At 61.5% G+C, this 56,295-nt stretch carries 54 protein-coding genes and 1 pseudogene (2 of these 55 only partly in view); 12 read left to right on the top strand and 43 right to left on the bottom strand.

Annotated features, from left to right (window positions below; all coding sequences use genetic code 11):
- Positions 1–707 carry the 5' portion of a DMT family transporter gene (locus AC07T0_RS03275; RefSeq protein WP_494999826.1) on the bottom strand. Its footprint begins 256 nt before the window's first position, so the window shows 707 of its 963 coding nt (coding positions 1–707); its start codon is at positions 705–707; the stop codon falls past the left edge of the window.
- Between the two features lie 211 nt (positions 708–918).
- Here AC07T0_RS03275 and AC07T0_RS03270 point away from each other — a divergent pair, with 211 nt between their 5' ends.
- A complete protein-coding gene (locus AC07T0_RS03270; protein ID WP_494999825.1) occupies positions 919–1,128 on the top strand; it encodes a DUF6316 family protein in 210 nt (69 codons plus the stop codon).
- Between the two features lie 185 nt (positions 1,129–1,313).
- Here AC07T0_RS03270 and AC07T0_RS03265 read toward each other — a convergent pair whose 3' ends face one another.
- Together AC07T0_RS03265 and pap are read right to left on the bottom strand one after the other, a co-directional pair.
- Complete coding sequence (locus AC07T0_RS03265; RefSeq protein ID WP_494999824.1) at positions 1,314–2,498, bottom strand: thiolase family protein; 1,185 nt, start codon at positions 2,496–2,498, stop codon at positions 1,314–1,316.
- A 108-nt stretch (positions 2,499–2,606) separates the two neighbouring features.
- Complete coding sequence (gene pap, locus AC07T0_RS03260) at positions 2,607–4,115, bottom strand: polyphosphate:AMP phosphotransferase (RefSeq protein WP_494999823.1); 1,509 nt, start codon at positions 4,113–4,115, stop codon at positions 2,607–2,609.
- Between the two features lie 140 nt (positions 4,116–4,255).
- On the opposite strand from pap, the gene mnmC reads away from it, so the two are divergent.
- A complete protein-coding gene (gene mnmC, locus AC07T0_RS03255; RefSeq protein ID WP_494999822.1) occupies positions 4,256–6,268 on the top strand; it encodes a bifunctional tRNA (5-methylaminomethyl-2-thiouridine)(34)-methyltransferase MnmC2/FAD-dependent 5-carboxymethylaminomethyl-2-thiouridine(34) oxidoreductase MnmC1 in 2,013 nt (670 codons plus the stop codon).
- A 20-nt stretch (positions 6,269–6,288) separates the two neighbouring features.
- Here the strand turns inward: mnmC and AC07T0_RS03250 are convergent, their stop codons facing one another.
- The 3 genes from AC07T0_RS03250 to AC07T0_RS03240 all read right to left on the bottom strand — a co-directional run bounded on the left by AC07T0_RS03250 (position 6,289) and on the right by AC07T0_RS03240 (position 16,104).
- Positions 6,289–11,154, bottom strand: coding sequence for an NEL-type E3 ubiquitin ligase domain-containing protein (locus AC07T0_RS03250; RefSeq protein WP_494999821.1), 4,866 nt, complete (start codon positions 11,152–11,154; stop codon positions 6,289–6,291).
- Between the two features lie 15 nt (positions 11,155–11,169).
- Positions 11,170–15,060 (bottom strand): dermonecrotic toxin domain-containing protein, encoded by a 3,891-nt coding sequence (locus tag AC07T0_RS03245; RefSeq protein ID WP_494999820.1) that lies wholly within the window; start codon positions 15,058–15,060, stop codon positions 11,170–11,172.
- A gap of 219 nt (positions 15,061–15,279) precedes the next feature.
- The gene (locus AC07T0_RS03240; protein WP_494999819.1) at positions 15,280–16,104 is read right to left on the bottom strand and encodes a DNA/RNA non-specific endonuclease; all 825 of its coding nucleotides are present in this window, start codon (positions 16,102–16,104) and stop codon (positions 15,280–15,282) included.
- Between the two features lie 174 nt (positions 16,105–16,278).
- Here AC07T0_RS03240 and AC07T0_RS03235 point away from each other — a divergent pair, with 174 nt between their 5' ends.
- Positions 16,279–16,506 carry a YheU family protein gene (locus AC07T0_RS03235; protein ID WP_248802340.1) on the top strand — a complete coding sequence of 76 codons (228 nt, stop codon included), beginning with the start codon at positions 16,279–16,281 and terminating at the stop codon, positions 16,504–16,506.
- Positions 16,507–16,509: 3 nt separating this feature from the next.
- On the opposite strand, the gene csrA is transcribed toward AC07T0_RS03235, so the two are convergent.
- From csrA to AC07T0_RS03200, 7 genes are all read right to left on the bottom strand, one after another.
- Positions 16,510–16,710: a carbon storage regulator CsrA gene (gene csrA, locus AC07T0_RS03230; protein WP_494999818.1), complete on the bottom strand. Its 201-nt coding sequence runs from the start codon at positions 16,708–16,710 to the stop codon at positions 16,510–16,512.
- Between the two features lie 168 nt (positions 16,711–16,878).
- Positions 16,879–17,211 carry a YnfA family protein gene (locus AC07T0_RS03225; protein WP_494999817.1) on the bottom strand — a complete coding sequence of 111 codons (333 nt, stop codon included), beginning with the start codon at positions 17,209–17,211 and terminating at the stop codon, positions 16,879–16,881.
- A 65-nt stretch (positions 17,212–17,276) separates the two neighbouring features.
- Positions 17,277–18,092, bottom strand: coding sequence for an SDR family oxidoreductase (locus AC07T0_RS03220; protein ID WP_494999816.1), 816 nt, complete (start codon positions 18,090–18,092; stop codon positions 17,277–17,279).
- Positions 18,093–18,306: 214 nt separating this feature from the next.
- Entirely contained in the window at positions 18,307–19,182 is an 876-nt protein-coding gene (gene speE, locus AC07T0_RS03215; protein ID WP_494999815.1) for a polyamine aminopropyltransferase, read from the bottom strand.
- A gap of 177 nt (positions 19,183–19,359) precedes the next feature.
- Entirely contained in the window at positions 19,360–19,548 is a 189-nt protein-coding gene (locus tag AC07T0_RS03210; RefSeq protein ID WP_191488733.1) for a hypothetical protein, read from the bottom strand.
- A gap of 245 nt (positions 19,549–19,793) precedes the next feature.
- A complete protein-coding gene (locus tag AC07T0_RS03205) occupies positions 19,794–19,988 on the bottom strand; it encodes a PLDc N-terminal domain-containing protein (RefSeq protein ID WP_494999814.1) in 195 nt (64 codons plus the stop codon).
- 88 nt (positions 19,989–20,076) lie between these two features.
- Complete coding sequence (locus tag AC07T0_RS03200; RefSeq protein WP_494999813.1) at positions 20,077–20,607, bottom strand: hypothetical protein; 531 nt, start codon at positions 20,605–20,607, stop codon at positions 20,077–20,079.
- A 272-nt stretch (positions 20,608–20,879) separates the two neighbouring features.
- On the opposite strand from AC07T0_RS03200, the gene AC07T0_RS03195 reads away from it, so the two are divergent.
- The 6 genes from AC07T0_RS03195 (at position 20,880) to AC07T0_RS03170 (ending at position 26,086) form a co-directional block, all read left to right on the top strand.
- A complete protein-coding gene (locus tag AC07T0_RS03195) occupies positions 20,880–21,656 on the top strand; it encodes an ABC transporter substrate-binding protein (protein WP_494999812.1) in 777 nt (258 codons plus the stop codon).
- A 90-nt stretch (positions 21,657–21,746) separates the two neighbouring features.
- Entirely contained in the window at positions 21,747–22,436 is a 690-nt protein-coding gene (locus AC07T0_RS03190) for an ABC transporter permease (protein WP_494999811.1), read from the top strand.
- A 13-nt stretch (positions 22,437–22,449) separates the two neighbouring features.
- Entirely contained in the window at positions 22,450–23,148 is a 699-nt protein-coding gene (locus AC07T0_RS03185) for an ABC transporter permease (RefSeq protein WP_494999810.1), read from the top strand.
- Positions 23,149–23,157: 9 nt separating this feature from the next.
- On the top strand, positions 23,158–24,270 hold the full coding sequence (locus tag AC07T0_RS03180) for a succinylglutamate desuccinylase/aspartoacylase family protein (RefSeq protein WP_494999809.1): 1,113 nt from the start codon (positions 23,158–23,160) through the stop codon (positions 24,268–24,270).
- A 19-nt stretch (positions 24,271–24,289) separates the two neighbouring features.
- A complete protein-coding gene (locus AC07T0_RS03175; protein WP_494999808.1) occupies positions 24,290–25,054 on the top strand; it encodes an ABC transporter ATP-binding protein in 765 nt (254 codons plus the stop codon).
- Between the two features lie 123 nt (positions 25,055–25,177).
- On the top strand, positions 25,178–26,086 hold the full coding sequence (locus tag AC07T0_RS03170) for a MurR/RpiR family transcriptional regulator (protein WP_494999807.1): 909 nt from the start codon (positions 25,178–25,180) through the stop codon (positions 26,084–26,086).
- 1,663 nt (positions 26,087–27,749) lie between these two features.
- Here the strand turns inward: AC07T0_RS03170 and AC07T0_RS03165 are convergent.
- Positions 27,750–28,268 (bottom strand): ankyrin repeat domain-containing protein, encoded by a 519-nt coding sequence (locus AC07T0_RS03165; RefSeq protein ID WP_100939051.1) that lies wholly within the window; start codon positions 28,266–28,268, stop codon positions 27,750–27,752.
- Positions 28,269–28,594: 326 nt separating this feature from the next.
- Between AC07T0_RS03165 and AC07T0_RS03160 the strand changes: the two genes are divergently transcribed.
- Positions 28,595–28,870: a DUF3509 domain-containing protein gene (locus AC07T0_RS03160; RefSeq protein WP_494999806.1), complete on the top strand. Its 276-nt coding sequence runs from the start codon at positions 28,595–28,597 to the stop codon at positions 28,868–28,870.
- Positions 28,871–28,948: 78 nt separating this feature from the next.
- Here AC07T0_RS03160 and AC07T0_RS03155 read toward each other — a convergent pair.
- The 6 genes and pseudogenes from AC07T0_RS03155 to aroC form a co-directional block, all read right to left on the bottom strand.
- Positions 28,949–29,128: pseudogene (locus AC07T0_RS03155) on the bottom strand (helix-turn-helix domain-containing protein); the annotation flags it as partial.
- 427 nt (positions 29,129–29,555) lie between these two features.
- Positions 29,556–30,239 (bottom strand): acireductone synthase, encoded by a 684-nt coding sequence (mtnC, locus tag AC07T0_RS03150; RefSeq protein WP_494999805.1) that lies wholly within the window; start codon positions 30,237–30,239, stop codon positions 29,556–29,558.
- 29 nt (positions 30,240–30,268) lie between these two features.
- Positions 30,269–30,814, bottom strand: a complete 546-nt coding sequence (locus tag AC07T0_RS03145) for a 1,2-dihydroxy-3-keto-5-methylthiopentene dioxygenase (RefSeq protein ID WP_494999804.1) — start codon at positions 30,812–30,814, stop codon at positions 30,269–30,271.
- A gap of 101 nt (positions 30,815–30,915) precedes the next feature.
- A complete protein-coding gene (locus tag AC07T0_RS03140; protein WP_494999803.1) occupies positions 30,916–31,536 on the bottom strand; it encodes a methylthioribulose 1-phosphate dehydratase in 621 nt (206 codons plus the stop codon).
- Positions 31,533–32,693 (bottom strand): MFS transporter, encoded by a 1,161-nt coding sequence (locus tag AC07T0_RS03135; RefSeq protein ID WP_494999802.1) that lies wholly within the window; start codon positions 32,691–32,693, stop codon positions 31,533–31,535. The genes AC07T0_RS03140 and AC07T0_RS03135 overlap by 4 nt, the downstream gene beginning before the upstream one ends.
- Positions 32,693–33,784: a chorismate synthase gene (gene aroC / locus AC07T0_RS03130; protein WP_494999801.1), complete on the bottom strand. Its 1,092-nt coding sequence runs from the start codon at positions 33,782–33,784 to the stop codon at positions 32,693–32,695. The genes AC07T0_RS03135 and aroC overlap by 1 nt, the downstream gene beginning before the upstream one ends.
- Before the next feature lie 124 nt (positions 33,785–33,908).
- On the opposite strand from aroC, the gene AC07T0_RS03125 reads away from it, so the two are divergent.
- Positions 33,909–34,865 carry an alpha/beta hydrolase gene (locus tag AC07T0_RS03125; RefSeq protein WP_494999800.1) on the top strand — a complete coding sequence of 319 codons (957 nt, stop codon included), beginning with the start codon at positions 33,909–33,911 and terminating at the stop codon, positions 34,863–34,865.
- Positions 34,866–34,986: 121 nt separating this feature from the next.
- Positions 34,987–35,781, top strand: a complete 795-nt coding sequence (locus tag AC07T0_RS03120) for a hypothetical protein (RefSeq protein ID WP_494999799.1) — start codon at positions 34,987–34,989, stop codon at positions 35,779–35,781.
- Positions 35,782–35,835: 54 nt separating this feature from the next.
- Here the strand turns inward: AC07T0_RS03120 and AC07T0_RS03115 are convergent, their stop codons facing one another.
- From AC07T0_RS03115 to AC07T0_RS03005, 23 genes are all read right to left on the bottom strand, one after another.
- The gene (locus AC07T0_RS03115; RefSeq protein WP_494999798.1) at positions 35,836–36,228 is read right to left on the bottom strand and encodes a DUF2802 domain-containing protein; all 393 of its coding nucleotides are present in this window, start codon (positions 36,226–36,228) and stop codon (positions 35,836–35,838) included.
- Positions 36,229–36,711 carry a chemotaxis protein CheW gene (locus AC07T0_RS03110; protein ID WP_040069887.1) on the bottom strand — a complete coding sequence of 161 codons (483 nt, stop codon included), beginning with the start codon at positions 36,709–36,711 and terminating at the stop codon, positions 36,229–36,231.
- A gap of 73 nt (positions 36,712–36,784) precedes the next feature.
- On the bottom strand, positions 36,785–37,675 hold the full coding sequence (locus AC07T0_RS03105; protein WP_494999797.1) for a CheW domain-containing protein: 891 nt from the start codon (positions 37,673–37,675) through the stop codon (positions 36,785–36,787).
- Positions 37,676–37,759: 84 nt separating this feature from the next.
- Complete coding sequence (locus tag AC07T0_RS03100) at positions 37,760–38,548, bottom strand: ParA family protein (RefSeq protein ID WP_177092543.1); 789 nt, start codon at positions 38,546–38,548, stop codon at positions 37,760–37,762.
- A gap of 51 nt (positions 38,549–38,599) precedes the next feature.
- Positions 38,600–39,487, bottom strand: coding sequence for a flagellar motor protein MotD (gene motD, locus AC07T0_RS03095; RefSeq protein WP_494999796.1), 888 nt, complete (start codon positions 39,485–39,487; stop codon positions 38,600–38,602).
- Positions 39,488–39,497: 10 nt separating this feature from the next.
- Complete coding sequence (locus AC07T0_RS03090; RefSeq protein ID WP_494999795.1) at positions 39,498–40,238, bottom strand: flagellar motor protein; 741 nt, start codon at positions 40,236–40,238, stop codon at positions 39,498–39,500.
- The gene (locus AC07T0_RS03085) at positions 40,238–41,383 is read right to left on the bottom strand and encodes a protein-glutamate methylesterase/protein-glutamine glutaminase (RefSeq protein ID WP_494999794.1); all 1,146 of its coding nucleotides are present in this window, start codon (positions 41,381–41,383) and stop codon (positions 40,238–40,240) included. The genes AC07T0_RS03090 and AC07T0_RS03085 overlap by 1 nt, the downstream gene beginning before the upstream one ends.
- Before the next feature lie 52 nt (positions 41,384–41,435).
- Positions 41,436–43,706, bottom strand: a complete 2,271-nt coding sequence (locus AC07T0_RS03080; protein ID WP_494999793.1) for a chemotaxis protein CheA — start codon at positions 43,704–43,706, stop codon at positions 41,436–41,438.
- A gap of 14 nt (positions 43,707–43,720) precedes the next feature.
- Positions 43,721–44,509 (bottom strand): protein phosphatase CheZ, encoded by a 789-nt coding sequence (locus tag AC07T0_RS03075; protein ID WP_494999792.1) that lies wholly within the window; start codon positions 44,507–44,509, stop codon positions 43,721–43,723.
- A 22-nt stretch (positions 44,510–44,531) separates the two neighbouring features.
- Positions 44,532–44,903, bottom strand: a complete 372-nt coding sequence (locus AC07T0_RS03070) for a chemotaxis response regulator CheY (protein ID WP_003183998.1) — start codon at positions 44,901–44,903, stop codon at positions 44,532–44,534.
- Between the two features lie 172 nt (positions 44,904–45,075).
- The gene (gene fliA, locus AC07T0_RS03065) at positions 45,076–45,816 is read right to left on the bottom strand and encodes an RNA polymerase sigma factor FliA (protein ID WP_177092549.1); all 741 of its coding nucleotides are present in this window, start codon (positions 45,814–45,816) and stop codon (positions 45,076–45,078) included.
- The gene (gene fleN, locus AC07T0_RS03060) at positions 45,813–46,646 is read right to left on the bottom strand and encodes a flagellar synthesis regulator FleN (RefSeq protein WP_040069867.1); all 834 of its coding nucleotides are present in this window, start codon (positions 46,644–46,646) and stop codon (positions 45,813–45,815) included. Before fleN ends, fliA begins: the two co-directional genes overlap by 4 nt.
- Before the next feature lie 121 nt (positions 46,647–46,767).
- A complete protein-coding gene (gene flhF / locus AC07T0_RS03055; protein WP_494999791.1) occupies positions 46,768–48,096 on the bottom strand; it encodes a flagellar biosynthesis GTPase FlhF in 1,329 nt (442 codons plus the stop codon).
- A gap of 11 nt (positions 48,097–48,107) precedes the next feature.
- Positions 48,108–50,237 carry a flagellar biosynthesis protein FlhA gene (gene flhA, locus AC07T0_RS03050; RefSeq protein WP_494999790.1) on the bottom strand — a complete coding sequence of 710 codons (2,130 nt, stop codon included), beginning with the start codon at positions 50,235–50,237 and terminating at the stop codon, positions 48,108–48,110.
- A 159-nt stretch (positions 50,238–50,396) separates the two neighbouring features.
- Entirely contained in the window at positions 50,397–51,536 is a 1,140-nt protein-coding gene (flhB, locus tag AC07T0_RS03045) for a flagellar biosynthesis protein FlhB (protein ID WP_494999789.1), read from the bottom strand.
- A 3-nt stretch (positions 51,537–51,539) separates the two neighbouring features.
- Positions 51,540–52,322 carry a flagellar biosynthetic protein FliR gene (gene fliR / locus AC07T0_RS03040; RefSeq protein ID WP_248799554.1) on the bottom strand — a complete coding sequence of 261 codons (783 nt, stop codon included), beginning with the start codon at positions 52,320–52,322 and terminating at the stop codon, positions 51,540–51,542.
- A gap of 1 nt (position 52,323) precedes the next feature.
- Entirely contained in the window at positions 52,324–52,593 is a 270-nt protein-coding gene (gene fliQ / locus AC07T0_RS03035; RefSeq protein WP_248799553.1) for a flagellar biosynthesis protein FliQ, read from the bottom strand.
- Between the two features lie 15 nt (positions 52,594–52,608).
- Complete coding sequence (gene fliP / locus AC07T0_RS03030; RefSeq protein ID WP_494999788.1) at positions 52,609–53,361, bottom strand: flagellar type III secretion system pore protein FliP; 753 nt, start codon at positions 53,359–53,361, stop codon at positions 52,609–52,611.
- The gene (gene fliO, locus AC07T0_RS03025) at positions 53,361–53,795 is read right to left on the bottom strand and encodes a flagellar biosynthetic protein FliO (RefSeq protein ID WP_494999787.1); all 435 of its coding nucleotides are present in this window, start codon (positions 53,793–53,795) and stop codon (positions 53,361–53,363) included. Before fliO ends, fliP begins: the two co-directional genes overlap by 1 nt.
- Positions 53,796–54,263: a flagellar motor switch protein FliN gene (fliN, locus tag AC07T0_RS03020; protein WP_248799550.1), complete on the bottom strand. Its 468-nt coding sequence runs from the start codon at positions 54,261–54,263 to the stop codon at positions 53,796–53,798. It lies immediately after the preceding gene.
- Between the two features lie 56 nt (positions 54,264–54,319).
- Entirely contained in the window at positions 54,320–55,288 is a 969-nt protein-coding gene (gene fliM / locus AC07T0_RS03015; protein ID WP_494999786.1) for a flagellar motor switch protein FliM, read from the bottom strand.
- 9 nt (positions 55,289–55,297) lie between these two features.
- Entirely contained in the window at positions 55,298–55,804 is a 507-nt protein-coding gene (gene fliL, locus AC07T0_RS03010; RefSeq protein WP_494999785.1) for a flagellar basal body-associated protein FliL, read from the bottom strand.
- A gap of 255 nt (positions 55,805–56,059) precedes the next feature.
- Positions 56,060–56,295: the final stretch of a flagellar hook-length control protein FliK gene (locus tag AC07T0_RS03005; RefSeq protein ID WP_494999784.1), read on the bottom strand. The gene runs 1,258 nt beyond the window's last position; 236 of the gene's 1,494 nt are visible here — the last part of the coding sequence; the start codon falls outside the window, past its right edge; the stop codon is at positions 56,060–56,062.

The following is a 56,295-nucleotide window of genomic DNA, read 5'->3' as shown; positions in this document are numbered from 1 at the left end:
CCGTAGGCCACCAGGGTATTGAGACAGCAACCGAGCAACAACCAACCCTGCAACGGGCTCAATTGCAAGACTTCGACCGGGTGCACCCAAGGGGTGAGCAACAAGGCGCAAAACAGGTAGATGACCATCATCACCTGCAACGAATTCCACACCGTCAGCAGTTGCTTCTGGCTCAAGGCGTAGAAGGTCCAGACCGTGGACGCCAGCAACACCAGCAGCACCCCGGCGGTATAAGTCCCCAGGGACGTCAGCAATTCACCCAGGCGCTGGTTGAAAAACAGACCAAAGCCGAACAGCAGCACCAGCAAGCCGATCCCCTGCCCCAGGCTGAAGCGTTCCTTGAACACGAACAGGCTGGCGATCAACAGGAAGATCGGCCCCATCTGCACCACCAACTGTGCGGTGCCAGGACTGAGCCGATTCAAGCCCATCAGGTAAAACACGTAGTTGCCCACCAGGCCGAGCACCGCCATCAGCACCAGCCAGCCACCTCGCGGCCCGAGGACCTGGCGGCTGGGCAAACGCCGGGTCGTCGCCAGATAGACGAAAAGACAGCCCCCCGACACGATCAACCGGTACCAGGTCACGGTCACCGGGTCCATCACCTGCAACACCTGCTTGAGCTTGATCGGCAGGATGCCCCAGAGCACCGAGGTCAGCAGCGCCAGGAACAGACCGTAACCCCAGCGACCGGATGAGATGTGCATGAAGAGTCCTGTGGACGTGTGGGGGAAGTCGTCATTCTAGGCCGTGCAGGGGCGGCAACACAGCTGGGGAAGGCCGCTCGATGCGACCTTGAGCGTGCCAGAAGCGGCGCCAATAAAATGGCCTCGACCATTGATCGGACGATCAGGCGCGCTATCTTCATAAGTTTTATGCTGGATTTCTGACAGCCACGTTCATCAGCGAGATTTCGCCATGTTCGGCAAACGCGCACAAGACAACACCGAGGCCACCCATTTCCGCAGTCATCGGGTGACGGCCATCAACGGCCAGTTTTTTTTCAGCACCCGGGAAAACACCCTGGAAGGGCCGTTTTTTACCCGAACCGATGCCGAGCGTGAAACTCAGTCGTATGTAAAACGCATGCAACTGACCAAGGATATCAAGGCCAGCCAGCCCCTGTAGCCAGCGACGGCAGGTCTATCCCTTGGCGTTGCATTGCCCTTGCGGCCGCCATCGCCAGCAAGCCGGCTGCCACAACCGCCGAGGTGAGACGGTATTGCGCGGTGAAACTTCGTCCTGTAGGAGCCGGCTTGCTGGCGATAGCGACGGCACATCTTGCATCGCTATCGCTGGCAAACCCTTGCGCCTCAGAGCAACGCTTCGAACAATCCCGTCGCGCCCATGCCACCGCCCACGCACATGGTGACGATGCCATAACGCAGCTTGCGTCGTTGCAGCTCGCGCACCAGGTGCCCGACCTGGCGCGAGCCGGTCATGCCGAACGGATGGCCGATGGAAATCGAACCGCCGTTGACGTTGTACTTGGCGTTGTCGATGCCCAACCGATCACGGCTGTACAGGCACTGCGAGGCGAACGCCTCGTTCAACTCCCACAGATCGATGTCCGCCACATTCAGGCCTTTGGCCTTGAGCAGCCGCGGTACCGAAAACACCGGGCCGATCCCCATTTCGTCCGGTTCACAGCCGGCCACGGCAAAACCGCGGAACAAGGCCTTGGGCGTAAGCCCCAGTTCCAGGGCCTTTTCCAGGCTCATCACCAGGGTCATCGAGGCGCCATCGGACAGTTGCGAGGAGTTGCCCGCGGTCACCGAACCGTCTTCGGCAAACACCGGCTTCAAACCGGCCAGGCTGTCCAGCGTGGTGTCCGGACGATTGCAATCATCACGCTCCACCACCCCCGCCAGGCGCTGAATCTGCCCGCTGGCCTTGTCCTCGACCGCATAGGTCACGGCCATGGGCACGATTTCATCATCGAACAGCCCGGCGGCCTGAGCGGCGGCGGTGCGCTGCTGGCTTTGCAGCGCGTAAAGGTCCTGCTGCTCGCGACTGACGCCGTAGCGACGGGCGACGATCTCGGCGGTCTGGCCCATGGGGAAATAGATCCCCGGCACCTGCTCCTTGAGCAGCGGGTTGATCAGGTTGTCGGTGTTGACGCTTTTCATCGTCAGGCTGATGGACTCGACGCCACCGGCAACGATGATGTCGCTGCAGCCGGAGGCGATCTGGTTGGCGGCAATGGCGATCGCCTGCAAGCCCGACGAGCAAAAGCGATTGAGGGTCATGCCGGCGGTGCCACTGCCCAGCTTCGACAACACCGCAACGTTGCGCCCAATGTTGTAGCCCTGGGCCCCCTCGTTGGAGCCGGCACCGACAATGCAGTCTTCGACACTGGCCGGGTCGATACCGTTGCGGCTGAGCAAGGCATTGACGCAATGGGCCGCCATGTCGTCCGGCCGGGTCTGGTTGAATTTGCCGCGAAAGGACTTGGCCAAGCCTGTCCGCACGCTGTCGACGATCACCACTTCACGCATGGCCCACCTCATTGATTGTTGTTGTCGGTTGGAAAGATCAAGCGAGCATAAGCCCACCCGATTCCCGACCGCGACAATCATTCATCCGGCGTATGCGCGGCCATCGTCCTACTTCGCCTTGCCCTTCTTACCACGCTTTGCGAAGGCCGCCTCGACGGCCAGATTGATCGTGCGCAGCACCTTGACCCGGGCCCAGCGCTTGTCATTGGCTTCCACCAGCGTCCAGGGTGCCACTTCGGTGCTGGTCCGGTCGACCATATCGCCGACGGCGTCGCGGTACAGGTCCCATTTCTCGCGGTTGCGCCAATCGTCTTCGGTGATCTTGAAGCGCTTGAACGGAATATCCTCGCGTTCCTGGAAGCGCTCCAGTTGGGTCTGCTTGTCGATGGCCAGCCAGAACTTCACCACGATCACCCCGGCTTCGCTCAGTTGCTCCTCGAAATCGTTGATTTCACTGTAGGCGCGCATCCAGTCAGCCTGGCTGCAGAAGCCTTCGATCCGCTCCACCAGCACACGGCCATACCAGGAACGGTCGAACACGGTGAACTTGCCGCGCATCGGGATATGCCGCCAGAACCGCCAGAGATAAGGCTGGGCGCGTTCATCCTCGGTGGGGGCGGCGATAGGAATGATGCGGTACTGCCGCGGATCGAGCGCCGCCGCGACCCGGCGGATCGCTCCGCCCTTGCCCGCCGCGTCATTGCCTTCGAACACCGCCACCAACGCGTGCCGACGCATGCGTTTGTCCCGCAGCAGACCAGCCAGCCGCGCCTGCTCGGTAATCAACTGTTCTTCATAGTCGTCCTTGTCCAGGTGCTGGCTCAGGTCCAGGCTGTCCAGCAGGCTGAGTTCGTCCACCCCTGAAAGCAGCGGCGCGGCATTGCTCGGGCGCGGCTTGGCATCCCGGGTCTTGAGCGCGGTCTGCAAGCCTTCAAGGAGGATTTTGCCCACGGTCAGGCTGCGATAGTGGGGATCGACCCCTTCGATTACATGCCAGGGTGCATAGTCGTTGCTGGTACGACGCAACACCCGCTCGCCGAAATGCACGAACTGGTCGTAAGTCTCCGACTGCTGCCAGTCCAGCGGGCTGATACGCCAGCTGTGCAGGGGGTCATCCTGGAGTGATTTGAGACGGGCCTTCATCTGCTTCTTGGACAGATGGAACCAGAACTTGAAGATCAGCGCGCCTTCGTCGCAGAGCATTCGCTCCAGGCGTTCGGCACCATTGATCGCCTGGTCCAGCACCGCATCCTTGAAGTGACCGTGCACCCGGCCCTGCAACATCTGGCTGTACCAGTTGCCGAAGAACACGCCCATCCGCCCCTTGGCCGGCAGTTGCCGCCAGTAGCGCCAGGCCGGCGGTCGGGCCAGTTCTTCATCGGTTTGCTGGTCGAAGGTGCGGACCTCGATCAGGCGCGGGTCCATCCATTCGTTGAGCAACTTGACCGTCTCGCCCTTGCCCGCCCCTTCAATGCCATTGATCAGCACAATGACCGGAAAGCGCTTTTGCTGCTGGAGTTCGAACTGTGCCTCCAGCAAGGCTTCACGCAAGGCAGGGACTTCAGCGTCGTAGGTGTCTTTGTCGATGGCGTGACCGATTTCAGCGGATTCAAACATAGGCGACTCCCTTCCAAGATGGGGCAAGACTAACGGATCGGACCACGCGGTGTGGCGGGAAATCCCCAGGCCTTGCCGTGGATCAATCCGGCGTCCGGCAATGGGCTAGAATAGTCCCCTTGTTACCGTCGAGTGGCCCCATGACCTGCGTATCGCCCAATCCTCCCACCCATGCCCAGATCGACTGGGATGACCAGGGTCGCCCGCACTCGCGGGTCTTCGACGACGTGTATTTCTCCGATCAGTCGGGCCTGGACGAAACCCGCTACGTGTTTCTCGAACAGAATCGCCTGCGGGAGCGCTTTGCCGCCCTGGGGTCGAACGAGCGGCTGGTGATCGGCGAGACCGGCTTCGGTACCGGACTGAATTTCCTCTGCGCCTGGCAGTTGTTCGAGGACTGCGCGGTGCCGGGCGCCCGGTTGCATTTCGTCAGCGTGGAAAAATACCCGCTAAGCCGCGCCGACCTGCAACGCGCCCTGACCCTCTGGCCCGAACTGGCAAGGTTCAGCGCGCCATTGCTCGGGCAGTATGTCGCCATTCACCAGGGCTTCCAGCGACTGCTGCTGGACAATGGCCGGGTAACCCTGACGCTGCTGGTCGGCGATGCCCTGGAACAACTGCCGCAACTGGACGCCCAGGTCGACGCCTGGTTTCTCGACGGTTTCGCCCCGGCCAAGAACCCCGAGATGTGGACGCCCGAGCTGTTCGCCGAACTGGCGCGGCTGGCGGCCCCTGGCGCGACCCTGAGCACCTTCACCAGTACCGGTTGGGTCCGCCGCTCACTGAATGCCGCGGGCTTCAAAATGCGCCGCACACCGGGCATTGGCCACAAATGGGAAATCCTGCGCGGCGAATTTATCGGCTGGCCCGCGGACACGACTGTACCGCCTGCCGCCAAGCCATGGTTCGCGCGCCCAGCGACGCCCAGCGGCGAACGCCAGGCCCTGGTGATCGGCGGTGGCCTGGCCGGTTGTGCCAGTGCCGCGAGCCTCGCCGCCCGTGGCTGGCAGGTCTGCCTGCTGGAGCGCCACGACGCCCTGGCCCGGGAAGCCTCGGGCAACCCGCAAGGCGTCCTCTACCTCAAGCTGTCGGCCCATGGCACGGCGCTGTCGCAACTGATCCTCAGTGGTTTCGGGCATACCCGGCGCTTGCTCGAACAGTTGCACAGAGGCCTCGACTGGGACGACTGCGGTGTCCTGCAACTGGCCTTCGACGAGAAAGAAGCCGAGCGCCAGGCCCAGTTGGCCAGCGCCTTCAGCCCCGAGTTGCTGCAGATCCTCGATCAAGCCCAGTCCCAGGCCCGCGCGGGCGTGGCCCTTGAGCACGGCGGACTGTTCTTCCCGGAGGGCGGCTGGGTCCATCCGCCAGCCTTGTGCCAGTGGCAAGCCGGCCACCCGAACATTGAAGTACGCGCCCATAGCGACGCCGTCGAGCTGCGCCGGGTCGACGGCCAATGGCAGGCGTGGGGCGCCGACAGCCTGCTGGGCAGCGCCCCGGTGGTGATCCTCGCCGGGGCCGCTGAAGTGAAACGCTTCGCCGCCAGCGCCGCGTTGCCACTCAAGCGCATTCGCGGGCAGATCACCCGTCTGGCGCAAACCGTCGGCAGCAGCGCCTTGAACACCGTGGTCTGCGCCGAAGGTTATGTCGCGCCGGCGCGCCTCGGTGAACATACCCTGGGCGCCAGCTTCGATTTCAAGAGCGAGGACCTGACCCCCACCACCGCGGAACACATCGGTAACCTGGCATTGCTACAGGACATCTCGCCTGACCTGGCCATCCGCCTGAATGCCGCTGAACTCGCCCCGGAGCACCTGCAAGGCCGGGCCGCCTTTCGCTGCACCAGCGCGGACTATCTGCCGATCGTCGGACCGCTGGCGGACCCGAAGCCTTTCGCCGAGGCCTACGGCATCCTCGGCCGGGATGCCCGGCAGATACCGCAGGTCCCCTGCCCCTGGCTCGAGGGGTTGTATATCAACAGCGGCCACGGCTCGCGCGGTCTGATCAGCGCGCCGCTCTCGGGCGAATTGCTCGCCGCCTGGCTGGAGAACGAGCCGCTGCCATTGCCACGTAGCGTCGCCGAGGCCTGTCATCCGAATCGCTTCGCCTTGCGCAGCCTGATCCGCGGCCAGGGCAAGCCTCAGGCCGGTGCCTGAGGCCGCGCCGCTATGCCGACTCAGAACGGGGCGGGATGTTCATCCATTTCGTGCTGGGTCAACGCCTCGAGAAAGGTCTGCTCCTCGGCCATGCGGGTCTCCATCAACGTCGACAAGCGCCGGGCATAGCTGGCGCTGAGCATCTCCGGGGAGTGGGTCAGCAACTGCTCCTCCTGGTCATGAAAGGGCTTGTTGAAGCGGGTAAAGTCACGCGGGTATTTCTTTTTCAGGTAATCAATCCAGAAATCGCGCGAAGCAATAAAAGTCTTCAGGGCCGGCGTGCTCTCCGCCAGGCGGATATTGCCTCGGGCCGCGAGGATCTGCTCCTCGGTGACATTGGCAATGGATCTGAAGAACATCTCCTTCGGCTGCCCGGGCAAATACAGCGAACGCCCCAGGCCGACCCGATAGGCCAGATGCACTTCGACCTCATCGACCGCGTTCGATGACGCTATCTCGGGATCGCCGTGCAGGGTCTTGACATGATCCCGAGCGATATCGTCGATGCGCTCCAGGCGAAACAGTCCGCGCGCCAGCTTCAGCAGTTCCGCCGGCTCATTGCTCTTGGCCGCCAGGGTCCTGGCCCTGGCCAGCAACACCAGGACTTCCAGATGGCTGAAGTTTCGCGCGGCGCTGTCGACGCAGGTCAGCGGATCGGCCGCCAGGTCGAACAGTTCATTGCGCAAGGTTGTGTTCTCGGCCGCGTCCGCCAGCACGCCCCAGACCCGGCGCGTCAGGTCCGCGCGAATCTTCAGATACTCGGCACTGCCCCCCAGTCGCCCCAACAACACAAAAAACTCCTCGGAACCCGGCTCCTGCCGCAAGCTCTGCCACAGGTTCTCCAGCGTTTCACGGCGCGCGCCCGCCTCGAGATCGGCCAGCCAGCGTTGACGCGCACTGTACTCGTCCAACTCCAGCTCCGTATCCGGAATACCGAAAGTGATACCGGTACGTGTCCGATAGGCGGCCAACAGGTTCTGATGGTCAACCGTGAAGGGGTTGTTACGCAGGATGATCCGCCGATTGATCGGCGAAGGCGCGGTGTAGGCCTCGCTCGGCATGGTCTGGATCTGGTTGTCGCGCAGGTCCGCTTCGTACAGACGCATCCGCGTCAACAACCCCGTGGGCAAGCTGTCGATTCCCGTTCCCCGCAGGTGCAAACGGCGCAAGTGCGGCATCTGGCCGACGTCCAGCAGACGGACATCGAAGTTGCCATTCAGGTTCAGGACTTCAAGATGGTGCAAGCTCGACAGTACGTTGATCGAGCCCTGGGTCAGCGTGATCCGGTTGTCCTGCGCGTGCAGCTCCCTGAGCTGGCTCATATCGGCAATCGCGTTCGGCAGGGCCTCCAACCGATTGTTGTTCAACTCCAGTCTGCGCAGATTGGAAAAATGCTCGAGAAAGTCTTCGGGAATACGCTTCACATTCATGTTCTTCAACGACAGTTCAGTGACATGATCGAAGCTGATGCCGAAGGGCAAGCTCGGCAAGCTGTCGACGCGCAACCCCGCCAGACTCAGGCTGCGGCCTATGACCACGCCATTCTCGTCATAGGTCCGAGGCGTTTGCCAGCGCCAGCAACGCTCGATGATCTCGGCCGCCTGCTCGCGACTTTCATCGACACCACCCAGCCAGGCATGTGCCCGCTGAATGCTCCCCTCCGCCCCTCGCCAATTGCGTAGCGTCAAACGCAACTGCTTGAGTTCCTCCTCGAGCCCCTCAAGCTGGCTTCTGACCTGGAGCGGATCGTCACCCAGGGAAACATACAAATTGCGCACTTCCGCCGCACAGAGATCGGGATACAGTCGGCTCAACCGGCGCAATCCTCGGTGCGACCCATAGACACCGCCACGCCTGACTCGCAGGCAGGCCTGCATCTCACTGTCGCGCCAGGCCAGCGAGCGGTATCCGGGCTTGCGCGGAGGGAAGCCGAGGGTCTCTTCGAGCTCGACACGTGGTCGCTCCATCAACTTGGACATCAGCAGCTTGTGCAGCAAGTCGGCTTCGTCCAGCTTGACCCCCATCGCCCCACGCTCGACCAGTCGCAAGCCGCTCAATACCGCACCGCTCAGGGCGTGGCGCCCCTTGATCAGTGGCCCCAGGCTCAGGCCCTCGTCATCAAAGGCCTGATATCCCTGCGCGGTCCTGACCAACACCCGGCGCCGAGGCCAATCGTCATCGCCCATCTTGCTCAACAGAGGACCATCGAAACGTTGCTGGCGAATCTCCACACGCAGATCCGGCGGCCACCCGCCCATGGTTTTCAGCATGGACAACTGCAACCTGACAGTATCCAGGTTGCCGGGGTTATTGAGAAAGCCACTGTCCAATGCGTGGTTGAGGCGAATCTCACGCAGGTTCTCGTTCGCCTCTTCAATCAGCTGCAAGGGCAGGCGATCGCCGGAGCCCAATCGCCCTTTCAGCAGCGCATTCGCCTGCTCCAGGGTTTCACGCAAAACCCCGTCCGGCAAATCGGCGAAGCCGCGCCTCAAGCCCACGGGTAATCCGGCATCGGTCAGGCAACACAACCTGTAGAGACGCGCGAACACCGCCGTGCGCTGCTCGTGCACATGCGTGCGCAGCACGCCCTCCAGCAGCATCGACGCCTGGTCGGGATCCGCCCCCGGTCCGAGCAGTTCCCGGCGTTCCAAAAGCGTCAGTTTGTTCAAGATCACCGCCAGGCCATCCGTTTCGATGTCCTTGGCCCGCAACACTATGCTCTGCGGCTGCGATGTCAGGTCCACCCCGTATTCACGCAGCGGTTTGCCCGTCCCGTCCAGAAGCATGAGTGCGCGATCCCGCGGCCAGCCCTTGAGGCTGGGCAGAATCTGCAGTTTCAAGTCGAGCAGGCGAGCGGCGGCCGACGCCGGTGCAGTATCAGGCGCGAGCAGCCAATTCAACTCGTTATCCAGTCGGAAACGCCCTATCGAGTCAAGCAGGGATGCCGGGATCTTTGCATGGCTCATATGGATCCGCCGCAACTGCGACTCGTCGAGGCGTTGAATCGAGAGGATTTGCTCTATCGTTTCATCACTCAAAAAGCGCACGTCAGGGCCCAGGCGCCGAAACAGGTAAACCGGATCGTGCCATTGCAAGGGCCATTCGTGGACCAACCTCCAGGCCCCGGCGCCATTGTGCTCAAGCACTGGCTCGTAGGCTGACTCGCGAAGAGGATGCCGCAGGCGCCAGGCCCCGACGGACTCATCCCGGTAAACCCGGTAAGGCTCACCGGCGATATCCAGGTATCGATGTCCGTCGTCCGCTTCGTCCGCCTGATAGAACCCCTCGTGGTCCAGCGCCCGGCCCGCCAGTCCGGGATCGTCATGGCGATAGGCATACAGATCGGGCTGCCATAGCCGATAGCGACCATCGCTCGAGCGGACTGGCAGCAGGTCATCAAAAAAATCCGAGTGCCGTTGGAAGAATCCCTTGAGCGCCTTGCCTCCCCAGTGCATGGCCACGCCCAGGGCAACCATGGTCACAATATCCTCGGCCACCGACATCATGTGCGAAATGGCCTCGTCGCGCTCACCGCGCCGCCAATCCTGATAGCCCTCATAGGTTTCCGCCAGCAGTTGCCCGACCGCCACGCCCATCATCAACAAGCCCAGCCAGGGGTTGGCGAAAGCGGCCAGGTTGAGCAGGCTCATGCCCAGGCTCAAGTGAGACAGATACCTGGCCTGGCGGGCATCCTGATCGACGTCCTCGGTGGGCACCGCGACGACCCGCGCGTCGTCCTGCAGCCGCAGGATCTGTTGCCGGTAGAGCTGAAAAGACAACTCGCCACTCAGTACCTCCAGCTTCAGTTGCAAATCGGCCGTCGGGTTCAGCGATATCCTGACCTTGTCATCGGCGTCACGGGTTTCCAGGGTCAGGCTCTTCCTCAAGCGCGCCAGGAATCCCGGCAGTTCGCGCTGACTGACAAAACCACAGAAGAACTTCTCGTACTCGGGTTGCCAAAGTCGGCGGCGCAGCTCGGCGTGGAACGCCTCAAGCGAGGCATAGCGTTTGAATCGCGTGAGCGGATCGTTGGGAATATGCACCAGCACCCGGTTTTTCAGGCCGTCCTTGTCGGACTGCGGCACATTGTCCAGCGTGAACAGGCATACACCAGACAACCTGACCCCGAGCATCAACAGATTGTGGGCCATCATCTTCGTACCGTCCGCGGCAACGGCGACATTCAGCTCGATCAATTTACAGACCTGTCGATAACTCGCCTCATCGAGGTCCTTTTTCAGATAGGCAATGCAGGCATCCACCAACCTATCGGCTTTCTTTTGCCGCACGATGGCGGACTCGATGCGAAATCCGCTGTCTTCCGCACTCTCCTCGTCACTTTCCGGAAGATGAAAAACCTTACACAGGTGATATTGATAGAGCCTTCCCAGATCGAGCTGGCGGACCAGTTCGACAAAATCCTCCACGGCGATTTTTGCCACCCGTTTCTGGTCGCCGCTCAGTCTGATATGAGACAGCGGAGGAAGGCGCTCGTCCGCCGCGAAGTTCTGCATGGCCGCTTCCAGCAAACTGCGACGGGTATACGTCATCGGAAAGAAATGAGTCGACCCGGTCGGCGGCGGCAGTGAGGGCCAGCGATTGGCGATATTCAGCTGGTCCCGGTGGATATCCAGCCCCGGGCCGAATCGACTCTGCAGTGCGTGCTCCAGCACCGGCCCGCAAAAACCCAGAACGGTTTTCAGATCCTTGAGCCATTCGGACACTTCCTCCTTGAAAAAAAGACTGCGCCGCAGGTATTCGCGCAGGCGTGCGATATCTTCAGCGCGAGCTGCCAGCAACCAGGGCGGCGCATTGGCATTGATCACGTCTTCGTTGGCACTGTGTTCGTCGAGAACAGCGGTTACAAGATGGGTAGTGGCTGACATTTTAAATATCCTTTTTTAAAAGTTCGCCGCCGCGATCTGGGTTTCCAGGGCTGCGACCACCGTTTCCAGACTCTCGATGCAGCTGTATGGCCCGTCGGCATAGCTGAACAGTGCTTCACGCAGGAGCCTGTCCTGGCTAGCGGCCTCGACGATCGACCAGACCCGTCGGGCAGTCTCCTCTCGCCTCTGCCGGTTCTGCTCCCGCGACCACAGGTGCAGGCGCCAAAACAGCAGGAAACACCCCTGCGCCATAGGTTCGGCACGCAAGCGCCGCCACTTCAACCGCTGTGCCGCCAGCCGCTCCTGGCAGGCCGCCGTTGCCAGTACCTGCGGATCGAAGGACTCGATCCAGGCATCCTCTTCCTCTTGCTCGCTGCCACGGCTCGGAAGTGGCGCCACGCTCAGGCTGATCCCCGCGTTCTGCTTGAGCGCCGCCAACCGATCAAGGCTGTCTTCGGACAAGGGATTGTTCTGCAAGCCGATATAACGGGTCACCGCAGCGGGCGCATTGAACAGTTCAGACGGTATCGAGGCGATGCGGTTATCCCGCAAATCCAGTGCCTCCAGGGCCAACCGCGTGAACAGCCCATTCGGCCAGCGATCAATGCCCGTATTGCGCAGCATCAGTTGCCGCAAGGCCGGCAAGCCGCTCAGTTCTGGAAGCTCGGCGAGGGGATTGCCATTGAGGTTGAGTGTTTCCAGAGAGGCCATGTCCGTCAGCAGCGCCGCACTGTGTACCGTCAGGGAAATCCGATTGCCTTGCAGGTACAGATGGGTCAGGTGTTCCATATCGCACAAGGCGTCCGGCAAGGCGGTCAGTTGGTTGTCGCTCAGATCCAGCCGGCGCAGCCCGGTGAAGCCGGTGAAAAAACCTTGGTCGGCATCCGTCAAGGCCATATCCCTGAGGATCAGGTCGCTGACGTGACTGAAGTCGATATCCCCGTCCAGCTCCGGCAAACGGCCCGCGCGCATCCCTTGCAGGTCAAGCGTCACCCGCAGCGTTTTACCTGATAGACACCACGCCCCCTGCTCCCAGGCCCGCTTGATCGAATACGCCAGTTGCTTTCGGCTTGCCGCGGTGCCCCCGGTGGCGGAGAGCGGGTCATCAACCGCAACGGCCGCTTCGACCCAGGCCCGTAATTGCGTCTTGAGCCGTTCGTGCTCCTGTTCACGCGATTCCAACACAAGGGCGGCCTGCTCCGCAGTCCCCAACGATTGCAGATACACGCGGATCTGCACCATCGATAACAACGGGTAGAGCCGGTTCACCCGGACGATCAAGGCGTGCCATCGCGCGTCGCCAGGGACGCTGTCGAACAACGGGTAGCCTGGGTGCTCTTCGGGTAGCGCGAGCCGTGGCGGGGCACATAAACGCGCCGCCTGGTGGCGATGCTTGAGCCCCAGCTCGACCAGCGCCTCGCGCAATGGCCCGGGCTGGGTGGCGTTGAAGCCCAGGGCCGTGCGTTGCTCCGGCAACAGTGCCAGAAGCACCGCCTGCACCAGACTGGAGGCCGAGGCCAGCGGTTTGTTGGACGCATCCTGGACAAGGTAGTCATCGTTGCGTTGCTCGCTGACGGACAGGCGCCGCTGCAACTGGGCGGACTCACGGCCGAGGGCGAAGGTGGTGCTCCCCAGTCCGGCCTTGCGCACGTAGTGCAATTCCAGTCGCAGGTTATCCGGCCAGCCCGGCAAGCGCTCGAGCATATGGAACGCCAGGCAGTCGGTTTCGAAGGAGGCGCGGTCATTGAAGAGGAAGTCGGCGTTGACGCGATTGACCGTCAGTTCCAGCCGCTTTCGCAGGGCGGCCTCGGACAAGGCCAGGGGCATCTGCCCCTGAATCAGCAGCCGCTGCCGCTGCACATCGTTGGCCTCGGCAATCAGTTCCTGCTCCACCCATGCCGGTAATTCGGGAAAAAACTGCCGGGGCCCCGGCTCGACCACCGCGTCGGGCAGCACCTCGGCGGCGGCACCCGGCGCCTCACGCTGGCGGAATCGCCGGACACTTTCGTTAAACACCCGCAGCACGGGCATCAAATCGATATGCAGCCGGCGCAGCACAGCGGCATCGGTGCCTGTGACCCTGAGCACCTGCCGCACCACCGCATCGGACAACCCTTCGGCAATCGGCCCCAGGCGGCGAAACAGATAAATTTCATCCGACCATTGCGCGGGATTCTCGAAGGCAAACCGCCAGGCGCCTTCGCCGTTGTGCAAAACCAGCGGCGAATAGGCACCCGCACGGGTCGCATGCTTGAGACGCCAGCGCCCGTCGAATGCCTGCTCGTCCAGGCGATAGACTTTCGTGTCGATCCGCACATAACGCGCTTCACCGTCGCTCAGTACCCCTGCGGCATCCGACTCGCCGAGGAACATGGCCCGCCGGTGCTCGTAGGGATGCGCGTCGGGATTCCACAGGCGCAAGACACGTTGCTCGCCCATGATTGCGATCAGTCCGGCACAGAAATCCGACTCCTGCGGCCGACCGCGCTCCCAGAACACCTGTTCACGCTCGTCCGGGTCCAGGTCGAGCAGATTGATGGCCTGCGCCATCAGCGAATCCACCAGCCCTACGCGGTCCCTCGCCCGCCAATCCCGCCAGCCTTCGTAAAACAGATCGAACAAGGTTCGGGAGCGCCCGCCCAACACCAGTTGCCCCGGCTCCGGCAGGCCATAGACCGACAATTGCGCCGCCGACACCCCGCACTCGTGCCAACGGCGCAAGCGGGCCAGGCGTGTCGTCCGATCCTCGGTCCCGGTGGGAACGGCCAGCGCCCGCGCATCGTCGACGAGCTTGCCCAATTGCAGGTGCACCAGTTCGCTGAACAAGTCCGCGGCCGCGGGCCGAAGGGCGAACGACCAGCACGCCCCCGCACGCGAATGCTCGGCGGCCTGCTCAAACAGCGCCTTGTCGAATTCGGGTAGCACGCAGTAATCCACCAGGCGAGCGATGAAATACCGATATTGCGTACCGATGCCGATCTTTTCCGCCAGCCAGGCGGAAAATGCCGTTATCGATGAATGTTCCCGGAACGGGCAAGCGGGTTCGTTCGGCAGATACACCACGCATGCCCGTCCCTCTTGAGTCAGGGCATCAGCGGCGGCAAACAGCAGCACCCCTTCCAGGGCGGTGCCGAGCATCGACAAATGGCTGGCCTGAACCACCTGGCCATCCCAGTTGACCGAACGTTCCAGATTCAACACCCGAACCAGCATTTCATAGGCGGGCCGTTCGATATCGCTGTTCAGGTAGGCGATATGGGCATCGAACAGCATGCAGGCTTGACGATGCCGTTCCAGCAGAAAAGACAACCGCGGATCGAGCCTCGACACAGGCTCCTCTCCCGGACGTCGCGGACAATAAAAAACACTCCGCAGGTGCGCCTGATAACGACCGCCCAGGTCCAGCTCACGAAAAATCCGCGCCAGCCTGTGCGGCTCGACCTCATGCACCCGGTATTCGCCGCTCGCCAGCGGGCGGCGGACGCCACTGCCCGCGGGAAAACCCGAGGCTGCCGTCTCGACACGATCAAAGCCCTGCAAGGCGCTGTCGAGCAGAGAGAGCGCTGGAATGTCCGTCTCCCCGCCGTCGGCGTCAGCGCTTGGCGCGATGAACAAACAATCCCGACGCGGATCCAGGCGACCCAGGCCGTTATCCGCCAACGCCCGGGCCACCAGCAGCCCGGCAAATTGCCCCAGGGGCTGGTACTGACCAAGCGCAGTGTCTATTTCATCACGGTAATACTCGCTCAATCGCATGCTTTCGCCCAAGGCGGCCCAGAGGTTGTACTCGGCGGCCCTGCGCCGCAGATAACGCGGGGTGTTTTGAGCAAAGACGCTCTGGCGGTGAAAACTGCGCTGTTCTTCCGGCATCAAACGTTGTTCGCCGGCACTCAATCCTTTCAACATGCGGAAATACCCTTGATCGTCCATGTTCACCGAGGGTATCAGCCTGACGCGGCTTGAAAATCACAAAAAACTTATTGTTTATCAGTAAGTTAAATCTTAAATCCAAATCCTTTGGATAGCCCGATAACACCTGTCCATGCAACGCGGCGAGGCACCGAAACCCACCCGGCGACCGCGCCATTTTTTATAACGATTGGATATGAAAAGTTTCAGGTCCGCTTAGCCCAAGTCACAGTTGGGGGGCCTGGGCCAGGTACGTGCGGGTTTCTGTGCCTTGACCTCGTCGCTCGCCTCGATAGCGATGCTGTCCGCTCCCAGCAACGCCTCCAGTTCGGCGATGCTGCGAATGTAGCGGTCCAGCGGTTCCAGCTTTGCCTGATTGGGGATGTACCAACTGATGGCCTGGGCCTGGCCATCCGCACCGGTGGTCAGGACGGTTTTCCAGAAGGCATCCGGGGTGCGGATGCCATGGGACTCGAGGAAGAAGTCGTTCTCCGTGTCGCCATAGACCACGCCGCCATGAACCTGCACCGGCGCCAGGTCGCGATAGCATTCGGAGACCTCCTCCGTTTGCACCCAGATCCCCTGGTTGAAGCGCGCGGCCTGGGGCACGATATTGCTCATGTAGTGGGCCTGGCGAATCGCCAGTTCGCTGTGGTCCATCTGATTGGAGGGCACCAGATGCCCGCGGTCCCAGCCGGGCACGGCGCCGTAGCCTTTGGCGGACAGTTGCCCCGCGCACCCGTCGGGCAGGTCCGGATCCAGTTCGAAACCCTTGGGGCGTTTGACATTGCCCATGTCCGCGGTGAGCCGATATTCGTACCTGAGCGCCGTGCGCTTTGCACAGTCATAGGTCAGGGTAAAACCCTCCCGAAGCAGGGTGATCTGCCCAGGGCTCGGCACCGGGCTGGGTAATGGCGAGGCACAGCCGCCCAGGCCCAGCAGCAGTCCCCACAAGAGTCTCCGGCGGCCAGCGGCACCACGGATATGGGTCAGGGCCGGGCGCAATGCCGGCCTGAGGTGATGTACTACGAGATGATTCATTCGGTCGTTCCTGATTCGCGTGATCTGCCCTTGGCAGCCCACCCGAAAGGGAACACCTTCTGTGCTACCGGTGTCTGTCAGAACACGGCGAAATGCGCGCGAGACCTGTCATTAGGTAGCCCGACACGCCCTGGCACAGTAGCATCAGGCCCCATAGCCGCAAGAGACGATTCCATGCTGATTCCCTACGAACAACTTGAACCCGATACCCTCACCCGCCTGATCGAAGATTTCGTCAGCCGCGACGGCACCGACAACGGTGATGACACGCCCCAGGAAACCCGCGTGCTGCGCGTGCGTCACGCCTTGAGCAAGGGCCAGGCGGTGATCTTCTTCGATATCGAAAGCGAGCAATGCCAGTTGCTGCCCAAGCACGCGGTGCCGAAAGAGTTCTTTGACTGACCGCTAGACAACGGAGTCGCTGGCCGGCTCCGGCTCACCCAGCTTGGTCAGGATCCGACGGTAGATTTCCGCCCGATGCACATTGACGTGCTTCGGTGCCTCGACACCAAAACGAACGTGATTACCGTTAACAGCGAGAATTCGCACGGTGATGTTATCGCCGATGGAAATCATCTCGCCCACGACGCGGCTCAGTACAAGCATGGCAGTCAATCCTCAAGGGTTAATGAGCGCCCAAGACTGCCCGCCCCGCTGAGCACCTTCAATGCACGCGCCGCAAATCAGTCGGCCCTGACCGACAGGGTCGATTCGCCCTACAGAATCAGATTGCTTACTTGGCAAAGTCGGAGATTTTACCGATGAGGAGCCGGCTCAGGCCTGTGAAAAGCGCGGCCCCAGCAGGATGACGCTCGCGCCAAGGACGCAGAGGGCGGCGCCCAACCAGTCCGAGCCCAGCGGGCGGATACGTTCGATCAGGCCCAACCAGGCGATGGAGGCCACGATGTAGATGCCGCCGTAGGCCGCGTAGGCCCGACCGGCGTAGGTCGCCTCGACCTTGGTCAACAACAGCGCAAACAGCGTCAGGCTCAACAGCGCCGGGGCGACCCACCAGGCGCTCTTGCCCAGCCGCAGCCACATCCAGAAGGCATAACAACCGGCTATTTCAAACAGCGCGGCGAGAAAGAACCACAGATAGTTGATCACGATAAACACCCGTCAGGATTGCCCGTTGCAGGCAACCCTAACCAGCCGTCGATCCGTGGGCAAGCTCAATGCGGGACTTGTTTGGCCTTGGCCCGCATCTTGTCGGCCATCAGGGTCATTTCGTCATAGAGCAACTGCGGATTCTTCTGCTTGAGGGCCCAGGCCATGCGCCCCTGCTCGTGGGGCAGAATCATGAACTCGCCCAGGCCGACCTGGGTGTAGATGTAGTCGGCGATATCGCTCGCGCTGATGGGCGAGCTTTCCAGCAGCTTGCCGACCTGGGCCTTCATCGCCGGCGTAGGCCCGCGGAAAGAGTCCAGCAGATTGGTCTGGAAAAACGACGGGCAGACCACGTGCACACCGACTTCCTGCTGCGCCAGTTCGATCAACAGGCTTTCCGACAACGCCACCACACCGGCCTTGGCCACGTTGTAGTTGCTCATGGCCGGTCCCTGCATCAGCGCCGCCATGGAGGCGATATTGATGATCTTGCCCTTGCTCTGTTCCAGCAGCGGCAGGAATGCCTTGCAGCCCTTGACCACCCCCATCAGGTTGATCGCGATCTGCCAGTCCCAGTCTTCCAGCGACAGCTCGCTGAAGAACCCACCCGAGGCGACGCCGGCGTTGTTGACGATCACATCGATGCCGCCGAACTTGACCTCACAAGCCTGGGCAAAAGCCGTCAGCTGGCTGTAGTCACGCACGTCACAGCGCTGGGTGAAACCGTCGCCGCCGGCTTCGCGCACCAGCCGGAGGGTTTCCTGCAGGCCCGGCTCGCTGACATCCGACAGCGCCAGGCGCCAGCCTTCGCGGGCCCAGCGCAGTGCGATTTCGCGGCCAAGACCGGAGCCGGCGCCAGTGATCATGATGCGATTGTGCATAGCAGATACCTTGTGGGTTCTGAGGACGATGGTCGGCAGTGTAGCGAAGGACGCCCAAAGGCCCATGCACCATCAGATTGCTGAATGCTCCAGGCAAAGTGGCGACCGAGGATGGTCCCAGGGGGGGGCTGGACAGGATATGAACATCCCGGGTTGACGCCGGTTCGCGATGGCCGGGTTGACGGTCATCGCGAACCCACTGGCTGGCGCAGTATCAGTCGTTGCTCGGCTTGTTCACCGCCTGCAACACGTATTGCGGCAAGGCAAACGCGCCGATATGGATCTCGGGGTTGTAGTAGCGAGTGACAATACCGCTGCCGGCAAAACGCTGGCGCAGGGTTTCCAGCGACAACTTGCGCGACGCGGTGTTGGTCGCGCCCCAGGCGAAGGTCATGGCACCGCCGATGTAGGTCGGTACCGCGGCCTGGTAGAAATGCCAGTCCGGGAACAGGCTACGCAGGCGTCCCGCAGTGGTCTGCACTTCGGACAACTGCATGAACGGTGTGCCATTCTGGGTCACCAGAATGCCACCTTCGTTCAGGCAGCGCCGACAGGCCTGGTAGAAGTTTTCGGAGAACAGCACTTCCCCGGGACCGATCGGATCGGTGGAATCGGAGATGATGACGTCGAACTTTTCCTCGGTGGTGGCGACAAAACGCATGCCGTCGTCGATCACCAGGTTCAGCCGTGCGTCGTCGAACGCGCCCTTGGAATGCTCCGGCAGGAACTGCTTGCACATGTCGACCACGGTGGCGTCGATCTCGACCATGGTGATGTGCTCGACGCCGCGGTGCTTGGCCACTTCACGCAGCATGCCGCCGTCGCCACCGCCAATGATCAGCACGCGCTTGGCGCTGCCATGGGCGAGGATCGGCACATGGGTGAGCATTTCGTGGTAGATGAATTCGTCGGCTTCGGTGGTCTGGATGACACCGTCCAGGGCCATGACCCGACCCATGCGGGCGTTTTCGAAAATCACCAGGTGCTGGTGCTCGGTGCGCACTTCGTGCAGCAGCTTGTCCATGCGAAAGCGCTGGCCGTAGCCTTCGTAGAGGGTTTCCTGGTAGTGGGTTTCAGGCGTATTGCTCATGGGAAGTGCTCCGGTGAATGCGAGTGACAACGGACGGTTACCCGCCCATGGCGGGCTATCGAACAAGCAACGGGCGCTAATGGCCATTGCCGCGATAATCCGAGAAAGGCGCGCATTCTACGTTGCGAACGATGACAGGTCGAACCTTCGCTGGGCACAGGTCGTCGGCTTCTGCACTCAAGGAACGAGATATTTGATCAGCAATGCGGTAACCGTCGACACGGTACCGACAAAGCCAACGGCAATCGCGACCGGGTACCAGAATGTCTCACGTGTCATCTTCCCCGCCTCGGCATTGAGCTTGCGTTGCTCGGCGATAAGCTTGGCAATCTCGACATGGGTTTTCTCAAGCTGGGCCTGTTCCATACTCATCTCCTGCATGGGCTAATCCTTTAGCGTAGGGTTTCGGGTCAGCTCCTCCCTTGAATCCAGGAGGGGCCAGGGGGCAAAGCGTCCAAGCTTTTTTACCCTGCTCAAAACCTAGGACTTCATCCGTGTAAACGCCATCAGCCCCCTACAACAAAAGGCGTAGGCAATTTCCGAAACGCCATCGAGAGGTGCCACAACCCTCTCCCGGATCGACACCAGGCTCAAGCCTGCCTTCAGGGCCACTAGCGTAGATTGAGATTGCCACGCGGCCCGGCGATCGCCCAGATGATCAGGCCGAGCACCGGTAGCAGGATGATCAGCAAGATCCAGAGGATCTTCATCCCGGTTTCGGCAGTGCTTTTCAGCACATTGAGGATGGCCCAGATATCCAGCGCCAGGATGATCAGGCCGATCAGGCCGTTGAAAGTGGAACCCATGGTCTTGCTCCTTGATGAGGATCTGCCCCCATAGGATAGCCGGCCTGTGCCAGGGTTCACTTTATTGCCGATCCCTCGCGGCGGGGGCTCAGACGTGCAGCGCGACCCGCAGGGCTTCCAGGGACGGCGCGGCGACAATCCCGACTTCCTCGCACAGGGCCAGTACCCGCGGCAGGTCATTGCCGTAGACCAGCACCGCCTGGAGTTCGTCGTCGAGCAACTGACTGAAATTCACCAGCACGTAGCCACCCATTTCCGGGCTCATGCTGCTCAGTTGAACCTGGATGCGGTTCAACGCGGTCAAGGCTTCGACCTTGGCCAGCTGCTTGGGTTTGATGTTGAAAGGCACATCCTTGCCGAAGGACTCGACGATCCGGGCGAACAGATCCATGTAGGTGTCGGCCTGGAAAAGAACGGTCTCGGGCAAGCTGCCGACCACCACCCACTCGCCCAGGGGCATCGGAAAGCTGTCGTCGTAGTTGATGTCCGGGTTGGCCGCCAGGAAACCGGCCGTGTCGGCATAGGCCTGGGCGGCTTCATCGGCGATCTGCAGGATTTCGGCCTCGCTCATGCAGCCGGAGCTGATTTTACTGATGAGTTCGACGAGGGCGGTTTTCATGGGCAGGTCCTGCAGCGGAGAAAATGACGGCCGCGAAGGATACACCAATTCCCCCTGGGGCCGGACCGTCCGCGCCTGAATCCCTGCTGGCGCGCCTGCGGACGGCATTGCCGGGCCAGAATCTGGCATTATTTTTTTCATAAAATTGATTTATGAAATAAAACGTGTCATTTATAGCCACGACAAAATCCTGCGGGCCCACCCGCTACGCCAGTCCGGACGGCACCTCGCTCACGTTTCAGAACCGCCCCCCAACAACAGGAGTCAACAATATGAACAAGACAGGACTTCTAGGTGCCCTGGCCCTCTGCGCCTTCAGCATCCTGGCCCATGCCGACGAGGACAGTCTGCGTATCGGTATCGAAGCCGCCTACCCGCCCTTCTCCTACAAGACCCCGGAAGGCAACCTCGGGGGTTTCGACTACGACATCGGCAATGCCCTGTGCGCCGAGATGAAGGTCAAGTGCCAATGGGTGATCCAGGAATTCGACGGCATGATTCCCTCGCTCAAGGTGCGCAAGATCGATGCGGTGCTGTCGTCGATGTCGATCACCGACGACCGCTTGAAGTCGGTCGACTTCAGCAAAAAGTACTACCACACACCGGGTAAGTTCGCGATGAAGGCCGGCAGCCTGATCCACGATCCGTTGGTGGATCTCAAGGGCAAGAAAGTCGGCGTGCAACGCGCCTCCACCTACGACCGTTTCGCCACCGAACAACTGGAGAAAGCCGGGGTCGAGATCGTCCGCTACTCCTCGCAGAACGAAGCCTTTCTTGACCTGGCCTCGGGTCGTCTGGACGCCACCCTCGCCGACATCGTCAACACCGACGAGAGCTTTATCAAAACGCCGGCAGGCAAGGGCTTCGCCCTGGTCGGGCCAGATATCAACGAGCCGAAATACTTCGGTCGGGGCGCCGGTATCGCCCTGCGCAAGGGCGATACCGCGAACGCCACGCGCCTGAACGCGGCCATCGATGCCATCCGCGCCAACGGCCAGTATCAACAGATACAGGCCAAGTACTTCGCGTTCGATATCTACGGCGAGTAAGCCTCCCCGTGACCTGGCGCCCGCTTGATGCGGGCGCCCTTCTCCCGCTTGTCCCGCGCGCCATCGGCGTTTCGGGCGAGGAACTTCATCATGCTCCACGGCTACGGATCGAGCATTCTCGAGGGTGCCTGGCTGACCATCAATCTGGCCCTGAGCGCCATGGCCATGGCCATTGCCCTGGGTCTGATCGGTGCAGCGTTTCGTTTATCACCGCTCAAATGGCTGGCGCGGCTCGGCGAGGGCTATACCACCCTGATCCGCGGTATCCCCGACCTGGTACTGATTCTGCTGATTTTCTATGGCGGCCAGGACCTGGTGAATCGCCTGGCCCTTGCGCTCGGCTACACCCACTACATCGACATCGACCCGTTCATGGCCGGTGTCTGCACCATGGGCTTCATTTTCGGCGCCTATCTCTCGGAAACCTTTCGCGGCGCCTTCATGGCCATTCACAGCGGCCAGGGCGAAGCCGGGGCGGCCTATGGCATGAGCGGCCCGCAGGTGTTCCGGCGGATTCTGCTGCCACAGATGATTCGCTTCGCCATTCCCGGCTTCACCAACAACTGGCTGGTGCTGACCAAGTCCACCGCACTGATCTCGGTGATCGGCCTGCAGGACATGATGTTCAAGGCCAAGAACGCCGCGGATGCGACCCATGAGCCCTTCACGTTCTTCCTGGCCGTGGCGGCGCTCTACCTGATGCTGACCAGCCTGTCGCTGCTGGTACTGCGCTACCTGGAAAAACACTATTCGGTCGGCATCAAAGCCGCCGAGCTGTGAGTGGAGAACACCGATGATTCTCGATTACAACGTGATCTGGCAAAACCTGCCGCTGTATCTCGGCGGTGCCTTGTTGACCCTCAAGCTGCTGCTGATTGCCCTGGGCCTGGGCCTGATGCTGGCCATCCCGCTGGCGCTGCTGCGGGTTTCCCGCTCGCCGCTGCTCAACTTCCCGGCCTGGCTGTACACCTATGTGATCCGTGGCACGCCGATGCTGGTGCAATTGTTCCTGATCTACTACGGCCTGGCGCAGTTCGAAGCGGTCCGTCAGAGCCTGCTCTGGCCCTACCTGTCGAGTGCGACCTTTTGCGCCTGCCTGGCCTTTGCGATCAATACCAGCGCCTACAGCGCCGAGTTGCTCGCCGGCAGCCTGAAGTCGACGCCCGGCGGCGAAGTCGAGGCCGCCCGGGCCATGGGCATGTCACGCATGACCCTGTACCGGCGCATTCTCCTGCCCTCGGCCTTGCGCCGGGCGCTGCCGCAGTACAGCAACGAAGTGCTGATGATGCTGCAAACCACCAGCCTGGCGTCGATCGTCACCCTGGTCGATATCACCGGCGCGGCGCGCACCGTCAGTGCACGCTTCTATTTGCCGTTCGAAGCTTTTATCACCGCCGGCCTGATCTACCTGGCCATGACCTTCGTCCTCGTGCGTCTGTTCAAGCTGGCCGAGCGCCATTGGCTGGCGTATCTGGCGCCACGCAAGCACTAAGGAATCCCCATGCAGCCGATTAACTACGTCCTGCCCTGGAGCGCCACGGGCACCGAACGCCGACTGTCGCTGTTTCGATTCGGCAGCGGCTCGCGCAAGGCTTACATCCAGGCCTCCCTGCACGCCGACGAACTGCCGGGCATGCGCGTCGCCGTCGAACTCAAGCGCCGTCTGCGCGAACTGGAAGATCAGGGGCGCCTGACCGGGGTCATCGAACTGGTACCGATGGCGAACCCCATCGGCATCGGGCAGATGTTCCAGGCCACCCATCAGGGCCGCTTCGAGTTCTCCAGCGGGAGCAACTTCAATCGCGACTTTGTGCAACTGACCGATGCCGTGGCCCAACAGCTGGAAGGCCAGCTGGGGGCAGACGCCGAGACCAATGTCAGGTCGATTCGGGGCGCCATGCTCAAGGTCATCGAGCACCTGCCGCCGGCGACCTCGGAACTCGACGGATTGCGGCGCCTGCTGTTGCGCCATGCCTGCGATGCCGATGTGGTGCTGGACCTGCACTGCGACTTCGAGTCGATCATGCTGCTCTACGCCCTGCCGCAAAACTGGTCACGCCTGCGTTCCCTGGCCGCGCGCCTGGGAGCCGGCGCCGCCCTGCTGGCCGAGGATGCCGGCGGCAATGCCTTCGATGAAGCCTGTGCCAGCCCTTGGGTGCAACTGGCCCAACGCTTCCCGTGGGCTAATATTCCCCTTGCCTGCATCGCCACCACCATTGAGTTACGGGGCATGGCCGACACCGATCGCGCCCCCTGTATCGCCAGCGCCGAGCAGATCCTCGGCTACCTCGCCGAACAGGGCCTGATCAGCGGTCAATGGCCGGCCGCGCCAGACTTCTGCTGCGAAGCCACCCCGTTCGCCGGGGCGCAATATGCCTATGCGCCGCACCCGGGCGTGGTCAGTTTCCTGCAGCCATTGGGCGCACAGGTCAAGGTCGGCGACCCGCTGTTCGAAGTCATCGACCCACTGACCGACCAGCACAGCGTAGTGACCGCCAGCACCGACGGCATCCTCTATGCCCGCGAACGCCTGCGTTTTGCCCAACCCGGCTTGTGGCTGGCCAAAGTCGCCGGCCGTACCCCGATTCGCCAGGGTCGCTTGCTCAGCGACTGACTTCAGCAGAGTGGACAACATGAACAAACTTGAAATTCAGGACCTGCACAAAAGCTACGGGGACCACGAGGTGCTCAAGGGCGTGTCGCTGGAGGCAAAAGCCGGGGATGTGATCAGCCTTATCGGCTCCAGCGGCTCCGGAAAAAGCACCTTCCTGCGCTGCATCAATCTGCTCGAACAACCCAATGCCGGGAGCATCCGCCTCAATGGCGAACAGCTCAAGCTGGTGGCCAATGCCTCGGGCGGGCTCAAGGCCGCCGAGCCAAAGCAGCTGCAACGCATGCGCTCGCGACTGGCGATGGTGTTTCAGCACTTCAATCTCTGGTCACATATGAGCGCCGTTGAAAACGTCATGGAGGCCCCGGTGCAGGTCCTCGGCGTGCCCCGCAAGGAGGCCCGGGAAAAGGCCGAACACTACCTGAACAAGGTCGGCGTGGGGCACCGCCTGAACGCCTATCCGGCCCACATGTCCGGCGGCGAACAGCAGCGCGTGGCGATTGCCCGGGCCCTGGCCATGGAGCCGGAAGTGATGCTCTTCGACGAACCGACCTCGGCGCTCGACCCGGAGCTGGTCGGCGAGGTGCTCAAAGTCATGCAGGACCTGGCCCTGGAGGGACGCACCATGGTCGTGGTCACCCATGAAATGGGCTTTGCCAGGGAAGTCTCCAACCAGTTGGTATTCCTCCACCAGGGCCAGGTCGAAGAACGCGGCAACCCGCGCGAAGTGCTGCTCACGCCCCAGTCCGAACGTCTCCGGCAGTTCCTCTGCGGCAGCTTGAAATAACCCTCGCCTCACGCCCCGACCGTTGCCGTGCCCTGCACGTCGACGGTCGGCTTCGGCTACACTGACGCCCACCTTATGCCCAGGCACCCTGCCTTCCAACCCCCCGAACATGTTGAGCCGGATATGCCGACCCCCTCGAAGAACACCACGGTCTATGCCGCACCGGTGATGCGCAAACTGGCGGAAATCGTTGCCGACCTGCAGCCATCGCTACGCAAGGTAGCCGACTTCATCCTGCGCCACCCCTTGAAAGCCGCGACCCTGACCATCGAAGAGATGGCGCAGGCCACCGCCACCTCGCCCGCCGCGGTCAATCGTCTGGCCAAGGCGTTGAACCTGGGGGGCTACACCGGCATGAAGGCCGAGCTGGTGGCGACCTTGCAGCAGATGGTGTCGCCGGTGGACAAACTGCGCAACGAACTGGCCCATCGCCCCAGCGGTGCCTTCGGCCTGCATGAACAGATCGAGAGTGCGATCAGCAACCTTGGCACCGCGGGTACCAACAACCACCCCGACACCTTCGAAGCTTTTGTCACCTGCCTGACCCAGGCCCGCAAGATCTACATCCTCGGGTTTGGCAACAGCGTCTATATGGCCGGTCTCGCGGCCTCGACCCTGATGCCCTTCTGCGCCGACGCCAGCGCCATCAGCATGGAGGGCGGTAACGAAAACGCTGCTTATCGACTGGCGGCCATCACCGACCAGGACGTTCTCCTGGCGATCTCGTTGCCGCGCTATTCCCTCGACACCTTGCAGCTCTCGCGGTTTGCCCATGAGCGTGGCGCCAAGGTGCTGGCCATCACCGACTCCCCGGCCTCGCCGCTGACCGGCATCGCCCAGCACGTGCTCTTTGCCCCGGCCGACCACGCCGTGTTGACCAGTTCCAACATCGCAGTCCTGGCCTTGATCGAAGGCCTGGTGGCCGGGGTGATGGCGCGCAACAAGGAAGCCGTGAAACTGGCGACCGAATTGACTGAAAGCGTGATGTCCTACCTGCACCTACCCGGCAGCAGCAAGCCGTCAAAGAAGTGAGCGTTCAGCGTCAAACACAGGTTTTGCGTATCCCACCAACCTGAGCCGGGCTTGTCGGGACGTCGCAGCGCAGCGAACGGGCCCGTGAGATCGCCAAAAGCTTCGCTGGCACGCCATGCGCTTTCAAATCAGTAATTTCAGATCTTTATAAAGACCATTCCTACCTGCTGAATTTTTACCAGTACGCACCGAATCCGGCGGGGTGGGTTGACCCACTAGGCCTGACCAACAACCCTATTAGCGGCACCCCATTAGGCGAAATACTGGAGCGTGCATCTTTTAGGACAGGGAAAACCTATCAAGGCCAGCAAATATTTAAAATGACGGAAAAAGCGACAGTTGATAGTGTTAAATTCAAGTCTGGCGACTACTATTACATGGATGGCATGCACAAGGATCACATAGAAACATTTTCATCGAAAAACTCATCAAAAGGAGTGTTTAATTTTGACGGGACGTACAATACAGCAAAGTCTGCCAAAGCAACAAAGAGAACCGGGCCTGGCTGCTGACAAACTCAAGGATTTACCTTTATGAATGCACTAGAGAATGAAATTCTAAAAAACAAGGACGACCTTATTGCTGGAACATTCTGCTTCGAATTATTCGAAGAGCAAAAATTCAATGCAGACTCACTCAACAAACTCGTGGACGATATAGAAAAAGTACTAAAAAATCCTACTCCTAAACCATCGAACGAATTCAAAGAGTTCTTAGTCTGGTTTGTCATGGGGACCTTGCGCTGCGTCATATGTCACAACGACAGCAACGACTCGTACACAATACAAAATTTCTCTATGGAAAAATGGCACGAAATATACGAAGCAAAACTAAACCACGTCCTTATAACACTCGTAAAAATTTAAATCCACCCTATGAAGCAAAGCCCCTCGAACGTCAGGAACATCGAATAACTAAAGAAATTAACGTAAATATTAGATAGGCAAGTAAATAGGGTAACTCGTCAGCACCTCGCTTTGTCACGAAAAATCCCACAACTCAATCCTATATTTCCCTCGCACCTCAGCCGTGGGAGAATATTGCGTGCGCCAAAAGCGGGGGGCTAGAGTTTGACCGGCGCTGCAAATTCAGCGACACGGGTGTGGAAACTCGTAAAGGAATCGGCGCACATGGCCGCATAAGCGGCTTTTTTGTCTTCGCTTTATGGCGGGCTGTGCGTGGGACACCTATGGTGTGCCGGGTTCCTATTCTCCGGTTTTCCACCCCGCGCACAGTTCGCCACCCTTCGCGTGGAAACGAAATGGCGAACTCCTAAATTTGAATAGGGAGGTCACCATGACCAAGAAAATTACCCCCGATCCGCCGACTGTTCGCACCGCCTCCAGCACTGCCGACAGAGATCTGTACCTGCGTAAAGTCCTTGAAGCCCCTTCAAACAAGGCTGAGTCAGATCCGACAAACACGCACCGTTTGCTCGATGCCCTCATGTTCACCTGCTCCAAACCCGTCATCCCCGAAGATCCCTGCAAGCCCACGCTGTTCGACATCCAACCGGGCATCAATGCCCATGACGCGCTGACCTACGTTTCATGTTTGCTCGAAACGGCGGAACTCAATGGCGATGAAATCAGCCTGCCCCCACCACCCTGTGCGAGACAGCGGAGTCCCGAAGACAGGGCTAGACCTCCAGTGTTTCACAGCATCAGCCAAGGATCTTCTGCAACTGCGCCGCCGTGTCCTGCGCGCCCATGGTCTGTGCCGCGGCCAGTGCGGTGACACCGTTGGCGTCCTGGGCCCGGGGATCGGCGCCCTGGCTGAGCAGGTAATCGACGATCGTGGTGCGATTGAACATCGCCGCCATCATCAGCGCCGTGCGACCGTCCTTCGACGTCCCCTCGACCTGGGCCCCGCCTTCGATCAGCAAGCGAACCATCTCCAGGTCGCCCTTGAAGGCCGCACCGGCAATCGGGCTCTGACCATTATCGTTTTGTATCTGCGGGTCAGCCTTGTGCTCCAGCAATACACGCACCGCATCGGCATGCCCGTGATAACTGGCCAGCATCAACAAGGTGTCGCCCTTGTGGTTACGCAGGTTCGGCGGCAGGCCTTTGCTCAGCAGCGCCGCGAGCATCGGCGCATCGCCCTTGCGCGCCACGTCGAACACCTGCTCGGCGAACTCGGCGGCTTCATCTTCGGTCATTTGTCGGGCCTGGTCGGACATGGGCTTCTCCTTGGCGTGGCTGGACAGAGCATTAAAGGCCTCCAGTTTCCCGAGCCCCCCGCTCGCTGTCATGCCTTATTTTTCAAGCGCTTCCATAGAAACAATCAATAAACGCAAGCGGGCCGTCCGATATCAGGGCCACGCTGAACGGCCGAACATCGGCAAAATGCAGGATGCACGATGGCCCATCTTGCAAAATGCACGACCGAGCAACCCCAACAAAAACCTAACCGATTGTTTTATAAGTAATTTTTAAAAACTCCATACTGGCACAATCACTGCACCTACGACTCTATGCCCTTCATGAGCTAAAGGAGTCCATAGACATGAGCCTGATCCAGGAAAAATTCGCTTCGGTATTTTCCAACCACAAGGTCACGACCCAACCGCGTCCGGACGGCGGCATTCTGCTGACCCTGCTGGCCAGCGACGGCAAGCAATTCAGGCGCTCGGTTTCCTACGCGCAATTGCACACCGCGGAACAACTCACCTGGGTGATCAGCGCCATTCGCCGTGATCTCGCCAGCGAGCCCGGTGAACTGCCGTCGATCACACTGTTGCAAAGCCAGAACCGCTTTGCACTGCCGACCTATCAGGTTTAAACCAGCCGCTACAAGCAAGCCGGGGCAAGGCGGAGACTTCGGCTTGCAGTATCAAGCGTGCAACTTGCCGCAGCCCCGTCAGACCAATCCACGATTCACCGCCTCCCCCACCGCATGGGCCCGATTGCTCACTCCCAGCTTGTGATAGATATTGCGCAGATGAAACTTGACCGTTGCTTCGGAAACATCGCGGATAACGCTGATTTCCCAGACGGTCTTGCCCGCCCGCGCCCAGCGCAATACTTCCAGTTCCTTTTCGCTCAAGGTCTTGCTCTTTGACAGTCGGCACCGACGGGGCTTGCCCAGCGCCGGTAGGACGACGACGTGGGCCGACTCCTTGTCGCCGGGAGTAAAATCCTGTTTATGCCGCACTCGCGAATCGGCAATGTCGACCACCCTGTACGACACCCTGTGCACGGCATCAGTACCCAGCTTCTCGGAAACCCTCATCATTGTTTCTCCCTCTGGTTTCAATAGATCGCCCAGCTGTTACCCAGTCTTATTGGCCACAGACAAACACCCATCAAAAAACAGAGAGTTACACAGAAAGGGGATTTAACAAGCAACCACAAACACAAACAGGGATGCCCGACATTTCAATAGGCATTTTCCTACAACTTAAAGCACACAAGACCGACTCAAGTTTTAATCAAGTCGGCCGCTCAGCCGCTGTTTAACGCCCGGACTAGAGTGTCGCCAGATCGATCTCGGCAAAGCTGCTCACGTTCGGGTGGCCGGACAACTCTCCCCCCTCGCGTACCAGGCCGCAGGTGAGCATGCCGGCCTGCCGCGCGGCGTCGAGTTCTTCGACGATATCCGAGAGGAACAGGATCTGGCTCGCCGGGCAACCGATGGCTGCGCTGATATGCCGATAGGACTGGGCTTCGCGCTTGGGGCCGGAGGTGGTATCGAAATAGCCGTTGAACAAGGGCGACAAGTCGCCGGCCTCGGAACAACCGAAGATCAACTTCTGTGCCTGGATCGAGCCCGAGGAATACACGTACAGCGCATATCCCTGCCGGTGCCAATCCCGCAGCGCCTGGACCGCATCCGGGTACACATGCCCCTTGAGCTGGCCGGCCGCATACCCCTGCTGCCAGACCATGCCTTGCAAGGCCTTGAGCGGCGTGGCCTTGCGGTCTTCGGCGAGCCAGCCGAGGAGAATCTCGATCAGCCGTTCGACATCCGCCGCCGGCTCACCGCTGTCGAGCCGCACCGCCCCCAGTTGCACCGCCACGTCCGGGCGCTCGGCATGTTGCCGGACAAACTCCGGCAGATGCCTGGCCGCGTAGGGAAACAGCACGTCGAAGACGAAGCTCACTGCACTGGTGGTGCCTTCGATATCCGTGAGGATGGCTTTGATCGGCATGTCGGGTCCTTCTGGGTGGGGTGGCGGGTTCAGTCTTCGAGACGCGGGAAACGCTGGGCGATGTCCTCGCCGGTGAACTGGGCGACCCAGCCTTCGGGGTTGTTGAACAGGCGAATGGCCACGAAGTGCGGCTGCTCACCCATGTCGAACCAGTGCGGGGTGCCGGCCGGAACCGAAATCAGGTCGTTCTTTTCACAAAGCACGGCATAGACATACTCGCCGATGTGCAGGGTGAACAGACCACGGCCGGCGACGAAGAAACGCACTTCGTCCTCGGCATGCCGGTGCTCATCGAGAAACTTGGCGCGCAGTTCGGCCTTCTGTGGGTGATCGCTGTTCAGGCTGACGACATCGACGGTGATGTAGCCGCGCTCGGTCATCAAACGGTCGATCTGCACCTGGTAGGCCGCGATCACGTCTTCCTGGCTGGCACCGGGTTGGATTGGCGCGGCGGCTTGCCAACGGTCGAAGCGTACCCCTTGCTCGGCCAGGGTCGAACTGATGTCGTCGAAGTGGGTCAGGACCTTGTTCGGGAGGTCCGGGGATGAAACGTGGTAAACGGACAGGCTGCTCATGGGACTCTCATTCCTCACTGGGTCAACGTCGGCCCGCTCTAGCGGCCGCTCCGACGCACCGGATAATCAGACAATCAACAGGCTCGTGCACAAACCGCTATTCAGCAAGACCGCAGCGAACGGACTTTCAACTCACATTCAAAGAGAAACTCGAAAGCTTCGATCTGACGCAGGGTGTCACTCATCCGTGCCCCCCAGGTGTAGAGACCGTGCCCGCGGATCAGGTAGCCGACGCAATCGGGATGCGCGTCGAGCCAAGGCTGCACCTTGGCCGCCAACCGCGCAATATCCTGGTCGTTGTCAAAGATCGGCACCCGCACCCGGGACTCATGGGTCGTGACCCCGGAGAAGGCCTTTTGCAGCTCATAGTCTTCGAATTCGATGAACTCACCGGGGGTCATTCGCGACAGCACCGTGGCATTCACCGAATGGGTGTGCAACACCGCGCCAATCTCCGCCCGCCAGGCATAGAGCTGGGTGTGCAGCAGGGTTTCGGCCGAAGGCTTCTTGCCCGGCTCCAGGCTGTTGCCCGCCAGGTCAGTGGCCAGTACATCGTCCGCGCCCAACTGGCCTTTGTGCTTGCCAGACACCGTCAGCAGCACCTGGCTGGCCGACAGGCGGGTCGAATAGTTGCTGCTGGTGGCCGGCGACCAGCCGCGACCATACAGAAAGCGCCCGGCCTCGATGATTTCCAGGCTCAATTGTTCACGGGTCAGGCTCATGGCCGCTCCTCTTGCATGCGTGTGGCAATGATAATGGCCGCGGCCAAGGCCGCGAGGCTGGCGATGCTGAAGGTCCAGGTCGGCCCCAGGCTGCTCCAGCTGTAGCCGGCGTACAACGCGCCCAAGGCTCCGCCGGTACCGGCCAGTGCGGCGTACAACGCCTGCCCCTGGCCTTGCTGGCGCGCGCCGAAGCTACGTTGCACGAAATGGATGGCCGCGGCGTGAAAGCTGGCGAAGGTCGCCGCGTGCAGCACCTGCGCGAATAGCAGCGCCACCAGGTGATCAGCCAATGCGCCCAGCAACAGCCAGCGCACGGCGGCCAGGAGGAAACTCGCCAGTAACACCCGACGGACCGAAAAGCGCGCGAGGATCCGACTCATGGCCAGGAACATCAGCACTTCCGCCACCACCCCCAACGCCCACAACAGACCGATCAGCCCGCGCGTGTAGCCAAGGCTTTCCAGGTGCAGGGTCAGGAAGGTGTAGTACGGACCATGGCTCATCTGCATCAGCGCGACACAGGCATAGAACGCCAGTACCCCGGGGCTGCGCAGCTGGCGCAGGAAGCCTTCGCCGGGCACGCGCGGGTCCTGGCTCGGCGGCTGGGCGTTGGGAACCCAGGCGCTGCTCAGGACGATACCGGTCATGATCAGCACGATCGCCACCGGGTAGATATCCAGGCTCAGCGCCTCGAACAGGCGCCCCAGCGCCACCACCGTGAGGATGAAACCGATGGAGCCCCACAAGCGGATCTGGCTGTAGCGCGCCGCCTGTCCCTGGACCTTCAGATGGGCCAGGGTGATGACCTCGAACTGCGGTAGCACCGCATGCCAGAAGAACGCATGCAGGGCCATGACCAATGCCAGCCAGCCATAGCTTTTGTCAACGAAGATCAGCGAAAACGCGAGCAGGGTGCAGACCGCGCCGAAACGCACGATCGCCAGACGCCGACCGCTGTAGTCGCCCAGCCAGCCCCAGATATTCGGCGCCACGCAGCGCATCAGCATGGGAATCGCCACCAGTTCGCCAATCCGCGCCGGGGCAAACCCCAGATGGTGGAAGTACAGCGCCAGAAACGGCGCCGTCGCTCCCAGCAACGCGAAGTAGAACAGGTAGAAGCTGGACAACCGCCAGTAAGGGAGCGACGCCCCCGGCATTACAGCTGGCCCAGTACCGGGGTGCTGACCCGCACGTCCGCATTCTGCCCGCGGTGGCGCAACAGGTGGTCCATCAACACGATGGCCATCATCGCTTCGGCGATCGGGGTGGCACGGATGCCCACGCAAGGGTCGTGACGGCCCTTGGTGATCACGTCCACCGGGTTACCGTGAATATCGATGGAGCGGCCCGGCGTGGTGATGCTCGAGGTGGGCTTGAGGGCCAGGTGCGCGACAATCGGCTGACCGGAAGAGATCCCGCCGAGAATGCCGCCGGCGTTGTTGCTGAGGAAACCTTCAGGGGTCAGCTCGTCGCGGTGTTCAGTGCCACGCTGGGCCACGCAGGCAAAACCGGCGCCGATCTCGACGCCCTTGACCGCGTTGATGCTCATCAACGCATGGGCCAGTTCGGCATCCAGGCGGTCGAAGATCGGTTCACCGAGGCCAGGCATCACGCCCTCGGCAACCACGGTGATCTTCGCGCCGACCGAATCCTGATCCCGCCGCAGCTGGTCCATATAGGCTTCCAGCTCGGGCACCTTGTCCGGATCGGGGCAGAAGAAAGCGTTCTGCTCCACCGAGTCCCAGGTCTTGAACGGAATTTCGATAGGGCCCAGCTGGCTCATGTAGCCGCGGATGACGATGCCCTGGCTGGCCAGGAACTTCTTCGCAATGGCGCCGGCCGCCACGCGCATGGCGGTTTCCCGGGCGGAGCTGCGACCGCCACCGCGATAATCGCGCTCACCGTATTTGTGGTGGTAGGTGTAGTCGGCGTGGGCTGGGCGGAACAGGTCCTTGATCGCCGAGTAGTCCTTGGACTTCTGGTCAGTGTTACGGATCAGCAGGCCGATGGCGCAGCCGGTGGTGCGGCCTTCGAAAACCCCCGAGAGGATTTCCACCTCATCGGCTTCCTGGCGCTGGGTGGTATGGCGACTGGTGCCCGGCTTGCGCCGGTCGAGATCGCGCTGCAGGTCGTCCAGGGACAGCTCCAGGCCCGGAGGGCAGCCGTCGACAATGGCGACCAACGCCGGGCCATGGCTTTCGCCTGCGGTGGTGACAGTGAACAGCTTGCCGTAAGTATTGCCGGACATGCAGGGCGCTCCGCGAATCGAGTCTAGATCAAGCGTGCCAGTATACGCGGGCTATCCCCGTAGTTCATCCTCGAACCTTATCCTCGGTTGCGAGTCGAACCGACACTCTGTAAATGATGGCGTGATGATGCTGCGATTGATTCTGCTGGCCCTGACCCTGTTCACCGGTTTTGCCCAAGCCTCCGTGCTGCTACAACAACCGATCACCCTGGACACCGGCAGCGGCGAGCTGTTCGGCTCATTGCTGCTGCCCCGCTCGGACGCACCGGTGCCGGTGGTACTGATCGTCGCCGGCTCCGGGCCCACCGACCGCGATGGCAACAACCCCGACGGCGGTCGCACCGACAGCCTCAAGCGCCTGGCCTGGGTGCTGGCCAGTCACAATATCGCCAGCGTGCGCTTCGACAAGCGCGGCGTGGCCGCCAGCATGGCCGCCGCCCCCGACGAGCGCACCCTGAGCATCGAAGGCTATACGGCGGATGTCGTGGCCTGGGGCGAAAAACTCAAGGCCGACCGGCGATTCGGCCCGCTGATCCTGCTCGGCCACAGCGAGGGCGCGCTGATCGCCACCCTGGCGGCCGCCAAGCTGGACGCCGCAGCATTGATCAGTGTCGCCGGCAGCGGCCGTCCGGTAGACCGCGTGGTACGCCAGCAACTGGCCAATAACCTGCCGCCAAGCTTGATGCTACGGGCCAATAAACTGCTCGACAGCCTGAAGGCCGGGCACCTGGACAACAATATCCCGGCGCCGCTGATGCCGATTTTCCGCCCCAGCGTCCAGCCTTACCTGATCAGCCTGTTTCGCCAGGACCCGGCGGCAGCCTTCGCCCACCTGAAGATCCCCGCGCTGATCGTCCAGGGCCGCAACGACATCCAGGTCGGCGTCGGCGACGCGCAGGCGCTGAAGGCCGCCAAGCCGGACGCGCAGCTGGTGCTGATTGGCGGCATGAACCACGTGCTGCGCATTGTCCCCGACGACCTCAAGAGCCAGCTGGCCTCCTACAAGGACCCGCAACTGCCCCTGGCCGCAGAGCTGGGCAGCCAGATCCTGGCCTTTATCGACGGGCTGACGCGCCACTGACACCCGCCCCTGCCGGGTCGGCCGATGGCTCGCACCTACAGTCCTGTCGAAAACGGCCGATAAGCCATTGCCGGTACCGATATTGTGACCGGCAAGCTGGATACGGACAGGATCTTGCCGAATGACTGAGCCCAAAGCCTCAACCGAAAACACCGCCGAAGCCGCCGAGACCCCGCCAGTGGAACTGCCATGGGCAGACGTCCAGGCCGAGCACTTCAAGTTGCTGCGCCTGGCGCCCCTGCCCACCGAGCGCAGCACCGGTGCGCGCCCACTGCGTTTTGTCCAGTTCGGCTACGCCGAGCGCCATAGCAAGGAACGCAGCCTGCTACGCCTGGAGATCCAGCTGCCGGGACAACGGGTGCGCAAGGAACAGAACCACTTGGACATGTGGGTCGACCACAGCACCAAGCGCGTACATTTCGGGCCGGAAAGCGGCTTGCAGGTCGAACCCGCGAATCGCGGTATCGGACGTTTCCTGGCCGCCCAGGCGGCGATCTGGGCACAGAAGAAGGGGGCACACTACGTTGTCGATGGCGCCACCTTGCAAAACAAGGACGCTTTGAATGAAGACACCCGCCTGCGCCGCGATCACTTCCTGAAAGTCCAGGGTTACGAAGTGCTGTATGCCGATGCCCCCCTGCACCTCAAGGGCAGCGTCAAGGACGTGCAGGTCGGCGAACTGCGCATTCAATGGAACACCGAAAAGCTGCAATTCGTCGAAATACTGGAAGCGGCGCAGATGCTGCAAACCGCCGAGCAGAACCTGCTGGAACAGGAAGTGAAACTGCGCCAACAGGAAGAGCGCGTCAGCAAGTTCAAGCGCGAAGACACCGGCCTGCGCTTCACCATCACCTGCCTGGTGGCCTTTGCGATGTTCCAGGCCGGCCTGCTGATCTGGATCGCGACCCGTCACTGACAAGCCCCGTGGCGCCCACCCAAGGGCGCCAGGGTCAGGCAGACAGCGAACGCCTCACCCCCGGTGCAGCTTGCTCATCAGCTCCGCTTCGGCCTGGGTCAGGCCGCAGGACTGCGTCAGTTCATCGACGCTCGCGCCCATCCCCACCAACCGCGCCGCCTGGGCGAAAGACAGGCTCGACGGATCACGCTGCTCCAACTGGGCAAGCTTTTCCGGCAAGGGTGCGACGACGGCCCGCAGCTCGTGCAGGTCCTCGCCCATGCGCACGGTGCCGTTCTGGAAGTTATCCACCCGCCGCGCCAGTTCCTTGATGCGCTGGTCCCGCAGCGCATCGCCTTCGGCCTGCTGCGCGGCAATCAACCGCTGGTTGCGCGCGTAGAGCACAAACATCCCGACGGTCCCGACCCACAACAGGGCCAGGAGAATAACGGCGACCTCAAGAATCAATCAGATGCTCTCCAGCTCGGACCATTCTTCTTCGCTCATCATCTTGTCCAGCTCAACCAGAATCAGCAGTTCGTTGTTCTTGTTGCACACGCCCTGGATGAACTTGGCCGATTCGTCGTTGCCCACGTTCGGTGCGGTTTCGACTTCCGACTGGCGCAGATAGACCACTTCCGCCACGCTGTCGACCATGATGCCGACCACTTGCTTGTCGGCCTCGATGATCACGATCCGGGTGTTGTCGTTCACTTCGGTCGGCATCAAGCCGAAACGCTGGCGGGTGTCGATCACGGTGACGACGTTGCCGCGCAGGTTGATGATCCCCAGCACGTAGCTCGGGGCACCCGGTACCGGGGCGATCTCGGTGTAGCGCAGGACTTCCTGGACGCGCATCACGTTGATCCCATAGGACTCGTTATCCAGCTTGAAGGTTACCCATTGCAGGATCGGATCTTCGGAACTCTGTGCGGACGACGACTTATTCATACCCCTGACCCTCAATGACCGTTGATACGGTGTGTGCTCTGGCGAACCTCGCGGGGGGACCGCGAGGCCGCCGTTATTTGTTCGTTGGTTTGCTGGCTGATTTATTCGTTTGCAGGTGTTTCACCGCTCCGCTGGCGATCAGTTCGGCCAGTTCGGAGACGTCGAGCAATGCACACATGTGTTCGATGACCGTGCCCGCCAGCCACGGCCGCTGCCCACGATGGGTACGCCATTTGATTTCGTTGGGGTCCAGGCGCAAGGAGCGGCTGACCTGATGCACCGCCAGCCCCCATTCGTAGCCCTGGACCGAGATCACATATTGCAGCCCCTGGCGGAAGTCGTCGCGATAGCGGTCCGGCATCACCCAACGTGCGGTATCCAGCACTTTCAGGTTGCCGGCCTGGCTCGGCAGGATCCCGAGGAACCATTCCGGTTGACCGAACAGCGGCGTCAGCTCGTGCCCCGCCAGCGAATAGATCGAACCCAGGCACACCAGCGGCACCGCCAGGGTCAGCCCGGCCACGTCGAACAGCAGGCACTCGAAAGGCTCGGCCGCCCAATGCGGACGCTCGTCGCCCTGCACCGGCGGCGGCGGGATATTCGCGGCGGGCGGCAGATGCACCTCGACCACCGGTTCCACCACCACAGGGGCGACCGGCACCACCTGCGGTATCACCACCGGCACTTCCAGCACCCGCGGGGCCGGGGCCGGAGCTGGCGCCGTCACCACTGCTGCGGCGGCCAGGGCCGCCGCCAAGGCATCGCGGGCCTGTTCTTCGAGCACGGCGGCCTGGAACTCGTCCAGTTCGCTGACCGGGCTCGGTTCCACCGGCACCGATACCGGCACCTCGACAGTGGCGGCGATTTCCACCGGCAACTCTTCGGTCGCCTCCTGCAACAGTGCATCCAGGTAGGATTGCAGCGCCACTTGCGGCCGTGTGGTGATTTCGACAGGACGGATCATGTGTATGCCCATGGAGATGTCCCGTTACAGTAACCTGTAAAGGGTATCGGCTGGACAGGCAGGTGACTTGAGGACTGGGTCACGTCAGGCCACCTGCGGAATGAGTTGCTGGGTCAGCAAGTGCTTGAGCAGGGCTCGATAGGCCAGCACGCCACGGCTCTTGCCGTCGAACTGCGACGGTGTCACACCGGCGCGGCTGGCATCGCGCAGGCGCGTGTCGACCGGAATATAGCCTTCCCAGATGGTCTCCGGGAACTTGTCGCGCAAGACCCGCAAGGTGCCCATGGAGGCCTGGGTCCGGCGGTCGAACAGGGTCGGCACGATGGTGTAGGGCAAGGCCTGCTTGCGCGAACGGTTGATCATCGCCAGGGTGTTGACCATCCGCTCCAGGCCCTTGACCGCCAGGTGCTCGGTCTGCACCGGCACCACCAACTGCTGGCTCGCCGCCAGGGCATTGACCATCAACACGCCGAGCAATGGCGGGCTGTCGATCACCGCGTAATCGAAGTCCTGCCACAACTGCGCCAAGCTCTTGGCGATCACCAGGCCCAGGCCGCTCTGGCCCGGCGAAAGGCGCTCGAGGGTCGCCAGGGCGGTACTCGACGGCAGCAGGGAAATCCGTTCGTCGCTGGTGGACAACAGCAATTGGCCGGGCAAGCCCGTGGGCACCGTGCCCCGATGCTGGAACAGGTCAAAATTGCTGTGTTCCAGGGTATCGGGGTCATAACCGAAATAGCTGGTCATCGAGCCGTGGGGGTCGAGGTCGACCACGACCACGCGCTTGCCCGCCTCGGCCAGCAATCCGGCTAAAGCGATGGAGGAAGTGGTCTTACCGACGCCACCCTTTTGATTGGCTACTGCCCAGACTCTCATTCAGTGTATTCCTCCCGACCGGCATCAAGCCGGCCGAGAAATAGCGCCAAGTTATAGAGCAGGTGCCGGAGATTTGACGGCGTTCTCGCGTACCGCTTGCTTTATCGCTGGCGGTGCAGTTTGTGTGCCAGCACGCTTCAAGGCCGCGTCCGGTTTTGCATTGGCGGTGCCAGTCCCCGTCAGGCTGCGACGCACGTCGAGGTTACGCGACACCACCAGCACCACCCGCCGGTTGCGCGCCCGGCCTTCGGCGGTGGCATTGTTGGCCACCGGCTGGAACTCGCCATAACCCACCGAGGCCAGGCGACCGGGGTTGACCCCATCCATGGCCATCATCCGTACGATACTCGCCGAGCGGGCCGAGGACAGCTCCCAGTTGGTGGGGTATTGCGCGGTACGAATCGGTTGGTCGTCGGTAAAGCCTTCGACATGGATCGGGTTGTCGAAGGGTTTGAGGATCTTCGCCACCTTGTCGATGATGTTGAACGCCATGTCGCTGGGCATCGCATCACCGCTGCCGAACAGCAGGCTGGAGTTGAGTTCGATCTCGACCCACAGTTCGTTGCCACGCACGGTCATCTGGTTGGAGCTGATCAAGTCGCCGAACGCCGCGCTGATATCGTCGGCGATGCTCTTCAGCGGATCCTTGGCGCCCTGGCCGAAGGCCGCGTCGGTCTGTTCGCTGTCCTTGATCAACGGGTCGGCCGGCTTGACCGTCACCGGGCGTTCGTCACCGATGGGAATCGGCTTGAGGCTGCGATCGACGTCGCTGAACACCCCGACCAGCGCCTGGGAGATCACCTTGTACTTGCCTTCATTGATCGAGGAAATCGAGTACATGACCACGAAAAAGGCGAACAGCAGCGTGATGAAGTCGGCGTAGGAAACCAGCCAGCGCTCGTGATTCACATGCTCTTCGTGTTGGCGACGTCTGGCCATGTCTACTCCATCAGTCCATGAAGCCTTGCAGCTTCAATTCAATGGAGCGCGGGTTCTCCCCCTCGGCAATCGACAGGATGCCTTCGAGGAGCATTTCCCGGTAACGTGACTGGCGCAAGGCAATCGACTTGAGCTTGCTCGCCACCGGCAGCAGCACCAGGTTGGCACTGGCCACGCCGTAGATGGTGGCGACGAAGGCCACGGCAATGCCGCTCCCCAGTTGCGAGGGGTCGCCGAGGTTACCCATCACGTGAATCAGGCCCATCACCGCACCGATGATGCCGATGGTCGGCGCATAGCCGCCCATGCTTTCGAAGACCTTGGCGGCCTCGATATCACGGCTTTCCTGGGTGTAGAAATCCACCTCCAGAATGCTGCGAATGGCTTCCGGCTCGGCGCCATCGACCAGCAGTTGCAGGCCTTTGCGCGAGTAGGTGTCGGGCTCGGCCTCGGCGACGCCTTCCAGGCCCAGCAGGCCCTCCTTGCGCGCCGTCAGGCTCCAGTTGACCACCCGCTCGACGCCGGCGGGCAGGTCGATGCGCGGCGGAAAGAGGATCCAGGCGAGAATCTGCATGGCACGCTTGAATGCACTCATCGGCGATTGCAGCAAGGCCGCGCCGATGGTCCCACCCAGCACGATCAAGGCCGCCGGACCGTTGGCCAGGGCCCCAAGGTGACCCCCTTCGAGGAAATTGCCACCAATGATGGCGACAAACGCCAGGATAATCCCGATAAGGCTCAACACATCCATCAGAGGCAGGCCTCGACCAGATGCTTGCCGATTTCATCCAGACTGTAGACCGCATCGGCCAGCTCAGCTTTGACGATGGCCATGGGCATGCCGTAGATCACGCAACTGGCTTCGTCCTGGGCCCAGATCGCACTGCCACCCTGCTTGAGCAGACGCGCACCTTCGCGGCCGTCGGCGCCCATGCCGGTGAGCACCACCGCCAGAACTTTGTCGCCATAGGACTTGGCCGCGGAACCGAAGGTGATATCCACACAGGGCTTGTAGTTCAGACGCTCATCACCCGGCAGGATTTTCACCGCGCCGCGCCCGTCGATCATCATCTGCTTGCCACCTGGCGCGAGCAAGGCCAGGCCGGGACGCAGGATGTCACCATCCTCGGCTTCCTTGACATTGATCTGGCAGAGCTTGTCCAGACGTTCGGCAAAGGCCTTGGTGAAGGCCGCCGGCATGTGCTGGATCAACACGATGGGCGCCGGGAAGCTGGCCGGCAACTGGGTCAGGACCCGTTGCAAGGCCACCGGACCACCGGTGGACGTACCGATGGCGACCAGCTTGTAGGCTTTGCGCTTCGGTGCCCCGGAAGTCGATACCGAAGCCTGTGTCGGGGCCGGGGCCGGGGCCGGGGCACGACTGGCCACCGGGGTGGTCCGCACGGGCGCCGGAGCCGGGCTGCCATAGCTGCCGGACGCCGGTGTCGGCGTAACGGCCGGAGACGGCGCGGCGGCGGGAACACTGCTGAAGCGACGGTTACTGCGCGAGATGCTGTGAACCTTCTCGCACAACAGTTGCTTGACCTTCTCGGGATTGCGCGAGATGTCTTCGAAATTCTTCGGCAGGAAATCCACGGCCCCGGCGTCCAGCGCATCGAGGGTCACTCGGGCGCCTTCGTGGGTCAGGGACGAGAACATCAATACCGGAGTCGGGCAGCGCTGCATGATATGCCGCACCGCCGTGATGCCGTCCATCATCGGCATCTCGTAGTCCATGGTGATCACGTCCGGCTTGAGGGCCAGGGCCTGATCGATGGCTTCTTTACCGTTGGTCGCCGTACCGACGACCTGGATGCTCGGATCCGCCGAAAGGATTTCCGAGACGCGGCGGCGGAAAAACCCCGAATCATCCACCACCAGGACCTTGACTACCATAAACACTCCGTTAGGCACGGCGGCGGACTTAAGCGCCGCCGCCGGTCCAGAATCAAATACGCCGTGCGGCGTAACGCTTGAGCATGCTCGGCACGTCGAGAATCAAGGCAATGCGACCGTCACCGGTAATGGTGGCGCCCGACATACCCGGAGTCCCCTGCAGCATCTTGCCCAGCGGTTTGATGACCACTTCTTCCTGGCCGACCAACTGATCGACGACGAAGCCGATCCGCTGGGTGCCCACTGAAAGGATCACCACATGGCCTTCGCGCTGCTCTTCGTGAGCGGCCGAGCTGACCAGCCAGCGCTTGAGGTAGAACAGCGGCAGGGCCTTGTCGCGGACAATCACCACTTCCTGGCCGTCGACCACGTTGGTGCGCGACAGGTCGAGGTGGAAGATCTCGTTGACGTTGACCAGCGGGAAGGCAAAGGCCTGGTTGCCGAGCATGACCATCAGGGTCGGCATGATCGCCAGGGTCAACGGGACCTTGATGACGATCTTCGAGCCCTTGCCCTTGGTCGAGTAGATGTTGATGGTGCCGTTGAGCTGGGCGATCTTGGTTTTCACCACATCCATGCCCACGCCACGCCCGGACACGTCGGAAATCTCGGTCTTGGTCGAGAAACCCGGGGCAAAGATCAGGTTGAAGCAGTCGGTCTCGCTCAGGCGATCGGCCGCATCCTTGTCCATCAGGCCCTTCTTCACCGCGATGCTGCGCAGCACGTCGGCGTCCATGCCCTTGCCGTCATCGGAGATCGACAGCAGGATGTGGTCGCCTTCCTGCTCGGCGGAGAGGATCACCCGACCGCTGCGGGACTTGCCCATGGCCTCGCGGTCGGCCGGTTCTTCGATACCGTGGTCGACCGAGTTGCGCACCAAGTGGACCAGCGGGTCGGCCAGGGCCTCCACCAGGTTCTTGTCGAGGTCGGTCTCTTCGCCCACCAGTTCCAGGTTGATCTCTTTCTTCAACTGCCGGGCCAGGTCGCGAACCAGGCGCGGGAAGCGGCCGAAAACTTTCTTGATCGGCTGCATGCGGGTTTTCATCACCGCGGTCTGCAGGTCGGCGGTCACCACGTCGAGGTTGGACACGGCCTTGGACATGGCCTCATCGCCACTGTTCAAGCCCAGGCGCACCAGGCGGTTACGCACCAGCACCAGTTCGCCGACCATGTTCATGATCTCGTCCAGGCGCGCGGTATCGACCCGCACGGTGGTTTCCGCTTCGCTGGCGGCCGGCTTGTCACCAGCGGCGGCGGCAGGTGCCGGCGCGCGGGCCGGAGCCGGTGCCGGTGCCGGCGCGGCCTTGGCCGGGGCTGGCGTCGCCGCTGCCGGAGCAGGTGCCTTGGCGGCAGGCGCGGCAGCAGCGGCCGGTTTGGCCGCCACCGGCGTAGCCACCGCCGTGGTCGCGGCCACTTCGGTGAATTTGCCCTTGCCATGCAACTCGTCGAGCAGCGATTCGAATTCCTGGTCGGTGATCAGGTCACCGCTGGCGGCGCCTGTACTTTCAGCCGCCTGGGCCGAAGCCGCGGTGGTATCGAGCGCTTCGACCTTGAACGACCCCTTGCCATGCAACTGGTCCAGCAAAGCTTCGAATTCGTCGTCGGTAATATCGGTACTTTCCGGCGCACCGCTGGCGGCAGCTGGGGCTGCCGGCGAAGTCGGTGCCGCGACCGCATCCGGGGCGAACTGGCCCTTGCCGTGCAACTGGTCGAGCAGCGATTCGAACTCGGCATCAGTGATTTCATCGCCGCCAGCCTCGCCCGGCGCCGCACCCACGGCCATGGCTTTTGGTGCCTCGGCTGCGGCCTTGACGCTGTTCAGGGAGTCGAGCAGCAATTCGAATTCATTGTCGGTGATGTCACCAGACTCGCTTTCAGCGACCGCTTCAGGCACCACGGCCTCGGCCACCGGCGCGGCCACGACTTCGGCAGCCGCCGGTTCCGCCAGACGCGCCAAGGCCGCCAGCAGTTCCGGGGTTGCCGCAGTGATCGGGCCACGTTCGCGCACTTCGCTGAACATGCCGTTCACCGCATCCAGCGCTTCCAGGACCACGTCCATCAGCTCCGAGTCGACACGTCGCTCACCCTTGCGCAGGATGTCGAACACGTTCTCGGCGATGTGACAGCACTCCACCAGCTCGTTGAGCTGGAGGAAGCCGGCGCCCCCTTTTACAGTGTGAAAACCGCGAAAGATTGCATTGAGCAGGTCCGCATCATCAGGCCGGCTTTCCAGCTCGACCAGTTGTTCGGACAGTTGCTCCAGAATCTCGCCGGCCTCAACCAGAAAATCCTGAAGGATCTCTTCATCGGCGCCGAAGCTCATGTGTTTGGGTGCTCCTAGAATCCAAGACTGGAAAGCAAATCGTCGACATCGTCCTGACCGGACATAACGTCTTCACGTTTATCGGCATGAATCTGCGGACCTACACCCTTGGCCAACTCATTTTGCGGATCTTTTTCGGCAAGGATGGCATCGTGATCATGCTCGATACCGGCAAAACGGTCGACCTGGCTGGCCATCAGCACCAGTTTGAGCAGGTTGCTTTCCACTTCGGTGACCATTTGGGTCACGCGCTTGATCACCTGACCGGTAAGGTCCTGGTAATCCTGGGCCAGCAGAATATCGTTCAGCTCGCTCGACACCGCGCGGGTTTCCTGCTCGCTGCGGGACAGGAACGTCTCGACCCGCCGCGCCAACTCGCGAAACTCCTGGGCACCGACTTCGCGCCGCATGAAACGGCTCCAGTCAGCGCCCAAGGCCTTGGCCTCCACGTTCAGGCCAGTGACCCTCGGGGTCGCACTCTCCACCAGGTCCATGGTGCGGTTGGCCGCGGCTTCCGTCAGCCTGACCACATAGGACAGGCGCTCGGTGGCGTCGGTGATCTGCGAGACTTCCTCGGCCTGCGGCATATGCGGGTCGATCTGGAAGTTGACAATAGCGCTGTGCAATTCGCGGGTGAGCTTGCCGACTTCCAGGTACAGGCCACGGTCACGGGTCTGATTCAGCTCATGGATCATTTGCACCGCGTCGCCAAATCGACCTTTTTCAAGGCTGTCGACCAGTTCGCGGGCATGTTTTTTCAGGGTTAGTTCAAAATCACCCAGTGAAGATTCGTTGTGCTCCATAGCGCCCCCGTGGTGGACTTCATCAGCCGATGCGTTCGAAGATTTTCTCGATCTTCTCTTTCAACGCCTGGGCCGTGAATGGTTTGACCACATAGCCGTTTACACCGGCCTGGGCAGCTTCGATGATCTGCTCGCGCTTGGCTTCGGCCGTGACCATCAACACCGGCAGGTGCTTGAGCTTTTCATCGGCACGCACGTGGCGCAGCAGATCGATGCCGGTCATGCCGGGCATGTTCCAGTCAGTGACCAGAAAGTCGATGCTACCGCTGTTGAGGACGGGAATCGCGGTAGTACCGTCGTCCGCCTCAACCGTGTTGGTGAACCCGAGGTCACGCAACAGGTTCTTGATGATCCGCCGCATCGTTGAAAAATCGTCAACGATGAGGATTTTCATGTTCTTGTCCAATTCGACCTCCAAGCAGTCTTAAACGCGTTCAGCACCTGGACGCGCTGTTCAATCAATTCGGCACAGCACTCAACGACTGCATGGAAACCTCATCCGGCCGAGTCTCCCACAGGGCGTCAAACGCCATGTCGGTCTCGTTCGCAGTGTTCCCGCACTGCCTTCAACGCGCTCGCCACTCCCCCAAACGCCCCCGCAAGCGGGCCGCGCACTGGCTGTGTAACTGGCTGACTCGCGATTCGCTGACCCCCAGCACCTCACCAATTTCCTTGAGGTTCAGCTCTTCGTCGTAGTACAGCGCCAACACCAGTCGCTCACGCTCCGGCAAATTGGCAATCGCATCCGCCAGCGCCGCCTGGAAGCGTTCATCTTCCAGATCGCGCGACGGTTCGAGATGAGCACTCGCGCCGTCCTCGTGCAGCCCTTCATGTTCGCCGTCCTGCAACAGGTCGTCGAAACTGAACAGGCGACTGCCCAAGGTATCGTTCAAAATCCCGTAATAATCGTCGAGACTCAATTGGAGTTCGGCTGCAACCTCGTGATCTTTAGCGTCACGGCCGGTTTTTGCTTCAATTGCACGAATTGCGTCACTGACCATGCGTGTATTGCGGTGCACCGAACGCGGTGCCCAGTCACCCTTGCGCACTTCATCAAGCATCGCGCCGCGGATACGGATGCCGGCATAGGTCTCGAAACTGGCACCTTTGCTCGCGTCGTACTTGGTCGAGACCTCCAGCAGACCGATCATCCCGGCCTGGATCAGATCCTCGACCTGAACGCTGGCCGGCAGTCGCGCCAGCAGGTGATAGGCAATACGTTTGACCAAAGGTGCGTAACGCTCGATCAGTTCATACTGGCTGTCACGTGACGACTTGGAATACATGCGATAGCCACTGGCAGTCATAGAACCGGTCCCGCACTCGTTTGATGCACCAGACGCTCGACGAAAAACTCCAGGTGCCCCCGAGGATTGGCAGGGAGCGGCCAGGTGTCGACCTTCTGCGCGATTGCCTTGAACGCCAAGGCGCATTTCGAACGGGGAAATGCCTCATAGACCGCGCGCTGCTTTTGCACGGCCTTGCGGACACACTCGTCATAAGGAACGGCGCCGACGTATTGTAGGGCCACATCCAGGAAACGATCCGTGACCTTGGTCAACTTGGCGAACAGGTTGCGGCCTTCCTGCGGGCTCTGGGCCATGTTGGCCAGTACGCGGAAGCGGTTCATGCCGTAGTCGCGGTTGAGCAGTTTGATCAAGGCGTAGGCGTCGGTGATCGAGGTCGGCTCGTCGCAGACCACCAGCAACACTTCCTGGGCCGCGCGGACGAAGCTGACCACCGACTCGCCAATACCCGCGGCCGTGTCGATCACCAGCACATCGAGGTTGTCGCCGATATCGCTGAATGCCTGGATCAGGCCGGCATGCTGCGCCGGGCTCAGGTGCACCATGCTCTGGGTCCCCGAGGCCGCCGGCACGATGCGAATCCCGCCCGGACCTTGCAACAGTACGTCGCGCAGTTCGCAGCGGCCCTCGACCACGTCGGCCAGGGTGCGTTTGGGGGTCAGGCCGAGCAGGACGTCGACATTCGCCAGCCCCAGATCCGCATCCAGCAGCATGACGCGCCGGCCAAGCTCAGCCAGCGCCAGGGACAAATTCACTGACACGTTGGTCTTCCCGACGCCACCTTTGCCGCCGGTCACCGCGATCACCTGTACGGGATGCATGCTGCCCATGTTCTCTTCTTACCTTGTCTTGCTTAGACGGAAGGCCACATAAGTGGCTGCGCGTTCACTTGTCGGAACAATGCGTGGCAGACCATCGATGTAGGTAATTTGCAACGTCTGAATACTCATCTCAGCCCACCCGCTTCGACGGGCTGTGGTAGATATCAGCGAACATATCGGCCATGGCTTCCTCGCTGGGTTCTTCCTGCATTTGCACACTGACCGCCCTGGACACCAGTTGATGCCGGCGTGGCAGGTGCAGATCATCCGGAATACGCGGCCCGTCGGTCAGATAGGCCACGGGCAGTTCGTGACTGATAGCCAGGCTCAGCACTTCGCCGAGGCTCGCCGTTTCATCCAGTTTAGTCAGGATGCAACCGGCCAGCCCGCAGCGTTTATAGCTGTGGTAGGCGGCCGTCAGCACCTGTTTCTGGCTGGTGGTAGCCAGGACCAGATAATTCTTCGCCTTGATCCCGCGTCCGGCCAGGCTTTCCAGTTGCATGCGCAACGCCGGGTCGCTGGCCTGCAGGCCGGCGGTATCGATCAGCACCACGCGTTTGCGCAGCAGCGGATCGAGGGCCTGGGCCAGGGACTGGCCCGGGTCGACATGGGTCACCGAGACATTGAGGATCCGCCCCAGGGTCTTGAGCTGCTCCTGGGCGCCGATGCGGAAGCTGTCCATGCTCACCAGCGCGATGTTCTGCGCGCCGTACTTGAGCACGTAGCGCGCCGCCAGCTTGGCCAGCGTGGTGGTCTTGCCCATGCCGGCAGGACCGACCATGGCAATCACACCGCCCTCTTCCAGTGGCTCGATCTCGGGTGTGACAATCATCCGCGCCAGGTGCGCCAGCAGCATGCGCCAGGCCTGGCGTGGCTCGTCGATCCCGGTAACCAGTTCCAGCAGGTCGCGCGACAGCGGCCCGGACAGGCCGATGCGCTGCAGACGGCGCCAGAGGTTGGCCTGCTGCGGCTGACGGCCTTGCAACTGGTTCCAGGCCAGGGAGCCCAGCTGGACTTCCAGCAGCTCACGCAGGCCGTTGAGTTCCGAACGCATCGAGTCGAACACCCGCTGGTCCACCGCCGGGGCGTGCACCACAGGCGCTGGCGCCGGGCGCCGCGGCTCGTCGAAAGTCGGTTCGATCAGCGGCTCGGCGGCGGTCAGCGGCAGGCCGGCGAACAGTTGGCGATTGGTTGCGTTGTCGGTATCGCCGTCACTGCGCAAGCTCAGTTCGGCCTGGGCGGTGACGATACGCGACTGGGTCTTGCGCAGCTCGTCTTCGAGCTCCATGTTCGGCACCCGCGGCGACAGCGCCGAGAGCTTGTAGTCCAGGGCAGCCGTCAGCTCGACACCGCCCGCAATCCGGCGGTTGCCGATAATGGCCGCGTCCGAGCCCAGCTCATCACGCACGAGCTTCATGGCCTGACGCATATCGGCGGCGAAAAAACGCTTAACTTGCATAACCCACTACCTCAGCCGTTGGGCCCTACTGTCGCAACGATGGTCACTTGCTTGTTGTCCGGAATTTCCTGGTAGGCCAAGACATGCAAACTTGGCACCGCCAGTCGTCCAAACCGCGAAAGCATCGCGCGAACCGGTCCAGCTACCAGCAGGATCACCGGCTGCCCTTGCATTTCCTGGCGCTGGGCGGCGTCGATCAGCGAACGCTGGAGTTTCTCGGCCATGCTCGGTTCCAGAAGAACGCCTTCTTCCGAGCCTTGTCCGGCCTTCTGCAGACTATTGAGCAATATCTGTTCCAACCTGGGCTCCAAGGTGATCACAGGCAGCTCGGACTCAAGCCCCACAATGCTTTGGACGATTGCACGGGACAATCCGACGCGAACCGCGGCAACCATAGCGGCAGTATCTTGACTCTTGGAGGCATTGTTGGCGATCGCTTCGGCAATGCTGCGGATGTCGCGGACCGGCACGTGTTCGGCGAGCAAGGCCTGCAGCACCTTGAGCAGATGCGACAGGGAAATGATCCCCGGCACCAGCTCTTCGGCCAGCTTCGGCGAGCCCTTGGCCAGCAATTGCATGAGTTGCTGGACTTCCTCGTGGCCGATCAGCTCGCTGGAGTGCTTGTAGAGGATCTGGTTGAGGTGCGTCGCCACCACGGTGCTGGCGTCGACCACGGTGTACCCCAGGGACTGCGCCTGGGAACGCTGACTGACCTCGATCCAGACCGCCTCCAGACCAAAGGCCGGGTCCTTGGCGGTAATCCCGTTGAGCGGGCCGTAGACCTGGCCCGGATTGATCGCCAGCTCGCGATCCGGGTAAATCTCGGCCTCAGCCAGGGTCACCCCCATCAGGGTCAGGCGGTAGGCACTGGGTGCCAGGTCAAGGTTGTCACGAATATGCACAGTGGGCATCAGAAAGCCCAGGTCCTGGGAGAGCTTCTTGCGCACCCCCTTGATCCGCGCCAGCAATTGCCCGCCCTGGTTGCGGTCCACCAGTGGAATCAGGCGATAACCGACTTCCAGGCCGATCATGTCGATGGGACTGACGTCGTCCCAGCCCAGCTCCTTGGTTTCCATGGTCCGTGCCGGCGATGGCAGCAGGTCCTGCTGGCGCTGGACTTCGGCCAGGGCCTGGACCTTGGCGACATTCTGTTTTTTCCAGAGCATATAAGCCATGCCGCCGGCCACGGCCGCCAGGCTGATAAAGGAAAAGTGCGGCATGCCCGGCACCAGGCCCATCACCGCCATCAGGCCGGCGGCGACAGCGAGGGCCTTGGGCGAGGCGAACATCTGCCGGCTGATCTGCTTGCCCATGTCTTCCGAACCGGAAGCCCGGGTCACCATGATCGCCGCGGCTGTGGATAACAACAGTGATGGCAATTGCGCCACCAAACCGTCACCAATGGTCAGCAAGGCGTAGACCTTGCCGGCGTCGGCAAAGCTCATATGGTGCTGGAAGATCCCGACCGCCATGCCGCCGATCAGGTTGATGAACAGAATCAGCAGGCCGGCGACGGCGTCACCGCGGACGAATTTGCTGGCACCGTCCATCGAGCCGTAGAACTCGGCTTCCTGAGCGACTTCCAGACGCCGCAGCTTGGCCTGTGGCTGATCGATCAGGCCGGCGTTGAGGTCGGCGTCGATCGCCATCTGCTTGCCGGGCATCGCATCGAGGGTGAAACGCGCGCTCACCTCGGAAATCCGTCCGGCACCCTTGGTGACCACGACAAAGTTGATGATCATCAAGATCGCGAAGACGACGATACCGACCACGTAGTTGCCGCCGATCACCACCTCACCGAAGGCCTGGATCACCTTACCGGCCGCGGCGTGGCCTTCCTGGCCGTGGAGCATGACCACCCGGGTCGAGGCCACGTTCAATGCCAGACGCAACAGCGTGGCGATCAGCAGGATGGTCGGGAACACCGCAAAGTCCAGCGGCCGCAGGGCATAGACGCAGACCAGCAGGACCACGATCGACAAGGCGATGTTGAAGGTGAAGAACACATCCAGCAGGAACGCCGGCACTGGCAACATCATCATCGCCAGCATGACCAACAGCAGCACCGGCACACCCAGGTTGCCCCGGCCGAGGCTGCTCAGGTTGCTGCGCGCCGAGTTGAGAAGTTGAGAGCGATCCACCGGTATTCCTCGTCACCTTGAAGCAAACTTTTGACGCCACGGGCGCCATAGGCCTGCCTCTGCAAGAAGCCTTCCAACTCTGTCGACGAGGTTTAAATGGATAGGTGATGGCGCACGCAAAAGTCGTATTTATACCGAGTAGCGCCAAAGGAGCACTGATCAGGTATCGCGGCGCAGATCCGGCGGAATCGGCAGGTCGCCCTTCAGAGGATCGGGGCGCTTGCCCTTGCCGGCGCGGTACTGGCGGATCTGGAAGACGTACGCCAGCACCTGCGCCACTGCCAGGTACAGGCCCGCCGGAATCTCCTGATCCAACTCGGTGGAGTAGTAGATCGATCGCGCCAGGGCCGGCGACTCCAGCAGCATGATCTCGTGTTCGACGGCGATCTCGCGAATTTTCAAAGCCAGGAAGTCGCTACCCTTGGCCAGCAACACCGGCGCCCCGCCCTTCTCCGCGTCGTATTTGAGCGCTACGGCATAGTGGGTCGGGTTGGTGATCACCACATCCGCCTCGGGAATCGCCGCCATCATCCGCCGCTGCGACATTTCGCGCTGCAACTGGCGAATCCGCTGCTTGACCTCCGGCCGCCCTTCCTGGTCCTTGTGCTCGTCGCGCACTTCCTGCTTGGTCATCAGCAGCCGCTGGTGCGCTTCGTAGAGCTGCACCGGCACATCCACCGCAGCAATGATCAACAACCCCAGGGACATCCACAAGGTGCTCCAGCCCACCACCTGCAGGCTGTGAATGATCGCCAACTCCAGCGGTTCATGGGCAATGCGCACCAGATCGTCGATATCCGAAGACAGCACCGACAGGCCGACGAACAGGACGATGACAAATTTTCCGATGGCCTTGAGCAGTTCCATCAGGGCCTTGATCGAGACCATCCGCTTGATCCCCGGCAAAGGGTTCATCCGACTGAACTTCGGCGCCAGACTGCTGGCGGAGAACAACCAGCCCCCCAGGGAAATCGGCCCGACGAAGGCCGCAAACAGAATAGTGAGCAGGATCGGCTGCACTGCCCAGATCGCCATTTCCCCCGAATGCAGCAGGAAAATCGCCATGTAGCGCTGGTCGACCACCACTTCACGCGTCAGGCTGAAGTTCAACCGCATCAACTCGGCCAGGTTTTGCGCCAGGGCACCACCGAACACCAGCAAGGCCCCGGCACCGGCCATCATCACGGCAAAGGTATTGAGCTCCTTGGAACGGGCAACCTCACCCTTCTCACGGGCGTCCCTTTTCTTTTTTTCCGTGGGGTCTTCTGTCTTGTCCTGACCGCTCTCGCTCTCTGCCATGGCTCAGCGCGCCCGTGCCAATTCGCGTAAGAACTGCAGAGCCTCGACGGCCAGCGGTTGATACTGGTTGAAAATGTCCGCCAGGCAGACCCAGAGGATGAACATCCCCAGTACCAGGATCAGCGGAAAACCAATAGAGAAAATGTTCAACTGCGGCGCGGCGCGGGTCATGATGCCAAACGCAATGTTCACCACCAGCAACGCGGTGATCGCCGGCAGCACCAACACCAGCGCCGCCCCGAGTACCCAGCCGAGCTTGCCGGAAATTATCCAGAAGCCCGTGGTCGACAGCCCGCTGCCCACCGGAAAGGTGGTGAAACTCTCGGTCAGCACTTCAAGGACCACCAGATGGCCGTTCATGGCCAGGAACATCAGCGTCACCAGCATGGTGAAAAACTGCCCGATCACCGCCGTCGAGACACCGTTGACCGGATCGACCATGGAGGCGAAGCTCATACCCATCTGCACCGCAACAATCTGCCCGGCCACCACGAAGGCCTGGAAAAACAGTTGTAGGGAGAGCCCCAGCAAGGCTCCGAAGATGATCTGCTCGGCGACCAGCAGCAGCCCGCTCAGATCCAGAGGATGCACTTCGGGCATTGGCGGCAGGCCGGGGGTGATGACCACGGTGATCGCCAGGATGAAATACATGCGGATTCGCCTTGGCACCAGCGTGGTCCCGAAGATCGGCATGGTCATGATCACCGCGCCGACCCGGAACATCGGCAGCATGAAACTCGCGACCCAACTGCTGATCTGCGTATCGGTCAGCGCAAGCAGCGACATGTCAACCGATGACCTGTGGAATGCTACCGTACAGCGACAGGATGTACTCCATGAACTTCTGCACCATCCAGGGACCGCCGACGATCAGGGTGATCAGCATCACCAACAGGCGCGGCAGGAAGCTCAGGGTCTGTTCGTTGATCTGGGTGGCGGCCTGGAACATTGCCACCAGCAGGCCCACCAGCAGGCTCGGGATCACCAGCACCGTGACCATCACGATGGTCAGCCAGAGGGCATCGCGAAATATGTCGACTGCGACTTCAGGAGTCATTGCACATCACTCGCTCTAGACACCGCCAAAACTGCCGGCCAGGGTACCGATGATCAGTGCCCAGCCATCCACCAGCACGAACAGCATGATCTTGAACGGCAGGGAAATAATCAGCGGCGACAGCATCATCATACCCATGGCCATCAGCACACTGGCCACCACCAGGTCGATGATCAGGAAGGGAATGAAGATCATGAAACCGATCTGGAAGGCGGTCTTCAACTCAGAGGTCACGAAGGCCGGCACGATAATGGTCAGCGGCGCCTGGTCGGGCGTGGCGATATCGGTACGCTTGGACAGGCGCATGAACAGTTCCAGGTCACTACTGCGGATCTGTGCCAGCATGAAGTCCTTGATCGGCCCCTCAGCCTTGAGCACCGCATCCTGGGCCGTCATCTTCTCTGCCAGATACGGTTGCAGGGCATCATGGTTTACCTTGTCGAAGACCGGCGCCATGATGAACATGGTCAGGAACAATGCCATGCCGGTGAGGATCTGGTTCGACGGCGTCGATTGCAGGCCCAGGGCCTGGCGCAGGATCGAGAACACAATGATGATCCGGGTGAAGCTGGTCATCAGCATGACGAACGCCGGGATAAAACTCAGCGCCGTCATGATCAGCAGGATTTGCAGGTTGACCGAATATTCCTGCTGGCCGTTGGCCCCGGTGCCGAGGGTGATCGCCGGGATCGACAATGGATCGGCCGCCAGCGCCAGAGGCGCCGCCAGCAGCAAGGCCAACGTCAAGACAAACCGCAAAGCGCCCATCACTTCTTATCCTTACCCAGCAATTCCATCAGGCGTTGAGCGAACTCAGGTGTGGCCTGCTCGCCGCTCGGCACCTGGACCGGTTCCTTGAGCACATGCAGCGGGGTGATGGTGCCCGGCGTCAGCCCGAGCAGGATCTGCTCATTGCCGACCTGCACCAGCACCAGGCGGTCACGCGGGCCGAGGGCGCGCGAGCCGATCAGTTCGATCACCTGCCGCCCCTTGGCCCCCGGGCCGACCTGTTGTACACGGCGCAACAGCCAGGCGAGGACAAAGATGATCCCCAGCACCAGCAGCAACCCGAGCACCAACTGCGTCAACTGCCCGGCCATGCTGCCGGGTGCGCTCGGCGTGGCTGCCGCTGCGGTGGCCAGGGGTTCCGCCGCCCAGGCACTGAGCGGCGACAGCAGTAGGATGCCGGGAAGCCTGTTCATTCAGCGCAGCTTCTTGATGCGTTCGCTCGGGCTGATCACGTCGGTCAGACGGATACCGAACTTCTCGTTGACCACCACCACCTCGCCATGGGCAATCAGGGTGCCGTTGACCAGCACATCCAGGGGCTCGCCGGCCAGGCGATCGAGCTCGATCACCGAACCCTGGTTCAATTGCAGCAGGTTGCGGATGTTGATATCGGTGCTGCCGACTTCCATGGAAATCGACACCGGAATATCGAGGATCACTTCCAGGTTCGGACCGTCGAGGGTCACCGGGTCGTTGTTCTTCGGCACACTGCCGAACTCTTCCATCGGCAGGCGGCTTCCGCTCGACGAATTGCCGGAGTCAGCCGCCAGCAAGGCATCGATATCGGACTGGCCGGCATCGCCGGTTTCTTCCAGCGCGGCCGCCCACTCATCGGCGAGGGCCTGGTCGTCGGCGGAAGTCATATCGTTATCATTAGCCATCAGTTGTCCTCGGCAAGCAGAAATTCAGTTAACACAGCGCATTCCTGATCGGCACCCTAGCGGCGCCCGATCGCCTCAATCACTTGCAGTGCCAGATTGCCCTTGTGGGAACCCAGCTTGACCTTGAACGATGGCACGCCGTTGGCGCGCATCACCATCTCATCCGGCAGCTCCACCGGAATCACATCGCCCGGCTGCATGTGCAGGATGTCCCGCAGGCGCAACTGGCGACGGGCGACCGTGGCACTGAGCGGCACGGCCACGTCGAGGACGTCCTCGCGCAAGGCCTTGACCCAGCGTTCGTCCTGATCGTCCAGGTCCGACTGGAAACCGGCGTCGAGCATTTCCCGCACCGGCTCGATCATCGAGTACGGCATGGTCACGTGCAGGTCGCCGCCACCACCGTCGAGTTCGATATGGAAGGTCGACACCACCACCGCCTCGCTGGGCCCGACGATGTTGGCCATGGCCGGGTTCACTTCCGAGTTGATGTACTCGAAATTGACTTCCATGATCGCCTGCCAGGCTTCCTTGAGGTCGATGAACGCCTGCTCCAGCACCATGCGCACCACCCGCAGTTCGGTGGGAGTGAATTCACGACCTTCGATCTTGGCGTGGCGGCCATCGCCACCGAAAAAGTTGTCCACCAGCTTGAACACCAGCTTGGCGTCGAGGATGAACAGGGCGGTGCCGCGCAGCGGTTTGATCTTCACCAGGTTGAGGCTGGTGGGAACATAGAGCGAGTGCACGTATTCGCCGAATTTCATCACCTGCACGCCACCGACCGCCACATCGGCGGAACGGCGCAGCATGTTGAACATGCTGATACGGGTGTAGCGGGCGAAACGTTCGTTGATCATCTCCAGGGTCGGCATGCGTCCGCGGACGATGCGATCCTGGCTGGTCAGGTCGTAGCTTTTGACACTGCCAGGCTCGGCAGCGGTTTCGGTCTGCACCAGACCGTCATCGACGCCATGCAAGAGGGCGTCGATCTCATCCTGGGACAGCAGATCCTGCACGGCCATGTCGTGATCCTACTGCAATACGTAGTTAGTGAAGAGCAGCTGTTCGACCACCACTTTGCCGACTTCCTTCTGTGCCACTTCCTGCACGCTGGCAGTGGCTTTCTGGCGCAGCAGTTCCTGGCCGACCGGGGTCGCGAGAGTTTCGTAGGTCTGTCCGGAGAACAGCATCACCAGGTTATTGCGAATCACCGGCATGTGTACCTTGAGGGCCTCCAGGTCGGCCTGGTTACGCGCCAGCAAGGTGATGCTCACCTGCATATAGCGCTGGCGGCCGCTGGCGTCCTTGAAGTTGGTGACAAAGGCCGGGGCCATGGGCTCGAAGATCGCCGGCTGCTTGCCGCTGGTGGCGGCTTCGACCGGTGCCGGAGCCGGTTTGCTCTGGGCACTGTGCATGAAGTACCAGGTCGCGCCCACCGACAAGCCGATGGCCAGCAGCACGCCCAGCACAATGACGATGATCAGCTTGAGTTTGCTTTTACTGCCGGGTTCTTTTACCGCTGCTTCGCTCTTCGCCATGCCAATAATCCGTCACTATTCGATTTTTCATAGTCGCACGGCAAGGCTGGAGCAAGTGTTATGCCAGATTGGACATAAGGGAAATACAGTCTTTGAAATACCAGGGAACCTGTGGGAGCCGGCTTGCCGGCGATGGCGCCAGGATGAACGCCGCAAGGCTCAAGGGCCTCATCGCCGGCAAGCCGGCTCCCACAGTGACCACGCTGAACGCAATGGCGCGTCAAGGGCCAAGACCGTTCTACAGTGCGTCTGGGATCAGGCGTAGTAGTCGACCGCGCTGGAGCCCACCACCACGCTGGAACTGACCGCCGCCGCCTCGCTGGCCGCGGCAATCGACAGGTCATCCTGGCTGTCGCCACCGAGGCTACCGCCACTGCCGCTACCTTTGTGCGCCTGCTGCTGTTGCTGCTGCGCACCCTGGCCCTGGCCGGCCCAACCACGAGCCTGGTCGGAAACGCTGACATCGGCCTGCCCCAGGCCTTGCTGCTGCA

The organism is Pseudomonas sp. GW821-FHT04D07, assembly GCF_059420225.1.
This window is presented reverse-complemented; position numbering and strand designations above follow the sequence as displayed.

What these genes read in the sequence shown, in the direction of transcription:
- AC07T0_RS03190 (WP_494999811.1), top strand. Translation starts at nt 21,747, where the DNA reads ATGCTCCACGGCTACGGATCGAGCATTCTCGAGGGTGCCTGGCTGACC.
- mnmC (WP_494999822.1), top strand. Translation starts at nt 4,256, where the DNA reads ATGACCTGCGTATCGCCCAATCCTCCCACCCATGCCCAGATCGACTGG.
- AC07T0_RS03235 (WP_248802340.1), top strand. Translation starts at nt 16,279, where the DNA reads ATGCTGATTCCCTACGAACAACTTGAACCCGATACCCTCACCCGCCTG.
- flhB (WP_494999789.1), bottom strand. Translation starts at nt 51,536, where the DNA reads ATGGCAGAGAGCGAGAGCGGTCAGGACAAGACAGAAGACCCCACGGAA.
- AC07T0_RS03210 (WP_191488733.1), bottom strand. Translation starts at nt 19,548, where the DNA reads ATGGAACAGGCCCAGCTTGAGAAAACCCATGTCGAGATTGCCAAGCTT.
- fliQ (WP_248799553.1), bottom strand. Translation starts at nt 52,593, where the DNA reads ATGACTCCTGAAGTCGCAGTCGACATATTTCGCGATGCCCTCTGGCTG.
- AC07T0_RS03120 (WP_494999799.1), top strand. Translation starts at nt 34,987, where the DNA reads ATGACTGAGCCCAAAGCCTCAACCGAAAACACCGCCGAAGCCGCCGAG.
- speE (WP_494999815.1), bottom strand. Translation starts at nt 19,182, where the DNA reads ATGAGCAATACGCCTGAAACCCACTACCAGGAAACCCTCTACGAAGGC.
- AC07T0_RS03140 (WP_494999803.1), bottom strand. Translation starts at nt 31,536, where the DNA reads ATGAGCCTGACCCGTGAACAATTGAGCCTGGAAATCATCGAGGCCGGG.
- fliO (WP_494999787.1), bottom strand. Translation starts at nt 53,795, where the DNA reads ATGAACAGGCTTCCCGGCATCCTACTGCTGTCGCCGCTCAGTGCCTGG.
- fliL (WP_494999785.1), bottom strand. Translation starts at nt 55,804, where the DNA reads ATGGCGAAGAGCGAAGCAGCGGTAAAAGAACCCGGCAGTAAAAGCAAA.
- AC07T0_RS03175 (WP_494999808.1), top strand. Translation starts at nt 24,290, where the DNA reads ATGAACAAACTTGAAATTCAGGACCTGCACAAAAGCTACGGGGACCAC.
- AC07T0_RS03145 (WP_494999804.1), bottom strand. Translation starts at nt 30,814, where the DNA reads ATGAGCAGCCTGTCCGTTTACCACGTTTCATCCCCGGACCTCCCGAAC.
- fliP (WP_494999788.1), bottom strand. Translation starts at nt 53,361, where the DNA reads ATGGGCGCTTTGCGGTTTGTCTTGACGTTGGCCTTGCTGCTGGCGGCG.
- AC07T0_RS03100 (WP_177092543.1), bottom strand. Translation starts at nt 38,548, where the DNA reads ATGAGAGTCTGGGCAGTAGCCAATCAAAAGGGTGGCGTCGGTAAGACC.
- AC07T0_RS03200 (WP_494999813.1), bottom strand. Translation starts at nt 20,607, where the DNA reads ATGAAAACCGCCCTCGTCGAACTCATCAGTAAAATCAGCTCCGGCTGC.
- fliN (WP_248799550.1), bottom strand. Translation starts at nt 54,263, where the DNA reads ATGGCTAATGATAACGATATGACTTCCGCCGACGACCAGGCCCTCGCC.
- AC07T0_RS03080 (WP_494999793.1), bottom strand. Translation starts at nt 43,706, where the DNA reads ATGAGCTTCGGCGCCGATGAAGAGATCCTTCAGGATTTTCTGGTTGAG.
- AC07T0_RS03110 (WP_040069887.1), bottom strand. Translation starts at nt 36,711, where the DNA reads ATGAATAAGTCGTCGTCCGCACAGAGTTCCGAAGATCCGATCCTGCAA.
- AC07T0_RS03195 (WP_494999812.1), top strand. Translation starts at nt 20,880, where the DNA reads ATGAACAAGACAGGACTTCTAGGTGCCCTGGCCCTCTGCGCCTTCAGC.
- AC07T0_RS03240 (WP_494999819.1), bottom strand. Translation starts at nt 16,104, where the DNA reads ATGAATCATCTCGTAGTACATCACCTCAGGCCGGCATTGCGCCCGGCC.
- flhF (WP_494999791.1), bottom strand. Translation starts at nt 48,096, where the DNA reads ATGCAAGTTAAGCGTTTTTTCGCCGCCGATATGCGTCAGGCCATGAAG.
- fliM (WP_494999786.1), bottom strand. Translation starts at nt 55,288, where the DNA reads ATGGCCGTGCAGGATCTGCTGTCCCAGGATGAGATCGACGCCCTCTTG.
- AC07T0_RS03075 (WP_494999792.1), bottom strand. Translation starts at nt 44,509, where the DNA reads ATGGAGCACAACGAATCTTCACTGGGTGATTTTGAACTAACCCTGAAA.
- AC07T0_RS03265 (WP_494999824.1), bottom strand. Translation starts at nt 2,498, where the DNA reads ATGCGTGAAGTGGTGATCGTCGACAGCGTGCGGACAGGCTTGGCCAAG.
- mtnC (WP_494999805.1), bottom strand. Translation starts at nt 30,239, where the DNA reads ATGCCGATCAAAGCCATCCTCACGGATATCGAAGGCACCACCAGTGCA.
- AC07T0_RS03205 (WP_494999814.1), bottom strand. Translation starts at nt 19,988, where the DNA reads ATGGGTTCCACTTTCAACGGCCTGATCGGCCTGATCATCCTGGCGCTG.
- AC07T0_RS03125 (WP_494999800.1), top strand. Translation starts at nt 33,909, where the DNA reads ATGATGCTGCGATTGATTCTGCTGGCCCTGACCCTGTTCACCGGTTTT.
- AC07T0_RS03160 (WP_494999806.1), top strand. Translation starts at nt 28,595, where the DNA reads ATGAGCCTGATCCAGGAAAAATTCGCTTCGGTATTTTCCAACCACAAG.
- AC07T0_RS03105 (WP_494999797.1), bottom strand. Translation starts at nt 37,675, where the DNA reads ATGATCCGTCCTGTCGAAATCACCACACGGCCGCAAGTGGCGCTGCAA.
- AC07T0_RS03245 (WP_494999820.1), bottom strand. Translation starts at nt 15,060, where the DNA reads ATGTTGAAAGGATTGAGTGCCGGCGAACAACGTTTGATGCCGGAAGAA.
- AC07T0_RS03165 (WP_100939051.1), bottom strand. Translation starts at nt 28,268, where the DNA reads ATGTCCGACCAGGCCCGACAAATGACCGAAGATGAAGCCGCCGAGTTC.
- AC07T0_RS03085 (WP_494999794.1), bottom strand. Translation starts at nt 41,383, where the DNA reads ATGGTAGTCAAGGTCCTGGTGGTGGATGATTCGGGGTTTTTCCGCCGC.
- AC07T0_RS03220 (WP_494999816.1), bottom strand. Translation starts at nt 18,092, where the DNA reads ATGCACAATCGCATCATGATCACTGGCGCCGGCTCCGGTCTTGGCCGC.
- csrA (WP_494999818.1), bottom strand. Translation starts at nt 16,710, where the DNA reads ATGCTTGTACTGAGCCGCGTCGTGGGCGAGATGATTTCCATCGGCGAT.
- AC07T0_RS03135 (WP_494999802.1), bottom strand. Translation starts at nt 32,693, where the DNA reads ATGCCGGGGGCGTCGCTCCCTTACTGGCGGTTGTCCAGCTTCTACCTG.
- aroC (WP_494999801.1), bottom strand. Translation starts at nt 33,784, where the DNA reads ATGTCCGGCAATACTTACGGCAAGCTGTTCACTGTCACCACCGCAGGC.
- fliA (WP_177092549.1), bottom strand. Translation starts at nt 45,816, where the DNA reads ATGACTGCCAGTGGCTATCGCATGTATTCCAAGTCGTCACGTGACAGC.
- AC07T0_RS03170 (WP_494999807.1), top strand. Translation starts at nt 25,178, where the DNA reads ATGCCGACCCCCTCGAAGAACACCACGGTCTATGCCGCACCGGTGATG.
- fliR (WP_248799554.1), bottom strand. Translation starts at nt 52,322, where the DNA reads ATGTCGCTGCTTGCGCTGACCGATACGCAGATCAGCAGTTGGGTCGCG.
- AC07T0_RS03180 (WP_494999809.1), top strand. Translation starts at nt 23,158, where the DNA reads ATGCAGCCGATTAACTACGTCCTGCCCTGGAGCGCCACGGGCACCGAA.
- fleN (WP_040069867.1), bottom strand. Translation starts at nt 46,646, where the DNA reads ATGGGCAGCATGCATCCCGTACAGGTGATCGCGGTGACCGGCGGCAAA.
- AC07T0_RS03090 (WP_494999795.1), bottom strand. Translation starts at nt 40,238, where the DNA reads ATGGATGTGTTGAGCCTTATCGGGATTATCCTGGCGTTTGTCGCCATC.
- AC07T0_RS03270 (WP_494999825.1), top strand. Translation starts at nt 919, where the DNA reads ATGTTCGGCAAACGCGCACAAGACAACACCGAGGCCACCCATTTCCGC.
- AC07T0_RS03250 (WP_494999821.1), bottom strand. Translation starts at nt 11,154, where the DNA reads ATGTCAGCCACTACCCATCTTGTAACCGCTGTTCTCGACGAACACAGT.
- AC07T0_RS03070 (WP_003183998.1), bottom strand. Translation starts at nt 44,903, where the DNA reads ATGAAAATCCTCATCGTTGACGATTTTTCAACGATGCGGCGGATCATC.
- motD (WP_494999796.1), bottom strand. Translation starts at nt 39,487, where the DNA reads ATGGCCAGACGTCGCCAACACGAAGAGCATGTGAATCACGAGCGCTGG.
- pap (WP_494999823.1), bottom strand. Translation starts at nt 4,115, where the DNA reads ATGTTTGAATCCGCTGAAATCGGTCACGCCATCGACAAAGACACCTAC.
- AC07T0_RS03185 (WP_494999810.1), top strand. Translation starts at nt 22,450, where the DNA reads ATGATTCTCGATTACAACGTGATCTGGCAAAACCTGCCGCTGTATCTC.